A 57671-nucleotide genomic window follows, 5' to 3' on the forward strand; every position below is an offset into this window, starting at 1 on the left:
ATCAGTGTGAATATCTCCAGGACTGGTGGTGGATATGGTGCATCTGGATTAGGTATAGCTGGCTTAAGTATCAGTAGTTTAGCCGGCGCGTCCAGAGCTCTTGCGCAAATCGACAGTGCGATCAACGTCATCGACTCTAAGCGAGCCGATCTGGGTGCGATTCAAAACCGCTTCCAATCCACGATACGCAACTTGTCGAACATTGTGGAAAACATATCCGCTGCACGCAGTCGGATTAAAGATACAGATTTCGCGAAAGAAACGGCTGAACTGACCAGAGCGCAGATACTGCAACAGGCCAGTACCACCATCTTATCGCAGGCAAATCAAAGACCGCAGTCAGCGTTGTCACTGTTACAGGGTTAACAGAGTAGACAGAACTTCTAAGTTCAGCGACTGAGTCTACCCAAGCTGGTTGAAGCGACAAAAGCATCAAATACAGCGGGTACAAAACGAATAGCACTGGTTTAGGAAGGCATTGGGCGCCTGAACCGTACGACCAACTTTATGGCACTGCTCTGACGCACCTATAGCGAGGAGCTCCTGCCAAAGGAAAAAAGGAAAGGCTTTATGGCTACTTATTTACTAACCGGAGGATGACACCATGTCATTATATGTCAATACCAACGTATCAGCTTTGAACGCACAACGTCAGTTAATTAATTCTGGCGGTTCATTAGATACATCGTTTAAGCGTTTATCATCAGGTTTTCGTATCAACAGCGCTGCTGATGATGCGGCGGGCTTACAGATTAGTAACCGTTTGTCTAGTCAAATCAATGGTTTGAATCAGGCAATCAGTAACGCCAATGACGGTATTTCACTGTCACAGACGGCTGAAGGTGCGATGGATGAGATTACTAACTCTCTGCAGCGTATCCGGGTACTGGCAGTACAGTCGCAAAATGGTATCAACAGTTCGGCAGACCGTGTTGCATTGCAAAAAGAAGTATCAGCGCTGAAAACGGAAATCAGCCGCATTGCAACTACAACTCAGTTCGGGGGCATTAAGCTTCTGGATGGTAAGTTCTCCGCCAAGTTCCTGGTTGGAGCCAATGCCGGACAAAATATCAGCGTGAACTTGTCACGCACTGGTGGTGGTTACGGAGCTTCAGGCCTGGGTATCAGTACTTTGTCGATATCCAGTGTCAGTGGTGCTTCAGCTGCATTAGCCAGCATCGATAGTGCAATCAAAACTATCGATAGCACAAGAGCGGATCTGGGTGCTTTACAAAACCGGTTCCAATCTACAATTCGTAACCTGAGTAACATTGTGGAGAACGTTTCATCAGCGCGTAGCCGGATCAGAGATACTGATTTTGCTAAAGAAACCGCAGAGTTGACTCGTTCGCAGATCCTGCAACAGGCCAGTACTACTATCCTGTCTCAGGCGAATCAGCGTCCACAGGCAGCCTTGTCACTGTTAGGTTAATTTAAAACCCGGCCTTGATGACATGGTGATAAAAACGGACCCCACAAGGGTCCGTTTTTTTTTGCTTTTTTTTTCAAAATGCAAAAAAATACAAAATTCTTATTTATTTTTAAAAATAATTCACTATGTAACTTTATGAAAAATAAAGAAAAGTGAAATTAATTGCCGCTTGTTGGAAAAAAATTGCCTTTTTTTACTAAAGTCCTGAAGTTGCTTGCCGATAGCTAGTTAAGCCAAATTGCAGTTTGGCGAGAATTGCGGGGTTCCGCTTAACAATAAAGGTTGTGTCCAGGGTTTGCAGACCCGTCGCGACTTTAAGGAGTGACTTATGGCTTTAGCAGTAAACACCAACGTATCCGCGTTAAACGCACAGCGTCAGTTATTAACATCTGGCAATGCACTGGATACCTCATACAAACGTTTATCTTCTGGTTTTCGTATCAATAGCGCTGCTGATGACTCTGCAGGCTTACAGATCAGTAACCGTTTAACCAGCCAAATCAACGGCTTAAACCAAGCTATCAGTAACGCAAACGACGGTATTTCAGTGGCTCAGGTTGCTGAAGGTGCGATGGATGAAATTACAACTTCATTACAACGTATCCGTGTATTAGCAGTACAATCACAAAACGGTATCAACGGTTCAGCTGACCGTGTTGCGTTACAAAAAGAAGTTTCAGCGTTAAAAACTGAAATCAGCCGTATTGCTCAGAACACTCAGTTTGGTAACATTGACTTACTGAAAGGTAACTTCTCAGCAAAATTCCTGGTTGGTGCTAACGCAGGCCAAACTATCAGCATCAACCTGTCCCGTACAGGTGGTGGTTATGGTACTTCAGGTTTAGGCCTGAATACGTTATCTGTTTCTTCTGTTGGTGGCGCATCTGCAGCATTAGCAAGTATCGACAGTGCAATCAAAACGATCGACTCAGCACGGGCAGATTTGGGTGCGTTACAAAACCGCTTCCAATCTACAATCCGTAACTTAAGCAACATCGTTGAGAACGTGTCATCTGCCCGTAGCCAGATCCGCGATACAGATTTTGCTAAAGAAACAGCTGAATTAACCCGGGCACAGATATTGCAACAGGCCAGTACAACTATCCTGTCTCAGGCTAACACCAGACCTCAAACTGCACTATCCTTATTAGGTTAATAGTGGCCTTTTAGGTAAAGACTAAGAACGGCGAAGACTCATTATTAAAGTCTTCGCCAGTTTTGCCGATACAGAGGTAGATGCAAATGAGTTCAGTAATTACGGGTAATTTTGGTTATCAGCCAACAGCCCCCAAAGCTGCTGCGAGTAGTGCAGTTGAGCTGAACAAAATGAAAAGTGATCCTGATACAGTGACGCCAGAATCTAAAGCAAAGACTGATCCTGCGCAAGCAGAGCAAGCTGTGACTACGGACGAATTAGGTGAAGCTGTTGAGAATATTAACCAGTTTGTTAATTCTCAGGGACGTACTTTAAATTTTTCAGTCGATGAAGAGTCCGGTAAACCTGTAGTAAAAGTGATTGATTTCGAGACCAAAGAAGTGATTCGTCAGATCCCGTCTGAAGAAGTACTGACTATGGCTAAAGCAATCAAGAGATTACAGGAAGATTTGGGCTCTGCGACGGGTTTGATGTTCGATAAAACGATATAAAGAGAGGATGAATCATGGCGATCCGGTCGTTAGGTGCAGCATCAGGGCTTGATCTTGAAAGTCTGGTTACACAGTTGGTTACTGTGGAACGAAACACTAAAGAAACTCGTCTTGATGCGACAAAAAAGGAGCTGGATTCATCTCTTTCTGGTTTTGGCAAACTCAAATCAGCCTTGACAAAATTTAAAGATACTTTGACGGCTTTGGGGGACGATAAACTCCGGGCTCGTACTACTAGTATTAAACAACCTACAGATACTAAAACTTATCTGGAAGCCACATCCAGCAGTACTGCTGCCCCAGGTAATTTTGATATTAAAGTCAAAGCGCTGGCAACGGGAAGCCGGATTGAAAGCGCGAATAATGCATATACCAGCTCATCTTCAGTTGTTAGTACTACTGCAGGTAAGCTTACCTTCGAAGCTGATGGTAAAACCTTTGATGTAAACGTCAAAGCCAATATGACCCTGGATGAATTCCGTAAAGCGGTAAACAATGCCAGTGGTAATTTTGGTGTCAGTGCCAACATTATAAATGCTGGCGATGGTGTAGGTACTAAGTTAGTGCTGACATCGTCCATCACTGGCGAAGGCAATGAATTAAAAATCACCAATGACAATGCAGCTTTGGACAGTCTTTCAACTCAGGCTTTTGGCAGCAGCGACCCTGTTTCTGGTGGTCTTGATGTAGCTATTGAAGCTGGTGATGCTGAAGTAGTGATCGATGGTATTAGTGTTTTCAGCGAAAATAACACCTTTAAAAATGCGATACAAGATACTGAGCTAACTGTGTCAGCTGTAACACCTGACGGTAACAACGCAACTTTAACTATCGCGACAGACAAAAAAGCAGCTGAAGAGAAAATCAAAGCTTTTATGGATGCCTACAATGGCTTGTTGACTGAAGTAAACAGTTTAACTAAAAACCGTACTATAGGTGATGATGGCAAAACTGTTGTAGCGGAAGGCGGGGCTTTAAGCAGTGACCCTATGGTTCGCAGCATTATGAGCCAGGTGACTAAAACCTTAGGCAGTGCTTTTTCATCGGGTGGCCAGGAGCTGAATAACTTATATGCTTTAGGTATTACCTTTAATGATCAAGGCAAAATGGAAATCTCCAGCACAAGGCAATACGGGGCAGATTCCGGTCGTGAACGTTTTGATGATGCGCTGGAAAATAACTACGATAAAATTGCAGACTTATTTGGTGCTTCAGGTGGTATTACCAAGTCGTTGGATAAAGTGATTTCGCAGTTTACCGACCGAGATGGCTTATTAGTGAACAAAGAAACCTCACTGAAAGACCAACTGAAAAAAAATACTAAAGATCGTGAGGCCTTCGAACGATATATAGTGAGCTACGAAGAAACCTTGCGTCAGCGTTATGGAGCTTTGGATTCCACTTTGGGTCAATTACAAAGTACCTCCAGCTATCTGGTGCAACAATTGGCAAACCTGCCACGATATGGTAGTTAACAGGAGCTTGCTATGAGTTACGGTATTAAGGCTTACAAATCTGTAGGCATAAAAGATGATTTAGCTGTTGCGGATCCGCATCGTATTATTCAGCTATTAATGCAGGGCTCACTGGAAAATATGGCCAAAGCCAAAGGTGCCATGGAACGTAAAGATTTTGCCGAAAAATCCCGTACTGTTTCAAAAGCCATGAGCATTATTTCCGCCTTGCAACATTCTCTGGATATGGATGTTGGTGGAGAAGTGTCACAGAATTTATGGTCGTTATACGATTTTATGGTCAATCACTTAATGCAGGCCAGCCGTGAAAGCAGCCCTGCGAAAGTAGATGATGTGATTGAAATTATGATCAAGATTAAATCCGGCTGGGATGCAATTCCGGTGGAAGAACGGCAAAAAGGCTTCCAGATGCTGGCTGAGCGTCAAGGTCAGTCGGCATTGGCATCGGCTTAATGACGGATTTAGTTGTTCTGTTACAGGCCAAACGCCAGCAAATTATCGAGTTGCTGGCGCAAGAAGAATATTCCACTGAAGACTTCGCTCTTCATTGGCAAGAGTTTGATCAACTGCTGCGTCAACTCTGTGAACCCCCCCAACAAACACCTGATTTACAAAGTATATTGGCAGATAACTTGCAGTGGGTTAGTCTTATCACTGAACAAGTCACTTCCGAGAGAAGTACTGTAGCTGTCAGGATGTTGCAATTACGCAAAGGTAAAAAGGCGCATCAAAGCTACGGAGACAATAATTAAGCAGGTGCCAGACCTTTATGCTGAAATATATCAATTACCAAATCCTCGATAATGCTGACCAGCAAGAAGCTCTGGAAAAACAAGTCTCTGCGACCATAGCTCGCAACATTCGTCAGAACATTGACGCTTTCCGGCAAAATATCCCAAGCTTAGTCGGCATCATTAATGACCACGAAGTGCAGCAATATTCGTTATTCTGTACTAAAGATGCTGAACTAAATATTGTCGACTTCGCCACTGGCCGGGTGTTTTATCAAAGTACTGCTAAACAGGAAGTGATGGCTGAGGTGCAAGAGTATTACTCTCACGCTGCCTATTTTAATCTGCAAGACAAACAAGATGATTTGACCTGGCGCCACCAGCCTTTGCCTGCCCAAGTCGATGTGCTTTTGGTGTTTGGTCTTGGTTTAGGTTATCACCTGAATGAGTTGGTGATGAACAGCCGTATTCGTTACCTTGTGGTGTATGAACCTAATGCAGATATTTTGCTCTGTTCAGCTCAGGCGAATAACTGGCAACAGTTGCTTGATACAGCCACCAGCATGGGCACTCATATCTTTTTGCAAATAGGGTCTGACGCTACTGCTGTACCCTCTGAATTAACAGAGTTACTGGAGTTTGATCCAAAGCTCGATAAGGTTTTTGTTTATCGTCATCAGTTTCACCCTATGATGGATGATGTCATTCGCTACCTGTTGCAGCATTCCGGTAATAAAGAGGCCTTGACTCATACTGGCCACCAGTTCGCCGAATACAAAGACTATGCTGATTACGTGTCAGAGCGTGCCGGTAATTTATTAGGCCATTACAAACCTCAGGATTACAAAACAGAGCAGGCGCAGGCGTTGTACGATGCCAATATGGAAGCGTTGCAAAAATTTTACCCCAAAGTGCACAAAGCTATGGTTGAGCATAAAACACGAGCATGGCAACTGGTCTCAGACCAGCAAGGCAATCCTAATCTGTACCATCTGAAGCGTAATGCGTTGCTTCATCAGGATCTTGAAGCTGAATCGGCGGAATTGGTTGAGTATTTTGTCAATCATCCATTTAAGGATGATGTGGTGCTTAATCAGCGATCCAGCTCTAAATATAAAAGCTATTTGCATTTCTCAAAAGTTGCCGAGCTGCAACCACTGATTGATAAAGCTCTGAACCAGCAAAGCCAACTGCCTGTTGTGGTTAATACGTTAATTATTTTTGGCGTGGCTTTAGGTAAACATATTGAACGGCTGACAGAGCAGCATCAGATTAAGAATTTATTTATTTGTGAACCCAATCTGGACTTTTTCGCAGCCAGTTTGTGGGTGACTGACTGGGCTGGTATTTTTGCCAAAGCAGATGGCGCTGAAGGTCGGATCTATCTGAATTTAGGTGGTGATGGCAGTCATTACTTTTATGATCTGATGGCGCAGTTTTATCAGATAGGTGCTTATTCTATTGCTGATACCTATATGCTCAGCACCTACTTTAATATTGGGATGCAAAAAGCTATAAGTGATTTACGGTCAGAGTTAAAAGTCGTACTGGCTCTCGGTGAATACTACGATCACGCCCGTTTTGGTATTGCACACACTCATCACAGCATCTTTAGTGGACAACGGTTTTTACAACATAGTAATGCTGGATACAAAAACCATGTGGCGCTGAATTTACCTGTTTTTGTGGTGGGTAACGGTCCGAGCCTGGACCACTGTTTTGACTACCTAAAAGAGTACAGGGATCAGGTTATTGTGATCAGCTGTGGTACTGCACTTAGATCTCTCCACAGGAATGGTATCAAGCCTGATTTCCACGCCGAAATAGAACAAAACAGAGCTACTTTTGACTGGATCACTCAAATTGATGACACGGATTATCTAAAAGATATTCATTTGCTCAGCGTAAACGGTATTCACCCTGATACTGCCGCTTTATTCAAAGAAACACTGTTGTGTTTTAAAGATGGAGAGGCGTCAACTTATGTGTTTCACAATGGCCTGAAAAAGCGTGGTTTTAACGTTGCCTCCTTGGCTTATGCATACCCAACAGTGACTAATTTGGTGATGAATTACGCCATCAAATTAGGTTTTAAACACTTTTATCTTTTTGGTGTCGATTTAGGTTTTATCGATATTAATCAACACCATTCCCAGCATTCAGCGTATTACAAAGCTGACGGTTCGCAGGTGTATAACTACCAGCTACGTCATGGCGGTGGAGTTCCTTCAGTCGGTAATTTTCGGCCTATGGTGTACACCAAACCGGAATTTGATGTGTCGCGGAAATTACTGGAACAAGCTATATCCAAGGCCGGCCGTAAAATTGAAGTTTATAACTGCAGCGATGGTGTAAAAATTAAAGGAACCATTGCTTTGCAACCAGAAAATATTTTGCTTGAGGCCTCTGGTGTTAAAGACAAAGGGGAGGAGTTGGCAGGACTGCTGACCACTGCTTACTTCCCAGCTTTCCCTGAGTTAGCTGAGCACATCTATGCACAATTTGATTCTGCTGTGTTTGAGTCTTCAATGCAGCAGTGGCTTGACATACTGCAACAGGATGCAGAAAACAAAGAAGATGCTACCGATTTGGTTGAAAAGCAGTGGCAGTTCTTGCGTAAAAGAGCAGTGAAAGACAATGACATCACCTTTTGTCTTTTTCACGGTAGCGCAAATTACATTGCTGGTGTACTGACAAAATTAGCGGCAAACATTACTGAAGACAACGTTGAGTTTTTGCAGACATTCAATCAGGTATTGGCCGTATGGCGCAGCTATTTGCAGGATGGTCAGACTTATTACATTCAGGAGCCCTTTGAGTTTGATGGCGTCAGTGTTCAGTACTTGTTTAAACCAGTAACACAAGGATAACCAGATGAAAAAAGTTTTGGTTACAGGTGCCGATGGTTTTATCGGTTCTCATCTGGTGGAATACCTACTCGAGAAAGGCTATCAGGTTCGCGCATTAGCTCAATATAACTCGTTTAACTCGGCAGGCTGGCTGGATGGTTTTGCACATCCGGCGCTTGAAATTCATTATGGTGATGTGCGGGATGCCTTTTTTTGTGATGCGTTGTGCCAGGGGATTGAGGTTGTTTTTCACTTAGCAGCGCTGATCGCTATTCCTTATTCGTACAGTGCACCACAAAGTTATATCGAGACCAACGTCAACGGTACCTTGAATATGTGTCAGGCTGCACTGAAACATGGAGTAAAACGGTTTTTACAAACATCTACCAGTGAAGTTTATGGCACAGCACAGTATGTGCCTATTGATGAAAAACATCCGCTGCAAGCCCAGTCACCTTACAGCGCCTCTAAGATTGCTGCTGATGCCTTGGCGATGAGTTATTACCATGCCTTTAATTTGCCGGTTACCATAGTCCGGCCTTTTAATACCTATGGCCCACGTCAGTCGGCCCGCGCTGTGATCCCAACTATTATTAGTCAAATCGCGACCGGTGCAACACTCATCAAGTTGGGAGACACCAGCCCAACCCGTGATTTTAATTATGTTCAGGACACCTGCGCTGGTTTTGAAGTGCTCAGCCGTTGTGATGCAGCTATTGGCGAGACAGTGAACATCAGCTCGAATTACGAGATTTCTGTAGCAGATACCTTAGATTTGATCCGCAATCTGATGCAAAGCGGGGTTGAGTTTGTCATGGACGAGCAACGTTTACGTCCAGCCGGCTCGGAAGTGTTCAGGTTATGGGGCGATAACAGCAAACTGTTACAACTCACAGGTTTTTCTCCTGCGGTAGATTTAACACAAGGCCTGCGCCGCACTATTGAATGGTTCACTCAGCCTGAACATCTGGCCTGCTATAAAGCCAGTCAATACAACAAGTAGAAGCCCTGATGCAGCAGACTTTGTTTCAATTTATCCGAGAGCTTTACCAGACAAAGGATTTTATTCCTTTGCATGCACCTCGCTTTGCCGGACAAGAATCCGCTTATGTGCAGCACACTTTAGATTCTACTTTTGTTTCCAGTGTTGGAGCTTATGTTGATCGGTTTGAAGCGGATATGGCTTCGTACTGCAAATCGTCTAAAGCAGTCGCAGTGATGAACGGCACAGCAGCTTTGCAGGCCGCTTTGTATGCAGCAGGCGTGGTGAACCATGATTTGGTAGTGACTCAGTCATTTACTTTTGTCGCAACCTGTAATGCGATTCATTGGGCAGGTGCAGATCCCGTATTTGTTGACGTCTCAGAATTGAGTTTGGGGTTATGTCCAAAGTCGCTGGCTGAGTTTTTACAGCAAGAGTGTGAACTGACGGACGGAGCTTGTATCCATCGCCAAACTCATCGCCGGGTGCGGGCTGTTGTACCTATGCATACTTTTGGTCATCCGGTTGAGTTGGATGAGTTGCTGCTACTTTGCCAGCAATGGCAGTTAGTGTTGATTGAAGATGCTGCTGAAAGTCTGGGTTCTTTGTACAAGGGCAGGCACACTGGTACTTTTGGCCGTTTTGGCACTTTAAGTTTTAATGGTAATAAAATTATTACTACGGGTGGTGGTGGCATGGTGCTTTGTGCTAACCACGACGATGGTGTAGCGCTGAAACATCTGACAACCACAGCCAAAGTTCCACATAGTTATGAGTTTGTGCATGACGACTATGGCTTTAATTACCGCATGCCAAATCTGAATGCGGCGCTGGGCTGCGGACAACTGGAACAACTGGATAGTTTTATCGCCGATAAACGCGAAATAGCAGCCTTGTATCAGGATTTTTTTGCTGGCTCAGAGTTTCGTTGTGTCAAAGAGCCGCCTTATGCGCGCTCCAACTACTGGCTCAATGCAGTGATTTGTCCTTCAACTGAAGTAAAAACACAATTGCTTGAAACCGCAGCAGAGCAGGGCATTATGTTGCGCCCAGCCTGGCGACCTATGCATCAACTAGCCATGTATCAGCACTGTATTCGCAGCAACTTAGCTGTAACAGACTATCTGTCTGAGTATTTGGTTAATTTGCCCAGTTCGGTAAGGAGCTTGTCGCATGACCATTCATAAACGTCGGATTGCGGTATTCACAGGCACCCGGGCTGATTATGGCTTGCTATATTATGTGTTACGGGCAATACAAAGCGATCACGAGCTGGAGTTGCAGCTGATTGTCTCTGGCAGCCATTTATCACCTGAGTATGGCTACACGGTGCAGCAGATAGAACAGGATAGTTTTGAGATTGCAGCACGCATCGATATGTTACTTTCGGCAGACAGTGCGGTAGCAACGGTAAAAAGTATGGGGCTGGGACTGATTGGTTTTGCCGATGCCTTGCAGAGGCTTAAGCCAGACTTGTTAGTGTTGCTTGGCGATAGATACGAGGCATTAGCAGTGGCGCAGGCTGCGATGCTTATGCATATCCCGTTGTTTCATCTGCACGGTGGTGAACTGACCGAAGGCGCTTATGATGATGCAATACGGCATGCCATCACAAAATTCAGCCAGTACCATGCAACCTCGACTGAGGTGTATCGTCAACGAGTGATCCAGTTAGGTGAGTCTCCTGAACGGGTATTTTGTGTGGGCGCACCTGGTCTTGAAGCCATAGCCAGGCAAACGGTCTGGTCACGTCAAGACACGCTGAAAGAACTGGGGCTGTCTGCAGATGCACACTACCTGTTATTGACTTACCATCCTGAAACTCAGGATATCGCCAGTACCAGCTCTGCTATTTGCAATGTACTGGACGCCTGTTTGAGTTTTGAATCGCTGTATCTGATTGGCACTTATCCAAATGCGGATGAAGGTGGCCGGTTAATTATTGAGCAACTTGAACTGGCCAAAAAACAGCACCCCAAGCGTATTAAGTTGTTTTCGTCGCTTGGGCAGGCACGTTATTTGGCGGCAGTGCGGCATGCAGAAGTGGTAGTGGGTAATTCTTCCAGTGCGGTGATTGAAGTTCCTTCATTGCATGTTCCCAGCGTCAATGTGGGGCAACGTCAGACGGGTCGGTTGGCGGCGAGCTCTGTACTGCATTGTGGCCATGACCTGACCGAAATAAAAACCTCAATAGCCGCTGCTTTGCAACTCGATTGCACAGCAGTCTGTAATCCCTACGGTGATGGCGAAGTGAGTCACAAAGTGGTGTCACTATTAAAAACCATCCCACTTTCCAGCCAAAAGAAATTCTATGATGTGCCGTCAGGCAAGGACTGTTAAATGAGCAAAACCTTTGTTATTGCTGAAGCTGGGGTCAATCATAATGGCGATGCTGATTTAGCTTTTGCTTTGATTGACGCCGCCGCGCAAGCGGGTGCTGACGCCGTCAAATTTCAGACCTTTCAGGCAGATTTATTAGCCACCAGACAAACACCAAAAGCTCAGTACCAAAAAGAGTTGACCGATGCCAGCGAAAGCCAATGGCAGATGCTCAAACGACTGGAATTACCTCAGAGTTTGCACCACCAGTTAAAAGACTATGCGGAAAAGTCAGGTCTTGAATTTATGTCAACAGGCTTCGACCAGCCAAGCACTGAGTTTCTGCTGAGCATGCAGCTAAAGCGCTATAAAATTCCATCGGGCGAACTGACCAATGCGCCTTTGTTGTGGTTAACAGCACGCAGTGGCAAACCACTGATACTGTCAACAGGCATGGCCACTCTGGGGGAGATTGAATTAGCGCTGGCCGTGGTGGCTCATGCGTCAACGTCAGTAGAGCCTCCCAAAGGATTGCGCGAGATTTGGCAGAACTGGAGCAGTACCGTTGCTCAGCAGAAACTGCGGGATCAGGTGACCTTGCTGCATTGCACTTCTCAATATCCTTGCCCTGATGATCAGGTGAATTTAGCTGCTATGACCACATTAGCCCATAGTTTCCAGTTGCCTGTCGGCTATTCGGATCATAGTGATGGCTTGTTAGTGCCAGTGGCTGCTGTTGCCCGCGGAGCTAGTATTATTGAAAAACACTTTACCTTAGATCGTAACTTGCCTGGCCCTGATCATAAGGCGTCATTAACCCCCTATGAGCTCAAAGAAATGGTGCAGCAAATTCGACGGGTAGAGTTACTTATGGGGTCAGGGATCAAAGCTCCATACCCTGTTGAGTTGGAGACTCAGCGTGTCGTAAGGCAGCGCCTTGTGGCGAAGACCGCTATTGTAGCAGGCCAGCTCTTTACCGCAGACAACCTGAGCAGCGCACGCAGCAGCAGCGGTACTGCAGCACTTCATTACTGGGATTTATTAGGTCAGACTGCGACTCGATCTTATCAGGCGATGGACCCTGTCGCTCAGGACCCGTCATGCTAGGCGTAATATTGCTTGGAGCTGGTGGTCATGCCAAAGTGGTGCTTGAGATGCTGCAACTTACGCAGACCAAGGTGTTAGGAGTGAGTTGCCCGCTGCTTTGGGCACAGCAAGTTCAGCAATGGCGGGGATTGGTCGTGTTGGGGGATGATGATGTGCTCAACAAATACAATCCGGCGCAGGTGAAATTGGTGAATGGGGTTGGCATGATGCCTCATTCTCTGGCGCGTTATGCATTATTCAACAAAGCCCGTCAGGCGGGGTTTGAGTTTATCAATCTGGTACATCCTTCTGCTGTGGTTAGTCCAAGCGTCCAGCTGGGGCAGGGGGTGCAAATCATGGCCGGAGCAGTGATTCAAGCCGATAGCAAAATTGCCGATAATGTGATTATCAACAGCAGAGCTTTAATTGAACACGATTGTGATATCGCATCGCACAGCCACATAGCTCCAGGTGCCGTGCTTTGTGGCCAGGTGACTGTGGCTGAACAGGTATTTGTTGGGGCTGGAGCTACTGTCATTCAGGGCATTAAGATGGGGGCAGGTGCAGTGGTGGGTGCTAGTACAGTAGTGGTCAAAGACCTGGCTGCATATGCAACAGTGCGTGGTGTTTCAGCTGTGATCCAGTTATCCCATGCAATCAGCGGAGAAAAATAAAATGGCCAAGCTTAAACAGTGGGAACAGATTTTGGTCTTGCCTCAGATGCCGTTAGCAGACGCTATAGCTCTGATGGATCAGCAAGGTCGTCGCAGTTTGGTCGTAGTGGATGAGCTGCGCTTATTACTCGGCACAGTCAGTGATGGTGATGTGCGGCGCTCGTTACTCAAGGGCATTAGTTTATCTTCACCTGTTGCAGATATTATGCAAAAAGAACCACGGGTAGCTCAGGCTGACTGGAGCAAAACCCGTTTATTGTCCTGCATGGAGCGCTTTCAACTGTTGTTGTTGCCTGTAGTCTCGGACGATGGGCACTTGCTTTCGATTGAGTTTTTATATGATTTGCTGCAAAAACCTAAACTGGAAAATGCAGTGTGTCTGATGGCGGGTGGTTTTGGTACCAGATTGCGACCTTTGACTGAATCCTGTCCCAAACCTATGTTAAAGCTGGGTGATAAACCTATTCTTGAACTCATTATGCTCCGGTTTATCCAGGCTGGATTTCATCGCTTTTTTATATCCACCCACTATATGCCAGAGCAGATCATGACTCACTTTGGTGATGGCAGCAAATGGGGCGTGAGCATCGATTATTTGCACGAGAGTCAGCCCCTAGGCACGGCCGGAGCTTTAGGTTTGCTACCGCAACAGGAATTAACAGAACCAGTTTTTGTGATGAATGGTGACTTGCTGACCGATATAGATTTTTTGCAGTTGCTTTCGTTTCATGAAGAGCAAGGCGGAGAAGCAACTGTATGCGTACGCCAGTTTGACTATCAGGTGCCTTATGGTGTCGTCAGTACAGAGGGTCATCGTATTACCGCTATTGTCGAAAAACCAGTACACCACTATTTTGTTAATGCAGGTATTTATCTGCTTGAGCCTGATTTTATTCGTCAGGTCACATCTGGCGATCAGATTGATATGCCCACTTTATTATCGGCGCGGCTGCAAGATGGCAAGCAAGTGAATCATTTCCAGGTTGAGCAGGACTGGATTGACATAGGGCGACTGGATGATTTTAAAAAAGCCCAGCAACTTGTGAATGACGCGCTACAGGATTTATAACCATCCCCCTGCAAAGCTGACGGAGTCGTAATGAAGATTGTATTGGTGGGTTTGGGCAGTATAGGCAAACGACATTTAGCCAATCTGCTGCTGTTATGGCCACAGGCGAAAGTGTATGTCGTTTCAGCCAGTGAACGTTCATTGTCTGCTGTGGAGTTGGTAGGTCAAACTCAACTTAGCCTCGAACAGGCGATAGCTGTTCAACCTTTGTTTGCAGTGATTGCCTCGCCAGCTCATTTACATATAAAGCATGCTATGGCTTTTCGTGATGCCGGTATTCCCGCTTTGATAGAAAAACCTCTGAGTCATCAGCATCAGTTAGCCGCAGAGTTTTTGCGTGAGCAGCCATCACAACCGCTGTTTTGTCTGGGCTATTGTTTACGTTACTTACCCTCCGCTCAGGTTGTCAAACAGCTGCTGACTGAACAAAAGCTTGGGCCTGTTTATCTGGTTCAGGCCATGGTTGGACAACATCTTAGCCAATGGCGTAAGCAGATGGACTATCGGGATTCAGTGTCGGCAAAACAAGCTTTTGGTGGTGGCGCTCTGCTGGAGCTAAGTCACGAACTGGACTACTTACTCTGGTTGTTTGGCCCTTTGTCTGTGGATTATTGCCGATTAGCGCGTCATGGCGAATTAATGCTGGACGTTGAAGAGCGCGCTGACCTGATGCTGTCTGGTGATAATTCACTGCTTTGTCAGTTGCATCTGGATTTTTTACAGCAAGTGCCACAACGGCGTTGTGTTATTTCAGGTCAGCAAGGCCGTATAGAGTGGGATCTGCTGGAAAACAGTGTTTGCCTGATCAATGCTGACGGCCAACAGCAGCTGTATCATCAGCCGTTCTGGGATAAAAACCAAATGTATCTGCTGATGTTGCAGGATTTTTTTACTGCAGTGACAGAAGAAAAAGCGGCACCTGTGCCGCTGCAGGATGGCTTAGCCGTATTACGGCTGGTTGAACAAGCCAAACGAATGGCGGAGAACACAGACTAATGCGCACTTTTGCTTTTGTGTTTGCCCGGGGCGGCTCTAAAGGATTGCCGGGGAAAAATATCAAACCATTGCGGGGAAAACCTCTGTTGTGTTATTCCATTGAGCTGGCTCAACAGTTGCCTGAGGTTGAACAAGTGTTTGTCTCGACAGACGATGCCGATATTGCCAGCACCGCACAAGCAGCGGGTGCTATTGTGATTGAACGTCCTGCCGAACTGGCTACTGATACTAGTGCGGAATTGCTTTCTTGGCGTCATGCCGTTGATTGGGTTGAGCAGCACCATGGTCAGTTTGACCACTTTGTCAGCTTGCCTGCAACGGCACCACTGCGCAGCAAAGAGGATGTGCAGGCCGCTTTATTGAAGTTGCAGCAAACTGGCGCTGATATTTGTGTCAGCATGACACCAGCCCAGCGTAGTCCGTACTTTAATATGGTGCGGCAACTGCCGGATGGTTTGGTTGATATAGCCATCAAAGACAATGGCCAGTTAATTCGCCGTCAGGATGCCCCAGAGTTATTTGATTTAACCACTGTGGTTTATGCGACATCACCACAGTATATCCGCCAGAGTGCAGGGGTTTTGGCAGGTAAAGTGACGGCGGTGATTATCCCCAAGCAGCGTGCTGTAGATATTGATGATATCTATGACTTTATGCTGGCGGAAGTGCTGCTGAACGCGGCGGAACTTAATAAAAACTAATAAAAGGACAACAGATGCTGACAGGTAAAACCGTATTAGTTGCCGGTGCTGCCGGTTTATTAGGCAGCACTTTGTGTCAGGTGTTAGTGCAGAGAGGCGCTGTGGTTATTGCAGCTGACTTGGATCTGGACAAATTACGCCAACGTCTGATGGCGGTAAACTGTGCGGAAGATCAACTGGTTTTGCACCAGATTGATTTTAATCAGCCTGAGCAAGTTGCGTTATTGTTTGCTTCTTACCCTCAATTAAGTGGTGCGGTGAACTGTACCTACCCCCGCCATCCCAGTTATGGCCGGCATTTTTTTGATGTCACACTAGAGAGCTTTAATGAAAACGTACAGCTGCACCTGGGCGCAGCGTTTTTATTTGCCCAACAAGCGGCGAAGCACTTCAGCGTGCATCAGTTGCCTTTATCACTGGTGAATTTATCTTCTGTTTATGGGGTGATTGCTCCGAAATTTGAAGTCTATAAAGACACGCCGATGACCATGCCTGTGGAATACGCCGCTATTAAAGCTGCTATTGTGCAGTTAACTAAATACGTCAGCAGCTATGTTAATGACTCTCGTTTTAGAGCAAATGCGATAAGCCCCGGTGGTTTACTTGATGGACAGCCAGAGGCATTTTTACGGCAATATAAACAGCATACTTTAGGCAAAGGCATGCTCAATCCAACCGATATTTGTGGGGCAGTGGTTTTTTTGCTGTCTGACGACAGTGCTTTTATGCAAGGTCAAAATTTGATTATCGATGATGGATTTACCTTATGAGCTTCAAACCCTGCAGTCTGGTATTAATTGGTGCAGGTGAGTTGGGCTCCCGTCATTTGCAGTCTATGGCCAGTTTGCCCGACAGCTGCATTGACGTGGTAGAACCTGATGCGTTGTCTGTTGAAAAAGCCAGACAACGGCTGTCTCAGGTGCAGGTGAACGCCGCTCACATTCGTTTTTTCCAGTCTATTCAACAGCTCAGTGCACAGTACGACCTCGCTCTGATAGCAACTGGAGCCGCAGTGCGATTTGAGTTAAGTCAGCAGTTGCTGCGCCACGCCAAAGTGCGTTATTTGCTGCTGGAAAAGGTCTTGTTTCAGAGGCCTGAACACTATGCACAGATGCAGGCTCTGCTTGAACAAAATCAGGTTCAGGCTTATGTAAACTGTCCAAGGCGCTGTTATCCGTTGTATCAGCAGTTAAAACCCTTAGCGGGCAGAAAGCCTCTGGTCATGCAAGTTAAGGGCAATTTGTGGGGAATGGCCTGCAACAGCATTCACTTTATTGATCTGGTATCGTTTTTAACCTCTGAGTCTTTGCAAAGTGTTGATGCCAGTCAACTCGAACAGCGGCTGCAAAGTAAAAGAGCCGGCTATCTTGAAGTGACTGGTGGCCTGCGTTGTTTTTTTAGTCAGGGGTCCGAGCTTATACTTCGCTGCACAGCGGATGAGCAAGCGGCAATCTCAGTAAGCATCGAATACAGTTCTGTGGATGGCCGCTTCGACATTGATGAAGTCAAAGGGACTGTGCATAAAACAGGTGATGCAGAGCCTCTGCTTCGCAATATGCCCATGTTGTATCAAAGCCAGTTAACTGCTGCTGTGGTCAGTGATTTGCTCGACAGCGGCCACTGCAGTTTAACCCCTTTTGTTGAGTCTTCTGCCTTGCATTTACCGCTTATTCACAGCTTGTTGGCTTATTTTCGCCAAGAGTCGGCAGAATTGGAACACTGTCCTATCACCTGAGGAATATCGATGACGTGGTTAATTGGCGCCGGGCCTATGGCGCAGGCGTACTACAAGGTATTGCAACACCTGGAGCAGACACCGCTGGTGATTGGACGCTCAGAACAAAGCTGCCAGAACTTCTCCGAACAAACAGGCGCGGAAGTTATCAGTGGTGGTTTGGAGTTGTTTTTAAAGTCGCAACCCGAATGTGCCCGCTTTGCCATTGTGGCGGTGAATGTTGTGGACCTTTATTCAAGTTGCCTGGCTTTATTGAACTATGGTGTGAAACATATTTTGCTGGAAAAACCAGGGGCCTTGTATCAATGGCAGTTGAACAACCTGCGTCAGTTGGCTGAGCAAAAACAAGCCACAGTGTTGATTGGCTACAACAGACGTTTTTATGCCTCTGTTCAGCATGCCAGACAGCAGCTTGAACAAGATGGCGGTGTATTGTCTTTTTACTTTGAAATGACAGAGTGGTCTCATCAGATCGAAGCCACCAGCCACCCGAAAGAAGTCAAAGCGCGCTGGCTGATTGCCAATACGGCGCACATTATTGATTTAGCGTTTTATCTGGGTGGAACGCCTCAGCAGATGAATAGTCTTTTTACTGGCTCACTGCTCTGGCATCCCTCTGCCGCTGTGATGACAGGGGCGGGTGTATCAAAGTCTGGAGCTTTATTCAGCTATCAAGGCAACTGGCAATCTGCCGGGCGTTGGGCATTGGAACTCAGTTCAGCGCAGCGGCGTTTTCAATTGATGCCGCTGGAGCAACTACAGCAGCAATTGCGTGGCACAGTGGTGTGGCAACCTGTATCACTTGATAATGATGCGGATCATGAATTTAAAGCAGGGTTATATGCTCAGGTCAAAGCGTTTTTAGCTCAGGATCCTGAGCATTTCTGTGATTTGACCACCCAAATTCAGCGCCTGCAGTGGTATGAACAAATGGCAAATTATCCTGATTCAGCAAAGGAGCCGATATGATACGCTCTGGTTCACGTGCATTATTTGTCATAGATACACCATCTCAGGTGTTTAACCTGCAAGAAGCGCTGCGGGAATATGGCATAGCTGATTACGATATCATCACCTGTGATTGTTGCAGAGCCGATGCCTACAGCCAGCTGCAACAGTTATTAACCCGGTTAAAACCTACTCATTTGATCCAGGTGCCTAGAGTCAGCGGCGCTATTGAAGACAGGATCAGTATTTATGCTCAGCATCTGCCCTGGCTGAAACAGCAAGGCTATCCGTTGGTGTTTTTCTCTAATATCAGGCAGCAATGGCAACGGGATATCGTTTGTAGTTTAAGCGATTCTAAATTGGTATTGATGGATGATGGCAATGCGACACTCGTGTTCTACCGCTACTTGTTTAGTCAGGGGCTATTCTTTGACTTTCCAGCCGACCCCGATGCAGAACGCGCACAGCAGGCTTTGCTGATCAGACAAAAATACCAGGTGTGCACAAAGCCGCCAACCCAACTTGAGTTATTTACTGTCTTTGATTTACCAGCTTTGCCCTGGCTCAGCATACGTAACAATCCTTTGAGCGCGATGAAACAACAGTTCTTTGAAGTCGACGCTGATGCTGTGCTGCTGCTTGGGGGCGGGGAAACAGAACTGAATTATCTGAGTGAAGACCACTACATTGCTTTATTGCAAAAGGTGGTAGCGCTGTTTCCTGGCAAGCGTATTCAGTATGTGCCTCATCGCATCACCAACCCGGTTTTTGTCGACCGGATAGGGCTCGAGCTCCCTGTTAGCATTATGCAGCAGCATCTGCCGATAGAAGACTGGTTGCGCCAGCAGGATGCACCTCCTGCTACGGTGGTAGGCTTTTATTCGATGGCGCTTACGACTATTGCCAGTTGTTTTGACGGGATCAGAGTCATTAGCGTGGATCCGGGCTTAAGTACCTGGAGTGGTGCGGCCTCCTCCCATGTCTGGAATTTGACGCGCTGCAATAACTTGCAGGTAATAGAAGCTATTATGGATTACCTCAGTCTTTGTAAAATCATTGAGATCAAGTATTTAGGCACTCAAGTTACATAGTGTTCTGGCATAAATTGTGCTTAAGTTAAGTGAAGGTGAAAATGACGGCTGATTGGAGTAGTTATGACTAAAGTAGTGATATTGGCAGGGGGACTAGGAACCCGATTAAGTGAAGAAACTACGGTAAAGCCTAAACCTATGGTTGATATTGGTGGCAAGCCGATGCTGTGGCATATCATGAAAACCTACTCAGCGCATGGCATTAACGAGTTTGTTATTTGTTGTGGTTACAAGGGCTATATGATCAAAGAGTATTTTGCCAATTACTTTTTGCATATGTCTGACGTCACCTTTGACATGCAAAACAATCAGATGCATGTTCATAATCATCGCGCTGAACCCTGGAAAGTCACGCTGGTGGATACGGGGGAAGACTCCATGACCGGAGGCCGCTTGCGGCGGGTTCGCGACTTTGTCAAAGATGACGATTTTTTTTGCTTTACCTACGGCGATGGGGTAGGCGATATAGATATCACAGCATCCATTGCGTACCACCAAAAACACGGTTGTCTTGCTACCTTGACCGCCACTGTCCCTCAGGCCCGTTTTGGTGCTTTGGAGATTGAAGGCGAGAAGGTAACGAGCTTTAAAGAAAAACCGAAAGGAGATGGCAATCTGATCAACGGTGGTTTTTTTGTGCTGTCGCCAAAGGTTATTGATTATATTGAAGATGATTTAACGGTGTGGGAGCAATTTCCATTAAAAAAACTGGCTGAGGATGGTCAGCTTATGGCTTATGAGCATCATGGGTTTTGGCAACCTATGGATACCATGCGCGATAAAGTAATGCTTGAAGAACTTTGGCGCACAGGTAAAGCTCCCTGGAAGATATGGAATTAACCATGATTGATACTTCATTTTGGGCAGGCAAAAGGGTATTGCTGACCGGCCACACCGGATTTAAAGGCAGCTGGCTGTCTCTTTGGTTGCAGCAATTAGGGGCTGACGTGTATGGCTACGCTTTAGCACCACAAACTGAACCTGCGTTATTTACCAGTGCTGACGTTGCCAGAGGTATGCACTCTCAGATTGGCGATATCTGTGACTTGCAGGCGTTACAATCTTTTGTTTGTGCAGTGAAGCCAGACGTGGTTTTTCATTTAGCGGCTGAGCCTTTGGTGAGGGCATCCTATCTGGACCCACTCAAAACCTTTCAGGTGAATGTGATGGGGACCGCCAATCTGCTACAGGCCATACGACAAGTTGATTCTGTGCGGGCAGTGGTGGTGGTGACCACAGATAAGGTCTATCAAAACAAGGAGTGGCACTGGGGCTATCGTGAAATCGATCCTTTAGGTGGTTATGATCCTTACAGCAGCAGTAAAGCCTGTGCTGAACTGGTTACCGCATCATTTCGCAGCTCATTTTTTAATGCGGTTGACTATACAAAGCATCGTTGTGCTATTGCCACTGTGCGAGCGGGCAATGTGATTGGAGGCGGCGACTACGCGCCTGATCGTTTAATTCCTGATGTGTTAACTGCATTACAACATGGACAGGAGATTGTGCTGCGTAATCCGTCGGCAACTCGTCCATGGCAGTATGTGCTTGAACCTTTGCATGGTTATTTAGTGTTAGCCGAACATCTGGTGAAAGATGGGATCAAATATGCGGATGCCTGGAATTTTGGTCCTGATGACCACAGCAGCCAGCCTGTGCAATGGGTGGTTGAGCAGCTTATCCAGGCCTGGGGCGCAGGTGGGTGGCGTTCGGAGGCGCAGCAGTGTCATGAAACTACCTTATTGAGCGTTGACAGTACAAAAGCCAGGAGGCAATTGAACTGGCGCACCCTTTGCTCACTTCAAAGCACTTTGTCAGGCATAGTGCAGTGGCAGCACGCCTTTTTGAGAGGCGAAGCTATGTATAACTATTGTCGGGCTGAAATTCAGCATTATCAGACTCTTTTGACAAATGAACCCGGAGTTACATCTTGAATCAGGATGAAATCAGAATAAAAATCGCGGAGTTGGTAGCGCAATACTCAGCTCTGGCCGATGCACCTAAATTGTTTATTGCAGGCGAAACTGCAGTTCCACCTTCTGGCAAAGTGGTAGGTGCAAAAGAGCGGCAATTGATGGTAGATGCCTCATTGGACGCGTGGTTAACTACAGGTCGTTTTAATCAGGAGTTTCAGCGTCGGTTGAGTTCTTTTTTAGGCGTAAAACATGTATTAACTACTGTTTCTGGTTCGGCCGCTAATTTGTTAGCGCTGACCGCTCTGACCTCTGAACAGTTAGGGGATCGCAGGTTAAAACCCGGTGATGAGGTGATTACTGTCGCCGCAGGATTTCCGACCACAGTCAATCCTATAGTTCAAAACGGTTTAATCCCGGTTTTTGTTGATGTGGACTTGCATACGTTAAACATTAATGCCCAGTTAGTCCGACAGGCGATCAGTGACAAAACAAAAGCCATTATGATCGCTCATACTTTGGGCAATGCTTTTGATTTAACCACAATACGCGCCCTTGCTGATGAGTTTGATTTATGGCTGATTGAGGATTGTTGTGACGCCTTAGGCACCACATACAACGGCAAGCTGGTTGGTTCTTTTGGTGATATCGCCACCCTGAGTTTTTATCCTGCACACCATATCACTATGGGTGAAGGTGGGGCTGTGTTCACTAAATCATTAAGGTTAAAGAAAATAATAGAGTCATTTCGTGATTGGGGACGAGACTGTTATTGCGATCCCGGACGAGATAATACCTGTGGTAAACGCTTTGATCAGCAGTTTGGCGACTTGCCGCAAGGTTATGATCACAAATACACCTACTCACACATGGGATACAACCTGAAAATTACCGATATGCAAGCAGCCTGTGCTCTGGCTCAGCTTGATCGGTTGGAGAGCTTTATTGCCTCAAGGAAGCACAACTTTAACTACCTGACACAGGGCTTAGCTGGTTTGAAGGACTATCTAGTCTTGCCTCAGGCCACGCCAGGCGCCGATCCCAGTTGGTTTGGTTATCCTTTAAGCATTAAGACAGACAAAGGCTTTAACCGTGCTGAGCTTATCAACTTTCTGGATCAGGCAAAGATTGGTACGCGCTTGTTATTTGCTGGTAACTTAACCCGACAACCTTATTTTCAGCATCTGAACTATCGGGTTGCCGGCGAGTTGACTGTGACTGATCATATTATGTCGCATACCTTCTGGATTGGTTTATATCCAGGACTCACCTGCGAGCATTTAGACTTTACCATCAGCAGGTTTTATGAGTTCTTCAGACAACTTGAAGCGAGACATTGATGAAGGTGACAGAGCTATCGCTGCCGGGCTGCAAACTGATTGACTTACCGCACTCCAGTGACGAGAGGGGGCGTTTTGTAAAAACTTTTCACCAGGCTGATTTACTTAAATGTGGCATTGAGTTTCAGCACAAAGAAGAGTTTTACTCCTGGTCTGAGCGACATGTGCTTCGTGGATTGCATTTTCAGACCCCACCTTTTGCTCATCAAAAACTGGTTCATTGTGCCGCTGGTCAGGTAGTGGATTTGTTGGTTGATTTGCGCAAGAGTTCAGCTACTTTTGGCCAAAGCTGCACTGTGGCGTTATCAGCGGCTACCCCTCAACTGCTTTACCTGCCTGTAGGCATAGCACATGGTTTTTTAGCGCTGACGGCTCAAACTTTGATGTTGTATCAGACTGACAGCCTTTATGCTCCAGACCATGACCACGGCATCAACTGGCGCTCCCTATCCTTTCATTTACCCGTAAGTGAGCCGGTAGTTTCATCCCGGGATCAAGGCTTTCCTGCGCTGGATCAATTTGAGAGTCCGTTTTTATGAATAATCTTTTGTTGGTAGGCGGCAGTGGTTTTGTTGGGCAGGCCCTGCGTCGTCATTACCAGCAATTGGGGTGGACGGTGTACACGCTTGGGCGACGCCAGGACGATGATTTTGCGCTTGACTCTATAGATTCACTACAACCGACTATCCAATTCCAACGTCTGATTTTGGCTGCTGCGGTAAACGAAACTCAGATCCAGCAAGATTTACAACTTAGCTATCAAGTGAATGTTGTATTGACCAGGCAAGTGGTTGAATTGTGCCGCCGTTCAAAGATCTCCGAGCTTGTTTATTTCAGTACTTTTCATGTGTATGGCCGCAGCAGTGGCGAGCTGGATGAACTGAGTCCTGTTGCTCCAAAAAATGACTATGGCCTGACGCATTATTTATCTGAGCGTATAGTGTTGGATCTGGCCTCCTATGCTTCATACAAGCCACTGATCCTGCGGCCGACTAATATCTATGGATTACCATCACAACTCAGCGACTTTCATCGCTGGAGCCTGGTTCCTTTTGAGTTTGTGCAAAGTGCAGTCTTAAAAGGGAAAATTGAGATCCGATCCAGCGGTCAGCAACTGCGAAACTTTGTCAGCATCGATGATGTAGTGCGTTCGACAGAGCTTGTGGGTCAGGTAAAGGTCCTCAATGTGTTTGGTTTGGACACTTTGTCTATAGTGGAGTTTGCGCGCATGGTTGCTAAGGTTCTGCCAGACTTGCATTGTCAGATCAGTACAGTGCCAGACAGTCAGCCATCGCCGGCCACAACACTTGTAGTCCGAAGCTGCTACCCGCCGTATCAACCTCAGGGCGACTTAGCGGACTTTATTCGACAATTTGCACAGATGGTATTAAGTCATGGCTGATGTATTAGTTTTAGGAGCAGGTATAGCAGGTATTTCAGCCTGTTATCATGCGCAGCAAGCCGGGTTGGAGGCAGTATGTTTTGAAGCTGCAAGCCACCCGGGCGGTTTAGTATCAAATTTTGAAGTTCAGGGTTTTCGTTTTGATAATGCCGTGCATTTATCTTTTTCGAAAAGCGACTACGTCAACTCGCTTTTTATGAAAACACCGCATCATGTGCATACTCCAAGTCCTTACTGTTTTGATCAGGGGCTTTGGTTAAAACATCCGGTACAAAATAATCTTTATCCCTTACCTGCTGACGATCGTGTGGCCTGTATTGAATCCTTTATCAAACGCCCTGACGGCCCGGTAGAAAATTATCAACAATGGCTGATCCAGCAATACGGTGAAGTGATAGCTAAGCGCTACCCGCTGCGTTATACCGAGAAATACTGGGGTTTACCTGCTGAACGCTTATCTTTGAACTGGATAGGAGACCGGATGCGCAGGGCTGAACTCAAAGAAATCTTACAAGGTGCTTTGGAGCAGCGTCAGGATAATCATTACTATGCCAGTCAGATGCGTTACCCAAAGCAAGGCGGTTATTTCGAGTTTATCAGACCAATGACTGAAGCCGTTCAGATCCGCTGCAACAAAGAGGCAGTGTCTGTGGACCCGGCCAACAAAATAGTTACGTTTTCGGACGGGACAACACAGAGTTACAAATCCTTGATCAACACCTTGCCCCTGCCAAAGTTGGTCGAAATGTTAAGCTCCTGTCCTGAAGCGATAAAAGATGCAGCGCGAAACTTACTCTGGACCAGAGTTGATTTAGTTTCTGTCGGCTTGAATCAAACACAGGTACCGCCTTATTTGTGGTTTTATATTTATGATCAGCATCAATACGCCGCCCGTGCTTATTCGCCGTCAATAAAAGCACCGTCGAATGCGCCGCAAGGCTGTAGTTCACTCCAGTTTGAAATTTATAGTCTGTCTAGCACACCAGCTCCGGATCCGCAGGTTCTGATCCGGAATGTGAAGCAAAGTTTGCAGCAGATGAAGATCGCTGATGAGCAAAGCATTTTATTTTGTCACCATAAACAGCTGCCTTTTGGTAACGTCATCTTTGACCATGGCATGGAAAGCCGGCGCGATCAGATACTTCAGTATTTAAAGAGGGTGCCGATATACAGTGCAGGCAGGTTTGGTTGTTGGGACTATTTTTGGAGCGACCAATCTTTTTTATCTGGCCGGGATGCACTGCAAAACTTGCTGGATGACCGGAAAAATAGTCGTTATTAAAGCAGAGCCACTTGATTATGTTCACTATTTTAATCCCAACGCATCAAAGACATCGTTATTTGGAACGCTGTGTTAGCTACTACAGGCGCTTGGGATTTGCACTGATGATCGTCGATTCCTCAGAGACAGCGTACGATGCTCCTTTGCCTCAGACTGTGCAGTATTTGCATTTACCCGGCCTGTCCTTTGCTGAAAAAGTATTAGTTGCACTGAGCCATATCAAGACTCCATTGGTTGCGTTGTCTCCTGATGATGATTTTTTCCTGCCAGGAGTTCTGACTTCTGCAGCAGATATGATGGTAAAACAGCCTGACTACAGTGCTAGTTTTGGTCGGCCAGTTCGTTTTAATGAGTTCTCCTATCAGCAATTCAGATGGGCTGGCGCTGCTTTACCATTCCCTAGGTTGAGTGGTGATAAGCGACTGGATATCCAGCGTTATCTAAAGCGTTACGAACAAATTCTCTGGGCGCTTTACCGGAAAGATGTGATTCAGGATGCTTTTGAGCGGATCCGTAAAGCGCAGTATGACAATGATAATTTTATCGAACTGACTATTGCAGCCGTTGCTGTTGCAAAGGGCACGATCAATCCAATGGCTGGTATCTGGATGGTGCGGGAAACCACAGCCGCTGAACATTGGGGCAAGTTACACGCTGCAATTAACTGGCAGCATCAGGCGGATGTAACACGCTATAAAGAGCAGCTGGCTGATCTGGTCAGTGCTGATTATGCACAGCTTGCGCTCAGTGCCTATATTGATCGAATGGCTGATAATGGCCTGATCGCAAGGTACAGACGTTTTCGCCGCTTTTTAGTCAGACATCAAGCACCACGACCAGCCCCTGTTGTTGAAGGTGATTTGGTATGGGTCGATCAACTTTTGTCCAGGTACTTAGCTGTTCATCAGCATTGAGCAGGGAGAGTTATGAAAACAGTACTAACCTATGGCACGTTCGACCTGTTTCACATCGGTCATCTGAATTTGCTAAAACGGGCGCGGGAGCTGGGCGATAAGCTGATTGTGGCGGTGTCCACCGATGAGTTTAATGCCACCAAAGGCAAAACCACCTTAATGCCATTTGAGCACCGGATGGAGCTGGTGCGCAGCGTACGTTTTGTTGATGAAGTGATTGCTGAATCGAACTGGGATCAGAAAATAAGCGATGTACAGCAGCACAAAGTGGATGTGTTTGTCATGGGCTCAGACTGGCAGGGTAAGTTTGATTTTTTAAAGCCTTACTGTGAAGTGGTGTATTTGCCACGCACGGACAATGTGTCTTCGACGGATCTGAAAAAAGCTATTCAGGTCTTTATGCAACTCAAACGGGATTTCCTGGATTAGCATGCTGCGTGAAGCGAAAGACTGGCAGGGGCAGCGCCTTTATGTGGCGCCGGATAATCCTGCAGGCAGAAACCTTGCTCTTTTGCTGCAACAGCAAGGTGCTGTTGTGCTTGGTATGGTGGATAACCTGAAGCAGGGGCCTGATGTCTGTAATCATGTCTCTCACAGCAAACCACACGACGCAGTGCTGATTGCCGTCAGTGACTTTCAGCAAAAAATTGCGCAAGGCATGGTACAAAACGGTTTTTTTGCCAGAAAAATATGGTGCTGCAAAAGCCTGGAGCCGCTGCAGTTTGAGCCTTGCAAAACCGACGCTGTGCTGGACAAAATTAAACCTTTTTTACAGAGCTGCTTCGCTGCACTTTTGGACGTGCTGCCCAAGCGTCATATTGTTTATTACGCTGAAAAATATGTCGACAGTAATGTGCTGGTGGCTTTTGCTGAACATCACAAGCAGAACAAGACAGTGTATTTAGTGGTAAAAGATGCACAGCGGACTTTCCATCCGGCGCAAATCGATGCGCCATGGCAAGTAAGGTGGCTACTCCAAAGAGCCAAAGTGCTGGTGCTGGATCATGAATCCACTGATCCGCTGTTTAACCATATCCGCACCCGGGCCAAAGTGGTGCAGCTGTGGCATGGTTTGCCATTTAAGCATTTGGCTGGCAATAAACATTTTCCGCATATTCTGGATGAAGCTTTTATCTCCAGCTCCAACTGGTTTAATCAGCATATTTTTCCCGGCATGTTTAAAGCCAGGCGCTATCTGGATTTTGGCTACCCGCGTAACGATGCCTTGCTGCAGGCACCAGTTGAACGTTGCTGGCATAACGCTTTACCGCAGTCTCAATTACAGCAGCTGCGCTCGGGTAAAAAATTGATTGTGTTTATGCCCACTTATCGTGATAACGGCCAGAACGAGCACCCAATCAATTGGCCCGAGTTACAGCAGTTTTTGGTTGCGCACGATGCTATTTTTGTGATGAAAACCCATCCCTTTCTTGCACCATTTGACGAACTGCGCCAGCAAGAGGGTTGTGACCGGATTTTTCATTATCCGGGGCGTTTTAATGTCTATCCCTGGTTGGCGGATGCAGATGTGCTGATCACCGACTATTCGTCTGTGGCTTTTGATTTTTTGCTCTGTAATAAGCCAGTGCTGCATTTTATGTACGATATAGAGCAATACGCCAAAGTGCGTGGCCAGTTTGCGGTTGCGAAAGAAGACTTTATTGCTGGAAGTGTGGCTGAGACTTTTGAGCAGTTGTTAGAGCAAATGGCACTGGATTTAGCCTCTGACCGTTTTGCCGAAAAACGTCAGGCACTGCAGCACAAGTTCAGTATGGTCAATACAGAATCTTGTCCTGCGCTTATTGAGTATGTAGAGCAACTTAAGCTGCAGTCTTAAAAAGAACAGGCCACCTTACGGCTAAACTGCTCTATTAAATTCACGCCATCCCAGTCCGGGTTAAAGCTGAGTGCTTGTCCAACAGGCATCACCCGATCAATTCCTGTATGTGCAGTCATCAACCAGTTTTTTAATGCGCTGGGCTCTACACCCCAAACCGTTAAGGTTTGATGTGCCTGAGTCAGCATTGAGTTTAATTGCGCAAGATGTGAAAGTTGTAGCTCCAAAAATAAACCACAGCCCTGATGTTGGTGGATAAAAGCTGGTTCTAACGAAGCCACGGCAAGACGGGAAATGCTTTGTTGTTGCGTCAGCATCAGCTGTTGTTCACTGCTCATAATCAGCTGCTGTGCCGTCGCTAAGGCCTGATACTGTTCACTGCTAGTGAGTGGCTGCTTGTGCTGAATAAGCTCTGTTAAGGCTGGCCAAAACCGCTGTTGTGCTTGTTGTACTTGTCCAGTTTCACCCAACCATAAAACGGCTTTGGCCGACGAGCAGCCTTGCTGGGCAAAGGTGAGTTGGTCGCGGTAAAACAACTGAACCAATTGCTGGAACTCTGCTTCACCTGCCGCAAGTACTTGCTCTGCGCCTAACAAACATAAAGAGAATTTATGGCCAAAACTCAGCTCGCGGGCATGGGCAGGCATCACTAACTGGCGCTGCGCCTGGATCGCTTGATCCGAGCCCCATAACACCCTGCCATCTACTGTATTTATCAGGGCTTTTAATTCAGCACTGTTGTAGTCGCATTGCATCAGCTGAAAACGGGCATTTTGCTGTGGGAATGTTTCGGCAAGAGCTCGAATTTTTTCTATTAATACCGCAGTGCTGCCACCACTGCGGCTGGATAAACGAATAAGGTTTTTATTGCCACAGAGCAAACTTAAAATACCGGAGTAAACAAATAAGCTATCCACATTGGCGGGCGCACTATGAAACACCAAACCTAAAGGCTGGCGGATAAACTGCTCTGAATGCTGATAAGGAGCCAGTAAAGGCTTTAAATTCGCCTGCCGTAACCAGAAACCCAAAGCTATTAAATCCGGAAAATCCCGGCTTTGTGGCGCTTTTAATAAAGCTTCAGACAAGGCCTGACAATAGGCAAAATCCTGTTCAGCAAAAGGCTGCTGCAGTTCGGCTTTCGTAGTGGGCGGGTTTAAAATGATCCAGCTCATGGCGTGGTTCGCTCTTTGGCTGATGGAGAAAATGTATCGCTGCAACCCCGTGCTTCAGCCTGAGGCAAGCGGCCTAAAATATGGAAATATTTGCCCATACGTCCACAAGGGCAGTTATCTTCACCCAACAGCACGGCACGGTCTTCGGACAATAAACTATGGCCCGGATAACTGCGTGGCAGGGTGGATATCAACTGCAATACGCCTTCTTCTCCCAAAGCAGCTGTTTGCCAGCTGCCAGGCGCACGAACTAATACATCGGCATAACTGGGGCAATGCAGATGGCCTTGTTCGCATTCAACAAAAATAGCGCCGACTTGCTCCACCATGCCATAAAAATTATGCACTTTGCTAATACCGGTTAAAGCCAGTACCTGTTGTTTAAAAGTAGTATTGTCGACGGCTTTTTCCTGCAGCTTTTTCCAGCCACCGCTGTGTAGCAGTAAGGCTTGTGGCAAGGAAATAGTTTTGTTCTGCTTTTGCAGCTCTTGAATAAAAAACTGCCAGACCATAAAAGTAAAACCAAATACAAACACCGGGCCATCGCCAAACTGCTGGCAAAACTGCTCGACAGCTTCAAAGTTAATGCTCATATCATCATTTAATGCATAACAATGATTACGGCCCATAAAGGACAAGCCCTGAATACCAGCACCACGGGCAGAGAAGTTACTGCGATCTTTAATCACGCCAGGATGGTCAATAATCAGCATCGGCAAACGGGCTTTACCCAGCCAGTGCTGCATGATTTTCACCAGAATTTTTGACTGCATGGCTGCTGTGGTGCTGTCGAGCACAATACGGGACGGTGTGCCAGTGGTGCCACTGGAATACAGCACTTTAAATACATCTGCATCAGGCACGGATTGCAGTTTTAACTGCTTAAACAGCCGTACCGCCAGATAAGGCAGTTGTTCAGTGCTGTTTGATGAGGTTTGTAATACATCTGGCCACTGAGCTTGCAGCAATTGCTGGTAGGGCTGGCAGTGTTGTTGATGATGTTGTGTCAGTTGTTTTAGTTCCATCATCAGCAACGGCTGTTTTTCGGCCGCGTTCAGGTTATAAGGCTCACGCTCAATTAGCATGCGAACTCTCCGTTGCAAGCAATAACAGCGCCTGATAATCAGCTTTGCCATTGGAGAGCACAGGCAACGCATCCAATTGCAGTATTTTGTATAAAGCAGGATGCAGTTGCAGTTGTTCGCGTAAAAGCTGTTGTATCTGTTCTGTCAGTGCAGGTTCCTGTTGTGTGTAAGCCACTACTAACAAGTCGTCCGTACCAGCGCAACAGACAGGGTCTGTTAACACTGAAAGTTGTTGCTCCAGATGATCCAGTTGCAATCGTTTGCCCTGAATTTTCAAAAAACGGCTTAAGCGCCCAACAATACGGTATAAGCCATTGGGCAGGCGCTCTGCTAAATCACCAGTGCTTAATTCAGTGAGCACACTGCTACTTGTTAAGTCATCAGCACAGCTGGCATAACCTAACATCACATTGGGGCCACGGTAACACAACTCGCCTTCAGTGAGATCTTCGGTGATCAGGTTTTTCGTACCAGGATCCCGCAGCAGCAATTCGCCTCCGGGAATAGGCTTACCAATACAATCGGCATACTGCTGAATGAGTTTCGGCGGCAAATAAGCGATACGGGCTGTGGCTTCGGTTTGGCCATACATCAGATAAACCGGCTTTTGCAAAGTGCTGGAGAGTTGCTGCACATAGTCAGTCAGGCTGCTGTTCAGTTTGCCACCTGCCTGAGTCAAATAACGCAGCGCAGGGCGGGGCATACGCTCCAGCCGCAACTGGCGATACAGCTGATAACTAAAAGGCACGCCTTGTAAGCTGGTTATGTTGAAGTCTCTGGTTTGTTGCCAGAAGTCTTTGCTCATTAAAGGCGCTTCTGTCAGTAAGATGGATGCACCTTGGTATAAATGACTATTCAACACCGACAAGCCATAGGAATAATGCAGCGGCAGGGCAGTGATGGCAGTATCTGTGCTCTCTATCGGTAAATAGTCACAAATAGCGCGGGCATTGGCTTCGATATTTTGAAGGGACAACATGACGGATTTAGGCGAGCCGGAACTGCCTGAGGTGCTGAGTAACAAAGCACAATCGGACCGTACTTTTTGTTGACAAGCGCTGTGTTGATTAGAGGTCAGCTGAATTTCACCAGAGCTTTGGATCACCGCAGCAATATGTAAGCGCTCGACTAAAGCCAAGGTTTGGCTATCAGCCAAATCCGGCGCCAGTAATAACAGCGCTTTGCCACTGCGAAGTGCGGCCAGGTAAGCCACTACTGCAGATAACGTGGAGCTAAAACGCAAGGCCAGCAAAGAGTGTGCTGGCACCACTTTGTTTAAAGTGCTGCTGTACTGATCTGCTAGTTTTGCCAGCTGCAGGTAGCTGATAGTGCTGTGATCAGGTAAACGAAGCGCAATGGCATCACCAAATAGCTCTAGTCTGTGAGCAAAACTCAGGCCCTTCATAAACTAAAACCACCATCCACAGCCAGAATATGGCCAGTGATGTAACGCGCGTCCTTTGAGCATAAAAACTGGATCACAGCCGCGACTTCATCGGCCTGACCTAAACGGCGTAAGCTGATTTGAGCTGTCAGTTGTTGTCTTTTATCTTCGCTGTAATGTGCTGTTAAATCAGTTTCGATAAAACCTGGGGCTACCGCATTGACCCGAATACCTGTGGGGCCTAGCTCTTTCGCCAGCGATTTGACTAAAGAGGATACCGCACCTTTACTGGCAGCATAGACTGCCTGACCGGCTGAACCAGACTCTGCCACTTTGGAGGATAACAACAATAGGTGCCCAGCTTTATGGCGTACCATCAGTTTGCTGGCAAGCTGACAGAGCTGCACCGTAGCACCCACATTGAGTGCCATCAGCTTGTCCAGATCAGTTAAGCGGGTCATGGCCAATAACGAATCCTGCATCTGGCCTGCACAGTGCACCAGATGACTTAAGCCTTTGTCTTGTAATACGGTGTGGATCAGACGAAACAAAGCAGTTACTGCATCTCGGTCTGTTAAATCCACAGCATGGATAGAGACTAAAGCACCTAAAGCCTGACAATCTGCCTGTACTTGTTCTAAAGCTTTTGCATCACGTGCCACTAAAATCAGTTCGTGACCTGCTTTGGCAAAGGCTATGGCTGTTGCGCGGCCTATGCCACGACTGGCTCCTGTAATAAGGCTAACAGGCGTTTTGCTGATCATTGACAAGCAGCCATCAGAACGAGACTCCGTATTTGCCCAGTATGGCTTTGGCTTTGGCCACTGAACTCATATCAATAATATCGTCGGTATCCAGCATCAGATCAAAGACGTTTTCCAGCTCGGCAATCAGTAGCATATGGGCCGTTGAGTCCCACTCTTTTATGCTGTTGTAGGCTAAATCATCATGGATTTGAGTGTCGGCCACTACTAAAGCTGTCGCAAAAGCGGCTGTGAGTTTGGCGGTATTGGTTTGAATTAGATCGTTGCTCATATTAATTCCGGATAAAAGTTGCAAATTTAGCAGCAGCGTCCTGGTGTGCTTTTGGCACTAAAGTCATGGCTACCATCTCATCTGAAGGCTGAACTGCATCAGCTTGATAACCTAATTGTTCGTTAAAACGCAAGGCTGCGCTATTCGTGTTTTTCACCTGCGCCTTCAACAGCTTGATGCCAAGCTGTTCAAAAGCATACTGGTTCAGCGCTAAGGCTGCAAAAAATGCCAGTATAGTACCGCGGTACTTGGCTTCACCTAAATAAAAGCCTGTTTCTAAGCTGTCACATTCTGCCACAGCCAAAGCTGTAGGGCTTTTTAAATTACAAGCACCAACCTTCTGGTTTTTATAATAAATCACAAACTGCATTTGGCGTCGGTCAGAAGATATACGTTCAAACCAGCTTTGTTGCCGCTCCGGGCTAATTTCACTCTGATCCAGCATTTGGCTGCTGACTTCCGGGCTATTGCGCCAGATCAGCACTTGTGCCAAATCATCCTGCTGCAAAGGTTTAAGCTGCACATTAAAGGCGGCTATTTCATCGGTGTGCCACATCGTTAAGCGAACTTCTGGCATTACACCAAATCCCAACTCATGGCGGTGCCTCGTGCTACGTCTTTAGTGACGGTTTTACCTAAAAGCATCGACAGATATTTGGGAGGCAAGCCTAAACCAGGTCGGATGGCGCGCAAGTTTTCAGTGGTAAGCACCTCACCGGCTTTTAAATCAGCAGCTATATACAAAGATCGACGGTGTTTACGTGAGGCAATTTCTTTTTCGGTGCAGCCATAATTGACCTGACCTAAAGCCACTTTCGCTTTGGCCGTTTCTTCCACTAATTGCTTCAGCTCGTTTGGCTCTAATGAAAACTCAGCATCCACACCACCTTCGCTTCTATCCAAAACAAAGTGTTTTTCAATCACAGTAGCGCCTAAAGCGACGGCAGCAACAGAGACACCAATACCTGTGGTGTGATCCGATAAACCGGCCTGGCACTGAAACAGCTGAGCTAAATGTGGAATGGTCAGTAAATTGGCATCAACAGGACGGGCAGGGTAGTTGCTGGTGCATTTGAGTAAAATGAGCTCTTTGCAGCCGTTTGCTCTTAATACTTCCACTGATTCAGCCAGCTCTGACTGACTGGCCATGCCGGTCGACATAATCACGGGTTTGCCGGTTTTCGCCACCGCCGCCAACAGTGGATGATCAATATTTTCAAAAGAGGCAATTTTATAACAAGGCACATCCAGCGATTCTAAAAAAGCTACTGCGGTTAAATCAAAAGGGGTGCTGAACGCCAGTATGCCATGGCTTTTGGCCCGCTCAAAAATAGCTTTATGCCAGTCCCATGGCGTGTAGGCAATCTGGTATAGCTTATACAAGGTAGTGCCATGCCACAGGCTGTTTTTATCTTCGATATAAAACTCGCCTGTGTCTATATCCAGCGTCATGGTGTCTGCTGTATAGGTTTGTAATTTAATGGCCTGAGCGCCTGCTGCTGCAGCTGCATCTATCATCGCCAGCGCTTTATCAAGCGACTGATCATGATTGCCGGATAGCTCAGCAATAATCAAAGGTGGATGAGAAGGACCTACTGTATGCTGGCCTAACTGAATATCCTGAAAAGGTGCTTTGCTCATCTGTGTTTTCCTGTACTACTGCGGTCTTAATGCCGACCCTGAAATTCTGTGTTAAGTCGCTCTACAATAGCAGCACAACCGCCGCCTTGCGGCACCAGTTGTCTGGCTTTGTCTGACATTTGTTGCAACTGCTCCGGATTATCCAGCAGCTGTTGCACAGCTCTGGTTAATTGAGCTGCTGTTAAATCCTGCCCTTGTCCAAGATAACCACAGACACCGGCTTCAACCAAAGATAAAGTGCTGGCGACTTGATTTTCCGCCAAAGTCACCACCAAAGCCGGCAGGGCCAAAGCACAGCGCTCCCAATGAGTGGAACCTCCTGCTCCTATCATTAATCTGGCTTTACTCATTAATTCTGCCATATGGGGTGTCTGAATATACAAGCTAAAACGAGTATCTTCAGCACAGAGCTTTTCAAGCTCAGTTTTGTATGGATTGGCTAGTCCTATCACTATATCGGCATGAAAGTCAGTTTTCTGAAGCTGCTGTAAGGCTTTAATAGTCCTGCTGGTTAAATTCAGCTCGTCTGTACCACCGTAAAAGACTAAAAACCGCGGCTTATTTGTGTCCACTGCGCGCTGAAACTTTGCAAATTCAGGTCGTAGCAACACATAAGAGGGGCCTAACCACAGTTGAGCCTCTTTGTTGACTAGCTTGTCGTAGCGACTATGCATTTGAGGATAGAGGTTTTGATCCAGCAAATAATCGCATTGATGCGCTCTGTTGGCCAAATCATCAATCACCAAAAGTTTTCGGTAAAATCCTGCCATGGCCTGTTCAAATATTTTAGACAATCCATAGTGATCAATCACCAGCAGATCAACAGGCGCTTGTAGCTGTTCTTTAAGCTCCGCTGCATCCTGCTGTTCTGTTACGCCCAACCAGGCGGCATAACCAGTGGCTCTAGTGTCTGCTGGCTGTTTTAGTGTGATAACGTCAAAACTCTGATCCTGTAGCCACTGAATTAAATGACCCGGATGTGCCCGGCAAGCAAACTGTACTTGCCAATTGGATTGCTGCAAAGCCTTAGCTAAAGTCAGGCAACGCATCAGATGGCCTGAACCAATCACTGCGGATGCATCGACCCGAAATAACGCTGTTCTGCTGACAGTCATGGCTGCCTTAACAGCAGTTGATGTAACAGCTCAGCTCGAAGCCAATCGTCCGCTGTGTCAATGTCCTGCACTAGATGCTGCGGCAGTTCATACAAATAAGAGCTTGGCGAAAACACTGCTTTTGCATCAAGCCAGCTTTGAGTGCGGCCACAATAAAACTGGCCGGCATCATGAAAAGTTTCAGGTAAATCCTGTGAGCGTTTTGGAATAGAAGAGGGGTCTACAGCCTGGACTCTGCCTTGTTCAGTTCTATATAAAGCGCGCTGAATGGGAAAACTAAAACGACAGCCAGAGAAGACATAATCCAAAGCGGGATCTTGTTGCAACTGCTGCATAGCCTCTTTTAGCATCTGTGGCTGAAGCAAAGGAGCTGTGGCATAAATACAGGCCACTAATTTGGGTTTTAACTGGTGTTGCAGTGCCCAGCCGATCGCATGGCGCACTACAGCTGAGGTGCCGGTGTGATCGTCTGATAATTCTGCAGGGCGGATAAAGGGCACTTTAGCGCCAAAATTTTCTGCTACAGCTGCAATTTCAGTATCGTCGGTCGATACCCAAACTTCATCAAAAACGCCGGATAACAAAGCGGCTTCAATAGACCAGCCAATCATAGCTTTGCCATTAAAGTCTTTAATGTTTTTACGCGGAATACGTTTACTGCCGCCGCGTGCCGGAATAATGGCTAATCGCATCCGTTACTCCTTGCAAGCGTCCTGCAGCGCTAAAGCAACCTGTTGTTGCTGCTCTGCTGTTAAATCTGCGTATAAAGGCAAGCTGATAATTCTGCTGTAAAAGGCCTCTGCTTGCGGAAAGTCGCCCCACTGAAACCCTAGCTTTTGATAATAAGGCTGGGTATGGATAGGAATATAATGCACATTGACGCCAATCCCAGCGCTGCGCAATGCTTCAAAAACAGCTAAACGGCGGTTTTCGTCATGTAATTGAATAATATACAGATGCCAGGCGGATTGTCCTGCCGGGCATTCTTCTGGCAAATCCAGTGGTAAGTTTTGCAATAAACTGCGGTAACGGGCTACAGCTTCCAGGCGCTTGGCGACAAAAGCATCCAGCTGTTTCAGCTGACTTAAACCCAAGGCGGCTTGAAGGTCGGTCATACGGTAATTCAGACCCAGTTCGACCTGCTGATAATACCAGGGGCCATGGCTGACTTCGGTCATATCGTCCGGATTGCGGGTAATACCATGGCTGCGCAATAGCTGCATGCGGGCGGCCAGTGTCAAATCTTTAGTCAGCGCCACACCGCCTTCAGCAGTAGTAATAATTTTTACCGGATGAAAACTAAAGACTGTGATATCGCTGAATTGGCAACTGCCAATCTTTTGCTGTAAATAGCGCCCGCCAATGGCATGAGAGGCATCTTCAATAATACGGATACCATAGGGTTTACATAGCGTCGAAATTTGTTGCATAGCGCAACTGTGTCCCGCCAAATGCACTGGAATAAGTACTTTAGGTAGGGTGTTGTTGGCCGCTGCTTGTTGTAGTTTTGCTGCTAAGGCTCTGACAGACATCAGGCCAGTATCTGGTTCTACATCAACAAAATCGACAGTAGCGCCACAATACAAGGCACAGTTGGCGGACGCGACAAAACTGATAGGGCTGGTCCAGACCCGGTCACCTGCTTTCACATCTAATGCCAGACAAGCGATATGTAAGGCTGAGGTGGCACTATTGACTGCTACCGCATAAGGCACATTGCAATAGCTGGCAAGCGCCTGTTCAAAAGCTGGCACAGCAGGACCCTGGGTCAGAAAATCTGATTTCAGCGTATCCACTACAGCCTGAATATCCTCATCGCTTATCGACTGTCTGCCATAAGGGATCATAACATCGCATCTCTGTTGAAACTTTCCAGCTCTTCGAGAGTTAAAAAGTGCGGGTTTTTATCCGACACATATTCAAATCCTGGCTGCACCAGTTTACCCTTTTCTTTTAATGCGTTGACGGTGAAGTCATTGCCGCGATTATAAAACTGGATAGAGGGTGCAATCACATAATGATCGTCGTATTCATAAGTGTTATACGACATATCGCCCGGGCACATCATTTCATGCAACTTTTCACCGGGGCGGATACCGACTTCTTTGATTGGCAAGTCAGGTGCTATGGATTTGGCTAAATCCACAATACGGATAGACGGAATTTTTGGCACAAAAATTTCACCGCCCAGCATACGTTCAAAGTTCTTTAATACAAAGTCGACACCTTGCTGCAGGCTGATCCAAAACCGGGTCATCTCCAGATGAGTCACAGGCATATGATCCGTACCTTTTTGTTTTAATTGCTCAAAAAACGGTACTACGGATCCACGGGAACCGACCACATTGCCATAACGCACCACAGAAAAACGCGGTTTACTACCACCGGAGATATTATTGGCTGCAACAAAAAGCTTGTCAGACGCCAGCTTAGTGGCGCCGTATAAATTAATAGGGTTAGCAGCTTTGTCGGTCGACAGCGCAATCACCTTTTCGACACCGTTTTCAATAGCAGCATTAATTACATGCTCTGCACCATTGATATTGGTTTTGATGCATTCCATTGGGTTGTATTCGGCGGCTGGTACTTGCTTTAGCGCAGCGGCATGAATGACATAATCTACACCACGCATGGCACGAATTAAGCGTTCCTGATCCCGCACATCACCAATAAAATAACGCATGCAGGGCGCATTAAACTTCTGCTGCATTTCGTATTGTTTTAATTCATCTCTGGAATAGATGATAATTTTATTGGGTTTGTACCGCTCAAGCAGAGTTTGGGTGTATTTATGGCCAAAAGAGCCAGTACCACCTGTAATAAAGATATTTTTGCCGTCAAACATAAGCGCCCCTGATGTGTCATAAAACTGACAGTCATATTGGATCTGTACCCACTGTAACAAACCTTAGCATAATTTATTCCACTATTAAAAAATCCTTTTTAAATAGGTGCTTAGCTAAGAATCATCTAGTTATAGCTTTATTGTCTAAAAAAAGCACAGTTTAAAGCTTGGGCACTTTGATGATTTTGAGGTAGACTGCTTTATATAGCCAATCCGTTTCGGAATAGCCTGAGGTAGTAGTATGAAAATAGGTAACTCCTTTGCCAATGAAAATCAGCTGAAATTCAATTCCAATGAATCTGAAAATCTGCTGAAAAAATTAGCCACAGCACGTCGTATCAATAGTGCTGCTGATGATGCTGCCGGATTACAAATTGCTAACCGCTTAACTCAAAGCGCAAATGCTTCTGCTCAGGGTACACAGAATGTGTACGATGGTATTTCTTTAGCCACTGTGGCCGATCAGGGCTTGCAGGGCGTGACAGATAATCTGAATGAAATGGGCCGTTTAGCTGTGCAGGCTGGTAGTGGTATTTTAACTGCTTCAGACCGTCAGGCATTGCAAAAACAAGCCGACGCCTACTCAGCCAGTATTCAGGATCAGATTAAAAATACTGAATTTGCCGGTATCAAGCTATTTGATCAGGAAGGCTCTATTCCTGTAGGTACAGGCAATGGCAGTATTGGTATCAAAACCCAGGATTTGTCGACTCGCTTAACGGATTCAGGTGCTTTTAGCATCGACTTATCTTCTGCTGAAAGTGCTGAAGCTTCGCTGAAATCCATTCAGAGTTCTTCACAAGTGGTAGATAACAACAGAACAGATTTAGGCGCTACCATCAACGCTTTACAGTCTACTGCCCGTAATCTGCAAACTCAGAATGTGAACGAGCAAGAAGCCATCAGCCGAATTCAGGACCTGGATTATGCCAAGGCTGTGACAGAACAAGTGGCTGCCGGTGTTCGTGAACAAGCTTCTATTTCTGTGATTAGCCAGGGTCGAGTGTCTGAACAACAAGCTTTAAAGCTACTCGCTTAATTTCTAAACCTGTTTTCATCCCATAAAACGCTATTTTTTTGACACCAGTGTCAAAAAAATAGCGTTTTACCTTGCAACCTCAGACAAGCTTTGTAGAATGATAAAAAAGCAATAAAAGTCTGAGTCTTATGACCACCAAGCTCTACATTCTGGATCAGCAGGAACAACGAACCTCTCGTTTAGGCGCAGTGCTGAGTTTTATCTCAGAAGCTCATCAACTGCTGAATTACCATGAACTGGACCAGCATTTACATGCGGGCTCTCAGGCTGTCATTTTATTAGGTGCTTTATCCAGTCAGGATCATGAACAGCTGATCCGCCGCTATCCTGCTTGTGCCTTTTTGTTACTTGGTGAAACTCTGAAGCATCATTTGGGCTTGGCCAATGTGGTCGGCCTGCTGACAGAACCCTTTTCTTACGCTTCCTTTACTCAGTTGCTGCGTGATTGCCAGGAGTACCAGCGTTTATTGCCTGGTCAGAAAGGTCAGTGTGAACAATCCCGTTTTATTGGTATGGTTGGCCAAACTCAGGCCATGCAACAAGTACGTTTCTTAATTCAGCAAGTCGCGAAGACCGATGCCAATGTGCTGATCCTTGGTGATTCTGGCACTGGTAAAGAAGTGGTCGCCCGCAATATTCATGTGTTATCAAACCGCCATCAAGGTCCTTTTGTACCGCTGAACTGCGGCGCTATTCCGGCAGAATTGTTAGAGAGTGAACTGTTTGGCCATGAAAAAGGTGCTTTTACCGGCGCAATTTCTACCCGCAAAGGTCGTTTTGAGCTGGCGCAGGGGGGTACTCTTTTTCTGGACGAAATTGGCGATATGCCATTGCCTATGCAGGTCAAGTTATTAAGGGTGCTGCAAGAGCGGGTTTATGAGCGGGTAGGGGGCAGTCAGCCTATTCGTGCTGATGTACGTATTATCGCCGCTACTCACAGAGCGCTTGAGCAAATGATTGAAGAAGGGCGCTTTCGTGAAGATTTATTTTATCGCCTGAACGTCTTTCCTATTGAAACCCCGGCGCTGCGTGACAGAGCTGATGATTTACCTTTGTTAGTGCAGGAGCTGGTTGTTCGCACAGAGCAACAAGGTCATGCCAAAGTAAAATTTACCGAAAGGGCGCTGGAGAGTTTAAAACTGCATCCATGGCCTGGTAATGTGCGTGAGCTGGCGAATCTGGTTGAACGTATGGCTATTATGTTCCCCAATCAGGTGGTGGATGTGGCCGAACTACCTCAGAAATATCGACACCTCGAAGTAGATACTTATGTACCGGTTTATCCGGATGCGCTGTTGGAGCGGGATGCTATTAATGAATTGTTCCAAAGCAGTGACGATGAAGATGACTCTGAGGATGAGCTGATATTCCCAACATCCGGCAGTATTGAAGTTTTGCCAGAGCAGGGGATGGATTTAAAAGAGTTTTTAGCCGAACTGGAAATTTCTTTAATTACTCAGGCTCTGGAGCGGCATGAATATGTGGTGGCAAGAGCGGCCGATATTCTTTGTTTGCGTCGCACTACGCTGGTTGAGAAGATGCGTAAATACAATTTAATGCGGGATGAAAATCAGGCTTAACTGCTTGGTTGTCAAAAAAATGACCCGTTAACCTATTGATTTTTAGGTTATTAAAAGGGTTTTTAATTGTGGCACGTCTTGTGCATTTGAATCGCTAGTGTCAATTCATGTGCAGAGACGTTATGAGTACAGCCAAAGCTTATGCTTATGTTGCGGCAGAAGTGCAGTCAAAAGTGCAGCCAGATGTGCAGCCACAGACCGCTACACCTGCAGCAACCGCCATTCATACGGCCCGTCAGGCCCGTCGTCTGCAGCATTTAGTCAATAACCTTCCGACAGCAGTGATAGTGCTGGATGAACGGGGTTATGTGGCTGAAGCCAATCCTGTTGCTATTTCCATGTTGGGCGAACCTTTAGTTGGTCAGCGCTGGCTGGATGTGATAGCGCGCTCATTCCGTCCCCGCAGCGATGATGGTATGGAAGTGTCTTTACTGGATGGTCGCAGAGTGAAACTGGCAATCAGTTCGTTAGAACCTGAAGCTGGCCAATTAATTGTCTTAACCGATCTGACGGAAACCCGTCAGTTGCAAAGCCGACTGGCCCATCTGCAGCGTTTATCTACCCTTGGCAAAATGATGGCATCCCTTGCGCATCAAATTCGAACACCTTTATCTTCGGCCTTGTTGTATGCGCAGAATCTCACTAGTCCCAAATTGAATCCAAACTCACGTGAGCAATTTCAGCACAAGCTGGTGGCCCGTCTGGTGGATTTAGAACAGCAAGTCAATGACATGCTGTTGTTTGCCCGTGCAGGCCGTGAGCAACAGGTTGAACCTATATCCTTGCAGCGCCTGCTCAGTGATGTGTTTGCCGGAGTAGAAGCTTTGGTTGAACAGCAGCAAAGTCAGATCCAGATCCAATTACCAGAACCTGATGTGCAAATTCTCGGAAACCCACGCAGCTTGGCGGGAGCTATTCAGAATTTACTGCAAAACAGCATGCAGATGATTGGTCAGGGTGCAGTGCTGAAACTCGAAGCCCGTTTAGATACTGTTAACCCGCAGCTGGTGATGATTGCAGTCGAAGACAATGGTCCTGGTGTACCAGAGCATTTACAACAACAAATTTTTGAACCTTTTTTCACCACCCGCAGTCAGGGCACTGGCCTTGGATTAGCTGTAGTACAGGCTGTTGCTCATTCTCATAACGGCTCTATTCGCTATTGTACTTCAGCTTTGGGTGGCGCCCGTTTTGAATTATTGTTTCCCGTCTATGTGCCTGTCACTGCAGGTCAGGAGTTAAGTTATGCAAACAACTAGTATTTTGGTCGTTGAAGATGATGCCGGCTTACGCGAAGCATTGTGTGACACGCTGAGTCTGGCGAATTATCAGGTGGTGCCAGCCCAAAGTGCTGAGCAGGGCTTGCAGCTGTTAAAAGAGCATAAAATCTCTTTGCTGATCAGTGACGTGCAAATGGGCACTATGTCAGGTTTAGATTTACTCAAAACCGTGAAGCTGAATTACCCCTCTTTACCTGTGTTGATGATGACGGCGTACGCCAACGTTAATGACGCTGTGGTCGCTATTCGTAACGGCGCTGCGGATTATCTGGCGAAACCATTTTCACCTGAAGTGCTGATCAATATGGTCAGCCGTTATGCTTTGGGTGCTGAAGTCGCCACTATTGAACCTGTAGTGCATTCCGAGCAGGGCAAACAATTAGTCAAACTGGCGGCGAAAGTCGCCCGTTCTGACGCCAATGTGCTGGTGCTGGGGCCAAGTGGGTCAGGTAAAGAAGTACTGGCACGTTATATCCATCAACAAAGTGGCCGCCCTGACGGTCCTTTTGTCGCTATTAACTGCGCAGCTATTCCGGAAAATATGCTGGAAGCCACTTTGTTTGGTTACGAAAAAGGGGCCTTTACCGGCGCTATTCAGGCTTGTCCCGGCAAGTTCGAACAAGCTCAGCAAGGTACTATTTTACTCGATGAAATCAGTGAAATGGATTTAAACCTGCAGGCGAAGTTACTGCGGGTGTTGCAGGAGCGTGAAGTCGAACGTTTAGGTGCGCGCAAAACCATTAAACTGGATGTACGGGTGATCGCCACCAGCAACAGAGATTTAAAGCAGGCTGTGGCTGAAGGCAAATTCCGTGAAGACTTGTACTATCGCCTGAACGTGTTTCCACTAACCTGGACAGCGTTGGCAGAACGTCCGGCTGATATAGTGCCGCTGGCTATGCATTTATTAGAACGACATTGTCGCAGCACAGGTATGCCGCAACCTATGTTAAGTTATGCAGCTCAGCACAAACTGATGCAGCATTACTGGCCAGGTAATGTGCGCGAATTAGATAACATAGTGCAGCGTGCGCTGATCATTTGTGACGGCGAACAAATTAATGCGGCTGATATTCTGCTCGAATCCGCACCCAATATGATGGATAGCATGCCTGATGCGCCTATGGCTCAGGCAGGCGAGCTGGATGTCAGTGTCTTTAAGTCTGAGATCTATGAGCAGGAACACCGCATTATTCTGGAAACTATGCGAGCCTGTGCCAACAGCCGCAAAGAAGTGGCTGAACGGCTTGGCATCAGTGCCAGAACCTTAAGGTACAAACTGGCAAGGATGCGTGAATCCGGTATACAGTTACCTGCCTAACCTCCAAAGGTCAGAGCCAAGGCTCTGACCTTCGGTTTACTTCGTGAAAGTCAGAATTTTAGCTCCTGTACAACCTTCCTTGGTTGGCTTTAAGTGTTTGTTTTATATGTAAATTATAAATTCCAACCTGCATTGAACCCTAATAGGGTCAGAGCCAAGGCTCTGACCCTGAATACTGGCACGATACCTGCTTTACCTCTATTAATCGTAGTAATAGCAATATTTTGACAGGTCACAGCAGATGAACATTCAAGGTCAAGGTCACAGTCTTTATCAGGAACTTCAATCCCTCGCTTCACAAGCCCGGAGTGTGCCTTCTGAATTGGCCATTCCGGCTATCCCTGAGCAAAATTCCAGTCAATCTGATTTCTCCGCCATGCTCAAAGGTGCTTTGGACAAGGTGAATGGTTTGCAGGGCGAAAGCCGCGAACTCAGTACAGCAGTTGAAATGGGCGACCCTAAAGTATCGCTGGCTCAGGCCATGCTGGCTGGGCAAAAAGCTTCTTTAGCTTTTGAAGCCACAGTGCAGGTGCGAACCAAGCTGGTGGAAGCTTATAAAGAAATTATGTCGATGCCGGTCTAAGGCGGGGGAATAAAACGTGGCAGAAAGTACCTCAACTGAGCTGGCAATATCGTCAGATGATTTTGGCAGCAACACCCCGGTGCAACAGGAGCAGAAATCTGGCTTCCTGGGTTCTATGGGCGGTGGCATGGATATGGTGCGGCAAATCAGTCTGATTGTCGCTTTAACCATTTGTATTGCATTAGCTGTACTGATTATTTTATGGGCGCGTGAGCCTGATATGCGACCTTTAGGCACCTTTGAAACCAAAGAGCTGATTGAAACTCTGGATTATCTGGACAGCCAGAAAGTTGATTACAAGCTCGAGGGTCAGGTGGTGATGGTGTCTGGTAAAGAGTACCAGAATATCAAACTGCAACTGGCCCGCGCTGGTTTGCAACAAGAACAAACGACAGGCGATGAAATACTGATGCAAGACAGCGGTTTTGGTGTCAGTCAGCGTCTGGAAATGGAGCGGTTAAAACACAGCCGCGAGCAACAACTTGCCCGCACTATTGAACAATTCCAAAGTATCGCTTCAGCCCGGGTGTTGCTGGCTATTCCTAAAGAGAATATTTTTGCCCGCCGTGAAAAGCAGCCTTCAGCCACTGTGATGGTGTCTGTCAAAGGCGGTAAAAGTTTAAAAGAAGGTGAAGTTGATTCCATCGTCGATTTAGTGGCTTCCGCGGTGCAAGGCCTTGAACCAAGCCGTGTTACGGTGACGGATCAAAATGGCCGTTTACTCAATAGCGGTTCACAGGATGCTTCTTCTGCCCGTAGTCGTAAAGAATACGAAATGGAACGTGCCCGTGAAGAAGAATATCGTCAGAAAATTGACTCCATTTTAATTCCTGTGCTGGGTGTAGATAACTACACAGCTCAGGTCGATTTACTGATGGATTTTACTGCTGTTGAGCAAACGCAAAAACGCTTTAACCCGGATTTGCCAGCTGTGCGCAGCGAAATGAGCATTGAAGAAAACAGCGTGGGTGGTGGTTTAGGTGGTATTCCTGGCGCTTTAACTAATCAGCCACCACTAAACAGTGCTATACCGGAACAAGCAGTTGGCGCCGATGCAGCTAAACCTGTAGTGCCTGGCCGTAATACCAAAGAAATGACCCGCAATTACGAGCTGGATACCACCATCAGTCATTCAACTCAGCAATCAGGTTTAATTCGCCGTATCAGCGTCTCTGTTGCAGTGGATTATTTACCTGGTGCTACAGCGACTGATGGCACTGTCACTGAACCACAAATCCGTTCTCAGGCAGAAATTGCAAATATCCGTCGTTTATTGCAAGGCGGCATTGGTTTTGATGTGCAACGGGGCGATACTATAGAAGTAGTGTCTGTGCCTTTTGCCCGCAGTATTATGGCGGAAGCTGTAGAACCACCTATTTACGAGCAGGAATGGTTTGCCCGTATGCTGAAGCTGGTGATGGGTACGCTGATTATCATAGTGCTGATAGTGGCTGTGGTTCGCCCAATGCTGAAGAAACTGATTTACCCAGAGGATACGCAGGAAGCTTATGATGAATCTTCATTAAGCAGTGGCCTGGATCTGGGCGATGAAACCATGGATATGTTAACCCGTGAGTTTGATTCGAAGTCTGTAGGTTTCGCTGCAGATGGCACCTTGATGCTGCCAGACTTGCATGGTGATGAAGATCTGTTAAAAGCGGTTCGTGCCCTGGTGGCGAATGAACCTGAATTGTCCTCACTGGTCGTTAAAAATTGGTTAGCCGAAGATGAGTAATGTTGAAACCACCAAGCCGAGCTTTGACGTAGGCAAATTAGATGGCGTGGAGAAAGCCGCCATCCTGTTGCTGAGTTTGTCAGAAGAGGACGCTGCACAGATTTTAAAACACCTTGAGCCAAAACAAGTGCAAAAGGTGGGTATGGCGATGGCGCAGATTGACGATCTGAATCAGGCTAAAATTTCTGCGGTGCATAAGCTCTTCATTGAGCAAATTCAGAACTTCAGTACCATAGGTTTCCAGAGCGAAGACTTTATCCGCCGGGCCTTAACTGCCGCTTTAGGCGAAGAAAAAGCCTCGAACCTGATCGACCAGATTATTCTGGGTGGTGGTGCCAAAGGTTTGGATTCACTGAAGTGGATGGACTCGAAGCAGGTGGCGAATATCATCCGCAACGAGCACCCACAGATCCAGACTATTGTATTGTCTTATTTAGAGCCGGAGCAGTCGGCAGAGATCCTGTCGCAGTTCCCGGAAAAAGTGCGCTTAGATTTAACTATGCGTATCGCCAACCTGGAAGAAGTACAACCAGCGGCATTACAAGAATTAAACGAAATTATGGAGAAACAGTTTGCTGGTCAGGCTGGTGCTCAGGCAGCGAAAATGGGTGGCTTAAAAGCAGCTGCCGATATCATGAACTACCTCGATACCAATGTTGAAGGTCAGTTGATGGATGCTATTCGCGAACATGACGAAGAAATGGCGCAACAAATTCAGGATCTGATGTTTGTGTTTGAAAACTTGCTGGATGTGGACGACAGGGCAATTCAGACTATTCTGCGTGAAGTGCAGCAGGATGCTTTGATGAAAGCATTAAAAGGCGCGGATGCAGACTTAAAAGAGAAGATCCTGAAAAATATGTCCAAACGTGCTGCCGAACTGTTGAACGACGATTTGGAAGCCATGGGACCAGTCCGAGTCAGTGAAGTAGAAGCTGCACAAAAAGATATCTTGTCGGTGGCCCGTCGTCTGGCCGATGCCGGTGAAATAATGTTGGGTGGCGGTGGTGGTGAAGACTTCCTGTAACAGGATGCCGGAGTAAAGCTGTATGACCATGGATCCATTTCGTACCAAACAACCTTTTGCGCCAACGGATGAGTTATTGGAGTTACTCAAACGTTGGCCAAGCCCACAACTTGATTCAGATAAAAAAGCGCCTGCAGGTAAAACCAATGCGCTGAATAAAACGCTGCCATCACAAAAGGTTGCAGCTGTTGCGGTGGAAGAAGACGCTGAACTGGAAATTAAGCCTCTGACGGCGGATGATATTGAACAAATCCGTCAGGCTGCTTTTGATGAAGGTTTTGCACAGGGCAAAGAAGAAGGTTTTTCCAAAGGTTATGAAGAAGGCCGTGAACAAGGCACAGCTGATGGTTTAGCTCATGGCCAGGCCGAAGGTAAAAAACTGGGTTTAGAGCAAGCTACTGAAGAGATTGAACAGAAAAAGCTGGAACTGGCTGCGTTGTTGGAACAGCTGCAACAGCCTTTATTGCAAGTTGATCAACAGGTCGAACAACAGCTGTTACAGCTTTGTCTGGCGATGGCAGAAGCTGTAATAGCAGTCGAATGTAAAACCAATCCACAAGTGATATTAAAAACGCTGTCCGATGCGACAGCAGTATTGCCACTGCAAACCGAACATATCCTGATCAAGCTTCATCCTGATGATATGGCTGTGGTTGAGCAGCATTTCACTGCAGAGCAACTAGCCGAACGGCACTGGCAACTGCGTTCCGATCCGGCGGTAGAGCGCGGTGGTTGTCTGCTGGAAACCCCATTATCTTCGATGGACAGAAGTATTAAAAACAGATTGCAAAGCAGTCTGGAGCATTTCTTGCATTCTCCTGATTAATATCAAGTTCTGCTTTATCGCAGGCTTTGTTTAAGGAGTTTTATGTCGTCGTCACAGTTAGCCGCCAATTTAAAGCAACAGCTGCAGCATATTCAGAAAAGTAGGCCCAATCTGGCCGGGCGTTTAGTCCGGGTCGTCGGGCTGACTCTGGAAGCGACCGGCTGCACTGCGGCTATAGGCCAGACTTGTCATGTGGAAACCGCATCCGGCCAGCTATTTGCTGAGGTAGTGGGTTTTGCCAACGACCGTATTTTTTTAATGCCAAAAGATGATGTGTCCGGTGTGGTGCCTGGTGCAAAAGTCACACCTTTGAACGATTTTAAAGGTGTGCCTTTGACTATGGCGTTGCTGGGGCGGGTTATTGACGGTGCAGGTAAACCACTGGATGGCAAAGGGCCGATTTTAAGTCAGGAATTTGGCGGCGCGAAAAAACCTCCTATTAATCCATTACAACGTCAGCCCATTCATGCTCCGCTTGATGTAGGCGTACGGGCGATCAACAGCATTATTACGGTCGGCAAAGGCCAGCGTATGGGCTTGTTTGCAGGGTCTGGTGTAGGTAAGTCTGTGCTGCTGGGCATGATGACCCGCGGTACTGCAGCTGACGTGATAGTCGTGGGGCTGGTGGGTGAACGGGGCCGTGAGGTTAAAGAATTTATTGACGAGATTTTGGGGGAAGAAGGCCGCAAACGTTCGGTGGTCGTTGCGGCTCCCGCTGATGTATCGCCCCTGATGCGTTTAAAAGGCTGCGAAACAGCAGTGCAGGTGGCTGAGTACTTCCGCGAACAGGGGCTTGATGTATTACTGCTGCTTGATTCCATTACCCGTTATGCTCAGGCGCAGCGCGAAATTGCTTTGGCTGTGGGTGAACCTCCAGCAACCAAAGGCTATCCACCTTCAGTCTTCGCCAAATTACCGGCACTGGTTGAACGAGCTGGTAATGGTGCTGTAGGTCAGGGCTCTATTACTGCTTTTTATACTGTATTGTCCGAAGGCGATGACTTGCAGGATCCTATAGCTGATGCGTCCCGCGCTATTTTAGATGGCCACATTGTTCTGTCGCGCCAGTTGGCTGACAGTGGCCACTTTCCTGCTATTGATATCGAAAAATCCATTAGCCGGGTTATGCCAGCAGTCACCAGCATGGAACATCAAAAACTGGCTCGTGCTGTAAAACAGCTGTATGCCTCTTATCAGCAAAGCAAAGATTTAATTTCAATTGGTGCTTACGTCAAAGGCGCCGATCCGCAATTGGATGCAGCCGTAACTCTGATGCCAAAAATCCGTGGTTTTTTACAGCAGGAAATGAAAGAGGTTGTGCCTTATGACGAAAGTCTGACGCAACTGGATAAACTTTTACCTGCACATTTAGGACGATAAGTTATGGCATTGGCACAACTTCAGCTGTTGGTAAAAGTCCAGCAGGAAAAAGAAGATAAATTGCAGGCGATGTACAGAGCTGCGCAGCAGAACTATCAGTCGATGCAACAAAAGTATCAAGGGCTGGCGGATTACCGTATCGAATACGTACAGCAAACCCAAAGCCGTGGTCAGCAAGGCATGGCAAGTCGCCAGTTTAATCAGTATTTAAACTTTATTGGCAAGTTGGATGCGGCTTTAACGGTGCAGCAACAGTATGTGCAGCAGGCCAAAGCCAGCGCAGATCAGCGTTTGTTGCAGCTATTGGCGATGCAGAAAAAACGCAAGGCGCTGGAAATACTCATTGAACGTGAGTTGGCAGAAGTGCAGCGCAAAGCAGATAAACAAGAACAAAAAATGCTGGATGAAATTGCAACTCAGCAGTTTTTCCGCAGAGTTAGTTAAGTATGGCGCGTATTTTGTATGTCTTTTGCATGATGTCGTGTGTGAAGTGATTTTGTTTGCATACTGCAGGCAAATACGAACAACAGCAGCAAGTAAATCTCTTGCATCTGGACCGGAGTGATCGATGGCTGAATTTTTATCAATGACAATGCTTAGCGCTGAACCTGTCTCAGCTGCAAAACCACAAGCTATGCAGTCCAATGACGGTGCAACAGAGCCTGATCAGAGTTTTGCTGCCACCTTAGCCGCTGAGGTGAATGGGAAAGCTGCAGAGAAACCTGCAAAAGTCCCTGCCAAAACGCGGCAGAATAATGCCTCTGACCTTGCAGATAGTACAGATGTTACAGCTGTTGAGGGAGCAAAGGTCCCTGATGTAAACACTGACAACACTAAGGCTGTGGCCAGCAAGGAGTCATCACAGGGCGATTCAGAAGAGCTAGTGTCTGGTGATTCGGATGCCTTGCAGGTGCAAAATGAGAGCGGTGAAGCTGAACAATCGCACTGGTTAAACTTGCTGGAAAAAGCCAAAAGTTTGCAGGAGCGGTTAAGCAAAGCCGAAACTGAAGGTAAAACGGGATCAGATAAAATTGCTGTAGTGGATGATGTGGCGGTGCAGGTACAAGCGCTCGCAGCGAAACAGCAAAGTGATAAAATAAAAGTCGTCGATCTGTCTAGTGCCCAGACCAAAACTGACGGGCAGAACGATGGCTCTATAGTGCTTGATAAAAAGCTATTGGCTGAACAAGGCTCAGAGCAGCATCTAACAGCTGAAGAATCAAAAGCCTTAAAACTGATGGCGCAGACAGACAAAAATGGCTCAGGTAAAACCCAGACTGCGGAAACTGTTCTAAAGCAAAATACAGCTTCAGAGGTTGAACTAGTTCCAACAGACTTGACAGACTTAAAAGGCAAAGCAGGTGATAAATCACTGCCTGGCAATTCAAAAGATACGGGCCCTGACCAAAACAAAATTATAGCTCATATCGAAAAACCGTTGAAAGCTGCAGGACACTCCGCTCAGACTGTTCAGTCTGCTGAGGCAGAAAAGCAAACTGCTATGAACACTGAAGTGTTGGCTACAGCCACCATAGTGAACAAATCTCCGGTTCAGTCAGAGCAAGCGGCAGCCCTAGTCAAAAGCAACGCAGCTGCGACAGCCGGTAGTGATAACACAGTTGCAGCCGATGACGACACTGAGAGAGAAACCTTGACGGTGCATTCTGTCGCCACAGAGGCTAAAACTTCAGTGCAGGCCCAAAGTGCCGCTGCATTAGTGGCTCCGACATCTCCGCATATCAAAGCTGCGGCCTCAGACACTAAAGTCACTACCGAGGATATATTAAAGCAAATTCAGAATGCCGCCATCGCTACTCAGGGAGAGCAGGGGGCATCCTCTTCATCTGGTGAACCTTCGCAGCAAGGTTCAGCTGATGCCATTCTGACTGTGATTGAACAGCAAAAAGGCAGTAATCCTGTTGTGACAGAGGCCAACTCTTTTAGCAACCAGCTTAAATCCAGCCTGGAAAAAATCAGCTCAGGTATTGCTGTAGCTGGCCGTGAAGCTGTGTCTGAATCAAGCCAAAAACAAGTGGACCAGTTGGGACAAAAGCTGAATTTGATCCAGCCTGAAGCGTCGAACCAATTAAAAGAAAAAATGCTGATGATGGTGAAAGATAAAGTGCATACCGCTGAAATTCGTCTGGACCCGTCTGAATTGGGTTCGATGCAGATCAAAATCAGTTTGCAGCAGGATCAGATGTCAGTGCAGTTTATGGTTCAGCAAGGTAATGCCAAAGAACTGATGGAACAACAAATGCCAAAATTAAAAGAATTATTGCAACAACAAGGAATTGAATTGAGTCAGGGCTCTGTACAACAGCAAAACCAATCTTCTTCAGGTCAGGAAGGCGGTCGTCGTACCGCTGGTGGCAATGGTTTGGGCACAACCTTGGGCTCATCTGACGAGAATATTGAGCCAGGCATTTTACCTACAAAAAATTCTGACCGCGTAGTGGATTATTACGCGTAAAAACAGCAGTCGCTGCCTGTTCGTTTAAGGCTAAGCCAGGTTGTAGCGGGTTAATAAAACTACAGAACCAGCGAAGAAGGGCAGAAAAGCGGCAGATGCACAGTTAGTGATTGCCTTTGATGAAAGCCAAGGTCAATAATACGGTTTCATCAACGCGAATAAGGAATAAAAATGGCGGCGGGTAAAGACTTAGAAATTGGTGATGGCCAGGCGAAAAAGAAAAAGCTGATCATCATTATTGGTGCAGTTGTGCTGCTAGCCGTTGTCGCTGTAGTTGCAGTATTGATGATGTCAGGTGATTCAGCCGAACCTGCTCCGGTGGAGGCTGGTGTAGCTGAAACTGCAGTAGCAACAGACCCAAATGCAGCAGCAGACAAAGGCTCAGCCTTGTATGTCAGCATGCCTCGACCTTTTATTTTTAATGTGCCAGGTGCAACCAAAGATCGTCTGGTGCAAATTAAGGTGCAGTTGTTAGTGCGTGGCAGTAACAATGAAGAAACAGCCAAAGTGCATATTCCTTTGATTGAAAGTACCTTGTTACGTACCTTCAGTACCAGTAATGCCGAAGAGTTGATTACGGTTGAAGGCAAAGAAAATTTGAAGAAAAAAGCACTGAAAGAAGTGCAGGAAGCCTTAGTTGGCGTGGCTGGCAGTGAAGTAGTAGAAGAAGTACTGTTCACTGGCTTTGTGATGCAATAAGAGAGCAACAGCTTGACTGATTTATTGTCCCAGGACGAAATTGACGCGCTACTGCATGGTGTCGATGACGTCGAAGAAGAAGAGGTCGAGGAAAGTGGCGACGGTCGTGGGCGATCTGCGACCGAATACGACTTTTCCTCACAGGATCGCATCGTGCGTGGTCGTATGCCCACGCTCGAAATGGTCAACGAACGTTTTGCCCGCCATATGCGGATCAGTTTATTTAATATGATGCGCCGCACAGCCGAGGTTTCGATCAACGGCGTGCAGATGATTAAGTTTGGTGAATACGTACACACCCTCTTTGTTCCAACCAGTTTAAACATGGTGAGGTTCCGCCCATTAAAAGGCACAGGCCTTATTACCATGGAAGCCCGTCTGGTGTTTATTCTGGTGGATAACTTCTTTGGAGGCGATGGCCGTTATCACGCCAAAATCGAAGGTCGCGAATTTACTCCAACCGAACGTCGTATCATCCAAATGCTGTTAAAGCTTATCTTTGAAGATTACAAAGAAGCCTGGGCTCCTGTGATGGACGTGTCCTTTGAATATCTGGATTCTGAAGTGAACCCGGCTATGGCCAACATCGTCAGCCCAACTGAAGTGGTGGTCATCAGCTCTTTCCATATCGAGCTCGATGGTGGTGGCGGTGATTTCCACGTGGCGTTGCCTTATTCGATGCTGGAACCTATTCGTGAATTGTTGGATGCCGGTGTTCAAAGTGATAAAGAAGACACCGACTTGCGCTGGAGTAAAGCCCTGCGTGACGAAATCATGGATGTGAAAGTGGATTTGACCACTAAGATGCTGGATGTCGATATCACACTGGAGCAACTGATGAACCTGCAGGCTGGCGATATCATTCCGGTAGAAATGCCTGATCACATCACTGTGCTGATTGAAGATTTACCTACTTACAGAGCCAAGATGGGACGCTCCCGCGACAATATCGCATTAAAAATTATTGAAAAAATTAAACGACCTGAGTCCGTTAAATCAGAGATGCATGTGTTCACTAAGGGCGGCCGACGCCTGGACAGCGATGCAGATATCAGTGAACTGGAAGCGGATTTAAACTTATCTGAACGCTTGGAGAGATAATCATGGCGAATGAACAAGATACCATGGACGAATGGGCAGCAGCTTTAGCAGAAGCTGAAGGCGATAGTGGTGCTTCAGCTGTTGAACTGGATGAACTTAAAGAAGAACCAGCTCAGCTGACTGTCGATGAGAAACGTAAACTGGACACCATTTTAGATATACCTGTCACCATCTCTATGGAAGTCGGCCGCGCTAAAATCAGTATCCGTAATTTATTACAACTGAATCAGGGCTCTGTTGTTGAGCTGGAGCGTTTAGCTGGTGAACCATTGGACGTGCTGGTCAACGGCACTTTAATAGCGCACGGTGAAGTAGTTGTGGTCAACGACAAGTTTGGTATCCGTCTGACCGACGTGATCAGTCAGATTGAACGTATCAAGAAGCTGCGCTAATGCGATTGTTTTATCCTATGATGGCGTTGTGTTGTCTGGCCAGTCCTTTGCTGGCAAATGCTACTGAAACTGTGGTGGCAGCAGCCAGCACAGCGGCAACAGCTGCGCCAACAGCACAAGGCAATGGCATGAACGCCATGACCATTATGAATGTGTTTGGCTCTTTGATCATTGTGCTGGGTTTATTGTTTGGTCTGGCCTGGTTGTATAAAAAACTGGCAATCAAACTACCGGGCTCCAGCCATATCAAAATTGTCAGCTCTGTGATGCTTGGGCCCCGTGAACGCATTCTGGTGATTGAAGTGCAGGGCAAACAGCGGGTGTTGGGTGTAACGGCTAACCAAATTAATATGTTATTTGAATTAGACCAACCTTTGGTTGACGATCAGGCAGCGCCAGACTGGCGTACTCAGTTTCAGGCACTTCTACAAAAACAAAAGTCGAAACCTTAATATGTGGCCATTACTCGCACTAGTTCTGTTATTTTTGTCCCCTGATCTGTTAGCTCAGCAGGGCGGCGCTTTGTCTGCCTTATCTGTCACCACCAGTCCCGATGGGACACAGGAGTACAGTGTCACGCTGCAAGTACTAGCGGTGATGACTGCGCTGAGTTTCCTGCCAGCTATGGTCATTATGATGACCTGTTTTACCCGTATTATTGTGGTGCTGGCAATTTTACGTCAGGCCATAGGCTTACAATCGTCGCCCTCGAACCAGGTATTAATTGGTATCACTGTCTTTATGACTTTTTTTATCATGGCACCTGTGTTTGATGAAGTGAATCAAAAAGCACTGCAGCCATACCTTGCAGAACAAATCACCTCAATTCAGGCCTTTGATGAAGCGATAAAGCCGATGAAGGCTTTTATGCTGCATCAAACAAGGATGAAAGATTTAGAAACTTTTGCTGAAATAGCAGGTACGCCTAAGGTCGACAATGTAGCGGATTTACCTATCACCATTGTGATCCCGGCTTTTGTCACCAGCGAGCTGAAAACTGCTTTTCAGATTGGATTTATGATATTTATCCCCTTTCTGATTATCGATCTGGTGGTTGCCAGTATCCTGATGGCCATGGGTATGATGATGTTATCACCTATGATTATTGCCCTGCCGTTTAAACTGATGATGTTTGTGTTGGTCGACGGCTGGTTACTGGTGATGGGGACTTTAGCAACCAGCTACGGAGTGGGGACATGAGTCCAGAGGTTTTTGTTGATATATTAAGCGATGCGCTTTGGCTGGTGATCTTAATTGTCTCCATGGCCATTATTCCGTCGCTTATTGTCGGCTTGATTGTGTCTATCTTTCAGGCTGCGACTTCAATCAACGAACAAACCTTAAGTTTTTTACCTCGTCTAATAGTGACATTACTCGCTCTGATGTATGGTGGGCACTGGTTAACTCAAACCATAATGGACTACACCGAGAAGCTCTATCTGAGCATTCCAACGGTTATCAGCTGATGGAGTATCCACTGCAGCAATTACTTCAGGTTATTGCTGACTTTATGCTGCCTTTCGCCCGTGTATCCGCCATGATGTTTATTATGGTGGCTTTTGGGGCAAAAAATATTCCGACCCGGGTCAAAGCCGCCTTTTGTGCCGCCTTTATCGTGATGATTATGCCTGTGGTTCCGCCGGTGAAAGACGTCAATCTGATGTCGCTGAATCTGGTGGTGCAAATGATCCAACAAATTGTCATAGGGCTGGCGATAGGTTTTATCTCACAAATTTTTGTACAGGCTTTTGTCACCGCAGGTCAAATTCTGGCGACTCAAACCGGTTTAGGTTTTGCCGCTATGGCCGATCCTGCCAACGGTGTGTCTGTGCCAGCTATAGGCCAGTTTTATCTGATTTTGGCCACTTTGTTATTTTTGGTGTACGACGGACATCTGATTATGTTTCAGATGGTTGTCTTTAGTTTTGAATCACTGCCCATTAATGGCCAGTGGATGGATGTGAATAAGTACTGGCAAGTGGCCGAATTTGGCGGCTGGATTATTGTTACAGCTTTGGCCATCACGCTGGCGCCAGTAACGGCTATGCTGGTGGTCAATATTGCTTTTGGTGTGTTAACCCGTACAGCACCTCAGTTGAATATTTTCTCTATAGGTATGCCTATCAGTATGTTGGCGGGTTTGCTTATTATGTGGCTGACGATGGATACCTTCTTATTTCATTTTAATCTGAACTGGCAGCATGGTATTGAATACACCTGCAAGTTGATAGGCTGCTAGGAGACTGCTATGGCAAGTTCAGGTCAGGAAAAAACCGAAGAACCCACCAGTAAAAAACTCGAAGACACCCGAAAAAAGGGTCAGGTTGCACGTTCCAAGGATCTGGCTACTTTTGCTGTGTTGGTGGGCAGTAGCGCAGGCATTTTAATTTTCGGTAAAGAGATAGCAGGCTCAGTGCTGGAAGTTTGTCGTCGTTTACTGTCGCTGGATGAAAAAGATATTTTTAATCCTTATTCAATGTTCTCCGTCTGGGAGGATGCATTAATTGAATTATTTCCAGGACTACTTAAATTTTTCCTGCTGATTTTGTTAGCTGCTTATGTGGGCAGTGTGATCATTGGTGGTTATAACTTTACCTGGCAAGCCGTCGGTTTTAAATTTAGCAAACTGAATCCTCTGACGGGCATCAAGAGGATGTTTGGTTTACAGGCGATGGTCGAGCTGATTAAAAGTATTGCTAAGGTACTGGTGATCGGTGGTTTAACTTTTGCGTTGTTGTCCACCTTCTTTGACGACATCATGGCCTTATCCTTGATGACCAATCCAGAGGATATTTTCGCCTCAGCTGAAATTTTAGCCTGGGTGTTTTTTGGCATTTGTTTCAGCGTTATTGTCATTGCCGCTATCGATGCGCCTTATCAGATGTGGAAACACCATAAAGAATTAAAAATGACGTTGCAGGAAGTCAAAGACGAATACAAAAACTCTGAGGGTGATCCCCGGGTTAAAGGCCGTATTCGTAGCTTGCAGTATCAGGCGGCCCGCCGCCGTATGATAGCCGCTGTACCTACAGCAGATGTGGTGGTTACTAACCCGACTCACTTTGCGGTAGCGCTGAAGTACGATCAGGCCAAATTCAGAGCGCCAGTAGTTGTGGCTAAAGGGGCCGATGAAGTGGCGCTTTATATCCGTCGTTTAGCCGAAGAAAACAAAGTACCAGTGCTTGAATCACCTGCCTTAGCCCGTTCGATTTTTTATACCACAGAGCTTGATCATCCCATCCCTGAGCAGTTATTTGCGGCTGTTGCTCAGGTGCTGGCTTATGTATATCAGTTGAATATGTATAAAAAAGGCAAAGGAAAACGGCCGAAAAATCTGGCGAGAGACCTTCCCATTCCGGAAGATTTCCGCCACTAGGGTCAGAGCCTTGGCTCTGACCCACATATCATTCACTCCTATTATGACTTCGATACCCAGTGTCAGAGCTGATAGCTCTGACACTGGCCATTTAATTGTGGAACGGTTTTTGTATAACAGCCTGTAGCGTCAGTAATTTGTCAGGCTTGTTATGTC

General features: G+C 46.6%; 60 protein-coding genes (2 of these 60 running past the window's edge). 49 read left to right on the forward strand and 11 right to left on the reverse strand.

What is annotated here, in order from left to right:
* The 29 genes from OM978_RS07495 to OM978_RS07635 form a co-directional block, all read left to right on the forward strand.
* Positions 1–366, forward strand: partial view of a flagellin gene (locus tag OM978_RS07495; protein ID WP_233008715.1) — the end only. The gene continues 465 nt to the left of window position 1, outside the view; only the last 366 of its 831 coding nucleotides appear in the window; its start codon lies beyond the left edge, outside the window; its stop codon occupies positions 364–366.
* Between the two features lie 238 nt (positions 367–604).
* Entirely contained in the window at positions 605–1432 is an 828-nt protein-coding gene (locus OM978_RS07500; protein ID WP_264346224.1) for a flagellin, read from the forward strand.
* A gap of 328 nt (positions 1433–1760) precedes the next feature.
* Entirely contained in the window at positions 1761–2588 is an 828-nt protein-coding gene (locus OM978_RS07505) for a flagellin (protein WP_264346225.1), read from the forward strand.
* Between the two features lie 86 nt (positions 2589–2674).
* A complete protein-coding gene (locus OM978_RS07510) occupies positions 2675–3079 on the forward strand; it encodes a flagellar protein FlaG (RefSeq protein ID WP_264346226.1) in 405 nt (134 codons plus the stop codon).
* 14 nt (positions 3080–3093) lie between these two features.
* Positions 3094–4554, forward strand: coding sequence for a flagellar filament capping protein FliD (gene fliD / locus OM978_RS07515; RefSeq protein ID WP_264346227.1), 1461 nt, complete (start codon positions 3094–3096; stop codon positions 4552–4554).
* Positions 4555–4566: 12 nt separating this feature from the next.
* Entirely contained in the window at positions 4567–5007 is a 441-nt protein-coding gene (fliS, locus tag OM978_RS07520; protein ID WP_264346228.1) for a flagellar export chaperone FliS, read from the forward strand.
* Positions 5007–5306 (forward strand): hypothetical protein, encoded by a 300-nt coding sequence (locus OM978_RS07525; protein WP_264346229.1) that lies wholly within the window; start codon positions 5007–5009, stop codon positions 5304–5306. The genes fliS and OM978_RS07525 overlap by 1 nt, the downstream gene beginning before the upstream one ends.
* A gap of 17 nt (positions 5307–5323) precedes the next feature.
* Entirely contained in the window at positions 5324–8155 is a 2832-nt protein-coding gene (locus OM978_RS07530) for a 6-hydroxymethylpterin diphosphokinase MptE-like protein (protein WP_264346230.1), read from the forward strand.
* 4 nt (positions 8156–8159) lie between these two features.
* The gene (locus OM978_RS07535; RefSeq protein WP_264346231.1) at positions 8160–9137 is read left to right on the forward strand and encodes an NAD-dependent 4,6-dehydratase LegB; all 978 of its coding nucleotides are present in this window, start codon (positions 8160–8162) and stop codon (positions 9135–9137) included.
* 8 nt (positions 9138–9145) lie between these two features.
* Complete coding sequence (locus OM978_RS07540) at positions 9146–10303, forward strand: LegC family aminotransferase (RefSeq protein ID WP_264346232.1); 1158 nt, start codon at positions 9146–9148, stop codon at positions 10301–10303.
* A complete protein-coding gene (gene neuC / locus OM978_RS07545; RefSeq protein ID WP_264346233.1) occupies positions 10290–11456 on the forward strand; it encodes a UDP-N-acetylglucosamine 2-epimerase in 1167 nt (388 codons plus the stop codon). The genes OM978_RS07540 and neuC overlap by 14 nt, the downstream gene beginning before the upstream one ends.
* A complete protein-coding gene (gene neuB, locus OM978_RS07550; protein ID WP_264346234.1) occupies positions 11457–12542 on the forward strand; it encodes an N-acetylneuraminate synthase in 1086 nt (361 codons plus the stop codon).
* The gene (locus tag OM978_RS07555; RefSeq protein WP_264346235.1) at positions 12536–13195 is read left to right on the forward strand and encodes an acetyltransferase; all 660 of its coding nucleotides are present in this window, start codon (positions 12536–12538) and stop codon (positions 13193–13195) included. Before neuB ends, OM978_RS07555 begins: the two co-directional genes overlap by 7 nt.
* 1 nt (position 13196) lies before the next feature.
* Entirely contained in the window at positions 13197–14264 is a 1068-nt protein-coding gene (locus OM978_RS07560) for a nucleotidyltransferase family protein (RefSeq protein WP_264346236.1), read from the forward strand.
* A gap of 30 nt (positions 14265–14294) precedes the next feature.
* A complete protein-coding gene (locus OM978_RS07565; RefSeq protein WP_264346237.1) occupies positions 14295–15260 on the forward strand; it encodes a Gfo/Idh/MocA family protein in 966 nt (321 codons plus the stop codon).
* Positions 15260–15961, forward strand: a complete 702-nt coding sequence (locus tag OM978_RS07570) for a cytidylyltransferase domain-containing protein (protein ID WP_264346238.1) — start codon at positions 15260–15262, stop codon at positions 15959–15961. The genes OM978_RS07565 and OM978_RS07570 overlap by 1 nt, the downstream gene beginning before the upstream one ends.
* 14 nt (positions 15962–15975) lie before the next feature.
* A complete protein-coding gene (locus tag OM978_RS07575) occupies positions 15976–16731 on the forward strand; it encodes an oxidoreductase (protein WP_264346239.1) in 756 nt (251 codons plus the stop codon).
* The gene (locus OM978_RS07580) at positions 16728–17696 is read left to right on the forward strand and encodes a Gfo/Idh/MocA family oxidoreductase (RefSeq protein ID WP_264346240.1); all 969 of its coding nucleotides are present in this window, start codon (positions 16728–16730) and stop codon (positions 17694–17696) included. The genes OM978_RS07575 and OM978_RS07580 overlap by 4 nt, the downstream gene beginning before the upstream one ends.
* A gap of 9 nt (positions 17697–17705) precedes the next feature.
* Positions 17706–18665, forward strand: coding sequence for a Gfo/Idh/MocA family oxidoreductase (locus tag OM978_RS07585; protein ID WP_264346241.1), 960 nt, complete (start codon positions 17706–17708; stop codon positions 18663–18665).
* A complete protein-coding gene (locus OM978_RS07590) occupies positions 18662–19735 on the forward strand; it encodes an alpha-2,8-polysialyltransferase family protein (protein WP_264346242.1) in 1074 nt (357 codons plus the stop codon). Before OM978_RS07585 ends, OM978_RS07590 begins: the two co-directional genes overlap by 4 nt.
* Positions 19736–19798: 63 nt before the next feature.
* Positions 19799–20575 carry a glucose-1-phosphate cytidylyltransferase gene (gene rfbF, locus OM978_RS07595; protein ID WP_264346243.1) on the forward strand — a complete coding sequence of 259 codons (777 nt, stop codon included), beginning with the start codon at positions 19799–19801 and terminating at the stop codon, positions 20573–20575.
* Positions 20576–20577: 2 nt separating this feature from the next.
* Positions 20578–21669, forward strand: a complete 1092-nt coding sequence (gene rfbG / locus OM978_RS07600; protein WP_264346244.1) for a CDP-glucose 4,6-dehydratase — start codon at positions 20578–20580, stop codon at positions 21667–21669.
* Positions 21666–22988 (forward strand): lipopolysaccharide biosynthesis protein RfbH, encoded by a 1323-nt coding sequence (gene rfbH / locus OM978_RS07605; RefSeq protein ID WP_264346245.1) that lies wholly within the window; start codon positions 21666–21668, stop codon positions 22986–22988. Before rfbG ends, rfbH begins: the two co-directional genes overlap by 4 nt.
* Positions 22988–23527 carry a dTDP-4-dehydrorhamnose 3,5-epimerase family protein gene (locus OM978_RS07610; RefSeq protein WP_264346246.1) on the forward strand — a complete coding sequence of 180 codons (540 nt, stop codon included), beginning with the start codon at positions 22988–22990 and terminating at the stop codon, positions 23525–23527. Before rfbH ends, OM978_RS07610 begins: the two co-directional genes overlap by 1 nt.
* Positions 23524–24390, forward strand: coding sequence for an NAD-dependent epimerase/dehydratase family protein (locus OM978_RS07615; RefSeq protein WP_264346247.1), 867 nt, complete (start codon positions 23524–23526; stop codon positions 24388–24390). Before OM978_RS07610 ends, OM978_RS07615 begins: the two co-directional genes overlap by 4 nt.
* Positions 24383–25672: a protoporphyrinogen/coproporphyrinogen oxidase gene (locus tag OM978_RS07620; protein ID WP_264346248.1), complete on the forward strand. Its 1290-nt coding sequence runs from the start codon at positions 24383–24385 to the stop codon at positions 25670–25672. The genes OM978_RS07615 and OM978_RS07620 overlap by 8 nt, the downstream gene beginning before the upstream one ends.
* A 17-nt stretch (positions 25673–25689) precedes the next feature.
* Entirely contained in the window at positions 25690–26586 is an 897-nt protein-coding gene (locus OM978_RS07625) for a TIGR00180 family glycosyltransferase (RefSeq protein WP_264346249.1), read from the forward strand.
* A 12-nt stretch (positions 26587–26598) separates the two neighbouring features.
* A complete protein-coding gene (gene tagD / locus OM978_RS07630) occupies positions 26599–27015 on the forward strand; it encodes a glycerol-3-phosphate cytidylyltransferase (RefSeq protein WP_264346250.1) in 417 nt (138 codons plus the stop codon).
* 1 nt (position 27016) lies between these two features.
* Entirely contained in the window at positions 27017–28423 is a 1407-nt protein-coding gene (locus tag OM978_RS07635; RefSeq protein ID WP_264346251.1) for a CDP-glycerol glycerophosphotransferase family protein, read from the forward strand.
* Here the strand turns inward: OM978_RS07635 and OM978_RS07640 are convergent.
* From OM978_RS07640 to pseB, 11 genes are read right to left on the reverse strand one after another with little or no spacing between them, the layout of a single operon-like run.
* Positions 28420–29598 carry an acyl-CoA reductase gene (locus OM978_RS07640; RefSeq protein ID WP_264346252.1) on the reverse strand — a complete coding sequence of 393 codons (1179 nt, stop codon included), beginning with the start codon at positions 29596–29598 and terminating at the stop codon, positions 28420–28422. The genes OM978_RS07635 and OM978_RS07640 overlap by 4 nt on opposite strands.
* Positions 29595–30683 (reverse strand): acyl-protein synthetase, encoded by a 1089-nt coding sequence (locus OM978_RS07645; protein ID WP_264346253.1) that lies wholly within the window; start codon positions 30681–30683, stop codon positions 29595–29597. Before OM978_RS07645 ends, OM978_RS07640 begins: the two co-directional genes overlap by 4 nt.
* A complete protein-coding gene (locus OM978_RS07650) occupies positions 30673–32088 on the reverse strand; it encodes an AMP-binding protein (protein WP_264346254.1) in 1416 nt (471 codons plus the stop codon). The genes OM978_RS07645 and OM978_RS07650 overlap by 11 nt, the downstream gene beginning before the upstream one ends.
* Positions 32085–32831, reverse strand: coding sequence for an SDR family NAD(P)-dependent oxidoreductase (locus OM978_RS07655; RefSeq protein ID WP_264346255.1), 747 nt, complete (start codon positions 32829–32831; stop codon positions 32085–32087). The genes OM978_RS07650 and OM978_RS07655 overlap by 4 nt, the downstream gene beginning before the upstream one ends.
* Positions 32832–32844: 13 nt before the next feature.
* Complete coding sequence (locus OM978_RS07660) at positions 32845–33102, reverse strand: acyl carrier protein (protein ID WP_264346256.1); 258 nt, start codon at positions 33100–33102, stop codon at positions 32845–32847.
* Position 33103: 1 nt separating this feature from the next.
* On the reverse strand, positions 33104–33679 hold the full coding sequence (locus OM978_RS07665) for a GNAT family N-acetyltransferase (RefSeq protein ID WP_264346257.1): 576 nt from the start codon (positions 33677–33679) through the stop codon (positions 33104–33106).
* Positions 33679–34743, reverse strand: a complete 1065-nt coding sequence (pseI, locus tag OM978_RS07670) for a pseudaminic acid synthase (protein WP_264346258.1) — start codon at positions 34741–34743, stop codon at positions 33679–33681. The genes OM978_RS07665 and pseI overlap by 1 nt, the downstream gene beginning before the upstream one ends.
* A gap of 26 nt (positions 34744–34769) precedes the next feature.
* Complete coding sequence (gene pseG / locus OM978_RS07675; protein ID WP_264346259.1) at positions 34770–35858, reverse strand: UDP-2,4-diacetamido-2,4,6-trideoxy-beta-L-altropyranose hydrolase; 1089 nt, start codon at positions 35856–35858, stop codon at positions 34770–34772.
* The gene (pseF, locus tag OM978_RS07680) at positions 35855–36550 is read right to left on the reverse strand and encodes a pseudaminic acid cytidylyltransferase (protein WP_264346260.1); all 696 of its coding nucleotides are present in this window, start codon (positions 36548–36550) and stop codon (positions 35855–35857) included. The genes pseG and pseF overlap by 4 nt, the downstream gene beginning before the upstream one ends.
* Before the next feature lie 3 nt (positions 36551–36553).
* Complete coding sequence (pseC, locus tag OM978_RS07685; RefSeq protein WP_264346261.1) at positions 36554–37705, reverse strand: UDP-4-amino-4,6-dideoxy-N-acetyl-beta-L-altrosamine transaminase; 1152 nt, start codon at positions 37703–37705, stop codon at positions 36554–36556.
* Positions 37702–38703, reverse strand: a complete 1002-nt coding sequence (gene pseB, locus OM978_RS07690) for a UDP-N-acetylglucosamine 4,6-dehydratase (inverting) (protein WP_264346262.1) — start codon at positions 38701–38703, stop codon at positions 37702–37704. The genes pseC and pseB overlap by 4 nt, the downstream gene beginning before the upstream one ends.
* Before the next feature lie 241 nt (positions 38704–38944).
* Between pseB and OM978_RS07695 the strand changes: the two genes are divergently transcribed.
* The 20 genes from OM978_RS07695 to flhA all read left to right on the forward strand — a co-directional run.
* Positions 38945–39742 (forward strand): flagellin, encoded by a 798-nt coding sequence (locus tag OM978_RS07695; RefSeq protein ID WP_264346263.1) that lies wholly within the window; start codon positions 38945–38947, stop codon positions 39740–39742.
* Between the two features lie 128 nt (positions 39743–39870).
* Positions 39871–41322, forward strand: coding sequence for a sigma-54 dependent transcriptional regulator (locus OM978_RS07700; RefSeq protein ID WP_264346264.1), 1452 nt, complete (start codon positions 39871–39873; stop codon positions 41320–41322).
* Between the two features lie 122 nt (positions 41323–41444).
* On the forward strand, positions 41445–42581 hold the full coding sequence (locus OM978_RS07705; protein ID WP_264346265.1) for a sensor histidine kinase: 1137 nt from the start codon (positions 41445–41447) through the stop codon (positions 42579–42581).
* Entirely contained in the window at positions 42568–43923 is a 1356-nt protein-coding gene (locus tag OM978_RS07710; protein ID WP_264346266.1) for a sigma-54-dependent transcriptional regulator, read from the forward strand. Before OM978_RS07705 ends, OM978_RS07710 begins: the two co-directional genes overlap by 14 nt.
* A 241-nt stretch (positions 43924–44164) precedes the next feature.
* Positions 44165–44506: a flagellar hook-basal body complex protein FliE gene (gene fliE / locus OM978_RS07715; RefSeq protein ID WP_233008800.1), complete on the forward strand. Its 342-nt coding sequence runs from the start codon at positions 44165–44167 to the stop codon at positions 44504–44506.
* Between the two features lie 16 nt (positions 44507–44522).
* A complete protein-coding gene (gene fliF, locus OM978_RS07720) occupies positions 44523–46241 on the forward strand; it encodes a flagellar basal-body MS-ring/collar protein FliF (RefSeq protein WP_264346267.1) in 1719 nt (572 codons plus the stop codon).
* The gene (fliG, locus tag OM978_RS07725) at positions 46234–47268 is read left to right on the forward strand and encodes a flagellar motor switch protein FliG (protein WP_233008804.1); all 1035 of its coding nucleotides are present in this window, start codon (positions 46234–46236) and stop codon (positions 47266–47268) included. The genes fliF and fliG overlap by 8 nt, the downstream gene beginning before the upstream one ends.
* Positions 47269–47290: 22 nt before the next feature.
* A complete protein-coding gene (gene fliH, locus OM978_RS07730; protein WP_264346268.1) occupies positions 47291–48094 on the forward strand; it encodes a flagellar assembly protein FliH in 804 nt (267 codons plus the stop codon).
* A 42-nt stretch (positions 48095–48136) separates the two neighbouring features.
* A complete protein-coding gene (gene fliI, locus OM978_RS07735; protein WP_127021529.1) occupies positions 48137–49474 on the forward strand; it encodes a flagellar protein export ATPase FliI in 1338 nt (445 codons plus the stop codon).
* A gap of 3 nt (positions 49475–49477) precedes the next feature.
* Positions 49478–49918, forward strand: a complete 441-nt coding sequence (gene fliJ / locus OM978_RS07740; RefSeq protein ID WP_264346269.1) for a flagellar export protein FliJ — start codon at positions 49478–49480, stop codon at positions 49916–49918.
* A 124-nt stretch (positions 49919–50042) separates the two neighbouring features.
* Positions 50043–51947, forward strand: coding sequence for a flagellar hook-length control protein FliK (locus tag OM978_RS07745; protein WP_264346270.1), 1905 nt, complete (start codon positions 50043–50045; stop codon positions 51945–51947).
* Positions 51948–52118: 171 nt separating this feature from the next.
* The gene (gene fliL, locus OM978_RS07750) at positions 52119–52646 is read left to right on the forward strand and encodes a flagellar basal body-associated protein FliL (protein ID WP_264346271.1); all 528 of its coding nucleotides are present in this window, start codon (positions 52119–52121) and stop codon (positions 52644–52646) included.
* A 12-nt stretch (positions 52647–52658) separates the two neighbouring features.
* A complete protein-coding gene (gene fliM, locus OM978_RS07755; protein ID WP_264346272.1) occupies positions 52659–53747 on the forward strand; it encodes a flagellar motor switch protein FliM in 1089 nt (362 codons plus the stop codon).
* 2 nt (positions 53748–53749) lie between these two features.
* A complete protein-coding gene (gene fliN / locus OM978_RS07760) occupies positions 53750–54139 on the forward strand; it encodes a flagellar motor switch protein FliN (protein WP_053424534.1) in 390 nt (129 codons plus the stop codon).
* Positions 54139–54591, forward strand: a complete 453-nt coding sequence (gene fliO / locus OM978_RS07765; RefSeq protein ID WP_264346273.1) for a flagellar biosynthetic protein FliO — start codon at positions 54139–54141, stop codon at positions 54589–54591. Before fliN ends, fliO begins: the two co-directional genes overlap by 1 nt.
* Before the next feature lies 1 nt (position 54592).
* Complete coding sequence (fliP, locus tag OM978_RS07770; protein ID WP_264346274.1) at positions 54593–55339, forward strand: flagellar type III secretion system pore protein FliP; 747 nt, start codon at positions 54593–54595, stop codon at positions 55337–55339.
* Entirely contained in the window at positions 55336–55605 is a 270-nt protein-coding gene (gene fliQ / locus OM978_RS07775; RefSeq protein WP_127021546.1) for a flagellar biosynthesis protein FliQ, read from the forward strand. The genes fliP and fliQ overlap by 4 nt, the downstream gene beginning before the upstream one ends.
* Entirely contained in the window at positions 55605–56378 is a 774-nt protein-coding gene (gene fliR / locus OM978_RS07780; RefSeq protein ID WP_233008826.1) for a flagellar biosynthetic protein FliR, read from the forward strand. Before fliQ ends, fliR begins: the two co-directional genes overlap by 1 nt.
* Positions 56379–56387: 9 nt before the next feature.
* The gene (gene flhB / locus OM978_RS07785) at positions 56388–57515 is read left to right on the forward strand and encodes a flagellar biosynthesis protein FlhB (RefSeq protein WP_264346275.1); all 1128 of its coding nucleotides are present in this window, start codon (positions 56388–56390) and stop codon (positions 57513–57515) included.
* A gap of 151 nt (positions 57516–57666) precedes the next feature.
* On the forward strand, positions 57667–57671 hold the 5' end (the start) of the coding sequence (gene flhA / locus OM978_RS07790; protein WP_264346276.1) for a flagellar biosynthesis protein FlhA. The gene runs 2101 nt beyond the window's last position; the window shows 5 of its 2106 coding nt (coding positions 1–5); its start codon is at positions 57667–57669; its stop codon lies off the right edge, out of view.

It is taken from the genome of Rheinheimera sp. MM224 (genome assembly GCF_947090785.1).
In the GTDB taxonomy this organism is placed as follows: Bacteria; Pseudomonadota; Gammaproteobacteria; order Enterobacterales; family Alteromonadaceae; genus Pararheinheimera.

Bases quoted from the DNA above. Each gene is read 5' to 3' on its own strand.
- OM978_RS07500 (WP_264346224.1), top strand. From the start codon at position 605: ATGTCATTATATGTCAATACCAACGTATCAGCTTTGAACGCACAACGT.
- OM978_RS07505 (WP_264346225.1), top strand. From the start codon at position 1,761: ATGGCTTTAGCAGTAAACACCAACGTATCCGCGTTAAACGCACAGCGT.
- OM978_RS07510 (WP_264346226.1), top strand. From the start codon at position 2,675: ATGAGTTCAGTAATTACGGGTAATTTTGGTTATCAGCCAACAGCCCCC.
- fliD (WP_264346227.1), top strand. From the start codon at position 3,094: ATGGCGATCCGGTCGTTAGGTGCAGCATCAGGGCTTGATCTTGAAAGT.
- fliS (WP_264346228.1), top strand. From the start codon at position 4,567: ATGAGTTACGGTATTAAGGCTTACAAATCTGTAGGCATAAAAGATGAT.
- OM978_RS07525 (WP_264346229.1), top strand. From the start codon at position 5,007: ATGACGGATTTAGTTGTTCTGTTACAGGCCAAACGCCAGCAAATTATC.
- OM978_RS07530 (WP_264346230.1), top strand. From the start codon at position 5,324: ATGCTGAAATATATCAATTACCAAATCCTCGATAATGCTGACCAGCAA.
- OM978_RS07535 (WP_264346231.1), top strand. From the start codon at position 8,160: ATGAAAAAAGTTTTGGTTACAGGTGCCGATGGTTTTATCGGTTCTCAT.
- OM978_RS07540 (WP_264346232.1), top strand. From the start codon at position 9,146: ATGCAGCAGACTTTGTTTCAATTTATCCGAGAGCTTTACCAGACAAAG.
- neuC (WP_264346233.1), top strand. From the start codon at position 10,290: ATGACCATTCATAAACGTCGGATTGCGGTATTCACAGGCACCCGGGCT.
- neuB (WP_264346234.1), top strand. From the start codon at position 11,457: ATGAGCAAAACCTTTGTTATTGCTGAAGCTGGGGTCAATCATAATGGC.
- OM978_RS07555 (WP_264346235.1), top strand. From the start codon at position 12,536: ATGCTAGGCGTAATATTGCTTGGAGCTGGTGGTCATGCCAAAGTGGTG.
- OM978_RS07560 (WP_264346236.1), top strand. From the start codon at position 13,197: ATGGCCAAGCTTAAACAGTGGGAACAGATTTTGGTCTTGCCTCAGATG.
- OM978_RS07565 (WP_264346237.1), top strand. From the start codon at position 14,295: ATGAAGATTGTATTGGTGGGTTTGGGCAGTATAGGCAAACGACATTTA.
- OM978_RS07570 (WP_264346238.1), top strand. From the start codon at position 15,260: ATGCGCACTTTTGCTTTTGTGTTTGCCCGGGGCGGCTCTAAAGGATTG.
- OM978_RS07575 (WP_264346239.1), top strand. From the start codon at position 15,976: ATGCTGACAGGTAAAACCGTATTAGTTGCCGGTGCTGCCGGTTTATTA.
- OM978_RS07580 (WP_264346240.1), top strand. From the start codon at position 16,728: ATGAGCTTCAAACCCTGCAGTCTGGTATTAATTGGTGCAGGTGAGTTG.
- OM978_RS07585 (WP_264346241.1), top strand. From the start codon at position 17,706: ATGACGTGGTTAATTGGCGCCGGGCCTATGGCGCAGGCGTACTACAAG.
- OM978_RS07590 (WP_264346242.1), top strand. From the start codon at position 18,662: ATGATACGCTCTGGTTCACGTGCATTATTTGTCATAGATACACCATCT.
- rfbF (WP_264346243.1), top strand. From the start codon at position 19,799: ATGACTAAAGTAGTGATATTGGCAGGGGGACTAGGAACCCGATTAAGT.
- rfbG (WP_264346244.1), top strand. From the start codon at position 20,578: ATGATTGATACTTCATTTTGGGCAGGCAAAAGGGTATTGCTGACCGGC.
- OM978_RS07610 (WP_264346246.1), top strand. From the start codon at position 22,988: ATGAAGGTGACAGAGCTATCGCTGCCGGGCTGCAAACTGATTGACTTA.
- OM978_RS07615 (WP_264346247.1), top strand. From the start codon at position 23,524: ATGAATAATCTTTTGTTGGTAGGCGGCAGTGGTTTTGTTGGGCAGGCC.
- OM978_RS07620 (WP_264346248.1), top strand. From the start codon at position 24,383: ATGGCTGATGTATTAGTTTTAGGAGCAGGTATAGCAGGTATTTCAGCC.
- OM978_RS07625 (WP_264346249.1), top strand. From the start codon at position 25,690: ATGTTCACTATTTTAATCCCAACGCATCAAAGACATCGTTATTTGGAA.
- tagD (WP_264346250.1), top strand. From the start codon at position 26,599: ATGAAAACAGTACTAACCTATGGCACGTTCGACCTGTTTCACATCGGT.
- OM978_RS07635 (WP_264346251.1), top strand. From the start codon at position 27,017: ATGCTGCGTGAAGCGAAAGACTGGCAGGGGCAGCGCCTTTATGTGGCG.
- OM978_RS07640 (WP_264346252.1), bottom strand. From the start codon at position 29,598: ATGAGCTGGATCATTTTAAACCCGCCCACTACGAAAGCCGAACTGCAG.
- OM978_RS07645 (WP_264346253.1), bottom strand. From the start codon at position 30,683: ATGCTAATTGAGCGTGAGCCTTATAACCTGAACGCGGCCGAAAAACAG.
- OM978_RS07650 (WP_264346254.1), bottom strand. From the start codon at position 32,088: ATGAAGGGCCTGAGTTTTGCTCACAGACTAGAGCTATTTGGTGATGCC.
- OM978_RS07655 (WP_264346255.1), bottom strand. From the start codon at position 32,831: ATGATCAGCAAAACGCCTGTTAGCCTTATTACAGGAGCCAGTCGTGGC.
- OM978_RS07660 (WP_264346256.1), bottom strand. From the start codon at position 33,102: ATGAGCAACGATCTAATTCAAACCAATACCGCCAAACTCACAGCCGCT.
- OM978_RS07665 (WP_264346257.1), bottom strand. From the start codon at position 33,679: ATGCCAGAAGTTCGCTTAACGATGTGGCACACCGATGAAATAGCCGCC.
- pseI (WP_264346258.1), bottom strand. From the start codon at position 34,743: ATGAGCAAAGCACCTTTTCAGGATATTCAGTTAGGCCAGCATACAGTA.
- pseG (WP_264346259.1), bottom strand. From the start codon at position 35,858: ATGACTGTCAGCAGAACAGCGTTATTTCGGGTCGATGCATCCGCAGTG.
- pseF (WP_264346260.1), bottom strand. From the start codon at position 36,550: ATGCGATTAGCCATTATTCCGGCACGCGGCGGCAGTAAACGTATTCCG.
- pseC (WP_264346261.1), bottom strand. From the start codon at position 37,705: ATGATCCCTTATGGCAGACAGTCGATAAGCGATGAGGATATTCAGGCT.
- pseB (WP_264346262.1), bottom strand. From the start codon at position 38,703: ATGTTTGACGGCAAAAATATCTTTATTACAGGTGGTACTGGCTCTTTT.
- OM978_RS07695 (WP_264346263.1), top strand. From the start codon at position 38,945: ATGAAAATAGGTAACTCCTTTGCCAATGAAAATCAGCTGAAATTCAAT.
- OM978_RS07700 (WP_264346264.1), top strand. From the start codon at position 39,871: ATGACCACCAAGCTCTACATTCTGGATCAGCAGGAACAACGAACCTCT.
- OM978_RS07705 (WP_264346265.1), top strand. From the start codon at position 41,445: ATGAGTACAGCCAAAGCTTATGCTTATGTTGCGGCAGAAGTGCAGTCA.
- OM978_RS07710 (WP_264346266.1), top strand. From the start codon at position 42,568: ATGCAAACAACTAGTATTTTGGTCGTTGAAGATGATGCCGGCTTACGC.
- fliE (WP_233008800.1), top strand. From the start codon at position 44,165: ATGAACATTCAAGGTCAAGGTCACAGTCTTTATCAGGAACTTCAATCC.
- fliG (WP_233008804.1), top strand. From the start codon at position 46,234: ATGAGTAATGTTGAAACCACCAAGCCGAGCTTTGACGTAGGCAAATTA.
- fliH (WP_264346268.1), top strand. From the start codon at position 47,291: ATGACCATGGATCCATTTCGTACCAAACAACCTTTTGCGCCAACGGAT.
- fliI (WP_127021529.1), top strand. From the start codon at position 48,137: ATGTCGTCGTCACAGTTAGCCGCCAATTTAAAGCAACAGCTGCAGCAT.
- fliJ (WP_264346269.1), top strand. From the start codon at position 49,478: ATGGCATTGGCACAACTTCAGCTGTTGGTAAAAGTCCAGCAGGAAAAA.
- OM978_RS07745 (WP_264346270.1), top strand. From the start codon at position 50,043: ATGGCTGAATTTTTATCAATGACAATGCTTAGCGCTGAACCTGTCTCA.
- fliL (WP_264346271.1), top strand. From the start codon at position 52,119: ATGGCGGCGGGTAAAGACTTAGAAATTGGTGATGGCCAGGCGAAAAAG.
- fliN (WP_053424534.1), top strand. From the start codon at position 53,750: ATGGCGAATGAACAAGATACCATGGACGAATGGGCAGCAGCTTTAGCA.
- fliO (WP_264346273.1), top strand. From the start codon at position 54,139: ATGCGATTGTTTTATCCTATGATGGCGTTGTGTTGTCTGGCCAGTCCT.
- fliP (WP_264346274.1), top strand. From the start codon at position 54,593: ATGTGGCCATTACTCGCACTAGTTCTGTTATTTTTGTCCCCTGATCTG.
- fliQ (WP_127021546.1), top strand. From the start codon at position 55,336: ATGAGTCCAGAGGTTTTTGTTGATATATTAAGCGATGCGCTTTGGCTG.
- fliR (WP_233008826.1), top strand. From the start codon at position 55,605: ATGGAGTATCCACTGCAGCAATTACTTCAGGTTATTGCTGACTTTATG.
- flhB (WP_264346275.1), top strand. From the start codon at position 56,388: ATGGCAAGTTCAGGTCAGGAAAAAACCGAAGAACCCACCAGTAAAAAA.